The sequence below is a fragment of the Dactylosporangium sp. CS-033363 genome (assembly GCF_050942475.1).
GTDB lineage: Bacteria > Actinomycetota > Actinomycetes > Mycobacteriales > Micromonosporaceae > Dactylosporangium.
Map to the genome: position 1 here is coordinate 8,830,602 of NZ_CP192032.1, position 55,654 is coordinate 8,886,255.

At 71.5% G+C, this 55,654-nt stretch carries 49 protein-coding genes and 1 tRNA gene (1 of these 50 running past the window's edge); 21 read left to right on the forward strand and 29 right to left on the reverse strand.

The annotated features are described in order from the left end of the window. Positions 1–862 precede the first annotated feature (862 nt). Together ACQPZ4_RS40620 and ACQPZ4_RS40625 are read right to left on the reverse strand one after the other, a co-directional pair. Positions 863–3,244, reverse strand: a complete 2,382-nt coding sequence (locus ACQPZ4_RS40620; protein ID WP_433048512.1) for a VIT domain-containing protein — start codon at positions 3,242–3,244, stop codon at positions 863–865. Then, positions 3,241–4,401 carry a MerR family transcriptional regulator gene (locus ACQPZ4_RS40625; RefSeq protein WP_433048515.1) on the reverse strand — a complete coding sequence of 387 codons (1,161 nt, stop codon included), beginning with the start codon at positions 4,399–4,401 and terminating at the stop codon, positions 3,241–3,243. The genes ACQPZ4_RS40620 and ACQPZ4_RS40625 overlap by 4 nt, the downstream gene beginning before the upstream one ends. A gap of 60 nt (positions 4,402–4,461) precedes the next feature. Between ACQPZ4_RS40625 and ACQPZ4_RS40630 the strand changes: the two genes are divergently transcribed. Continuing rightward, on the forward strand, positions 4,462–5,016 hold the full coding sequence (locus ACQPZ4_RS40630; protein WP_433048518.1) for a cysteine hydrolase family protein: 555 nt from the start codon (positions 4,462–4,464) through the stop codon (positions 5,014–5,016). Positions 5,017–5,130: 114 nt separating this feature from the next. On the opposite strand, the gene ACQPZ4_RS40635 is transcribed toward ACQPZ4_RS40630, so the two are convergent. Both ACQPZ4_RS40635 and ACQPZ4_RS40640 read right to left on the reverse strand, forming a co-directional pair. Further along, positions 5,131–6,480, reverse strand: coding sequence for a sensor histidine kinase (locus ACQPZ4_RS40635; RefSeq protein WP_433048521.1), 1,350 nt, complete (start codon positions 6,478–6,480; stop codon positions 5,131–5,133). Next, complete coding sequence (locus tag ACQPZ4_RS40640) at positions 6,477–7,133, reverse strand: response regulator transcription factor (protein WP_433048524.1); 657 nt, start codon at positions 7,131–7,133, stop codon at positions 6,477–6,479. Before ACQPZ4_RS40640 ends, ACQPZ4_RS40635 begins: the two co-directional genes overlap by 4 nt. 176 nt (positions 7,134–7,309) lie before the next feature. Here ACQPZ4_RS40640 and ACQPZ4_RS40645 point away from each other — a divergent pair, with 176 nt between their 5' ends. After that, entirely contained in the window at positions 7,310–8,350 is a 1,041-nt protein-coding gene (locus tag ACQPZ4_RS40645) for a LolA family protein (RefSeq protein WP_433048527.1), read from the forward strand. Positions 8,351–8,425: 75 nt separating this feature from the next. On the opposite strand, the gene ACQPZ4_RS40650 is transcribed toward ACQPZ4_RS40645, so the two are convergent. Beyond that, positions 8,426–9,277 (reverse strand): MHYT domain-containing protein, encoded by an 852-nt coding sequence (locus ACQPZ4_RS40650; protein ID WP_433048530.1) that lies wholly within the window; start codon positions 9,275–9,277, stop codon positions 8,426–8,428. An 86-nt stretch (positions 9,278–9,363) separates the two neighbouring features. Between ACQPZ4_RS40650 and ACQPZ4_RS40655 the strand changes: the two genes are divergently transcribed. After that, positions 9,364–9,567 carry a hypothetical protein gene (locus tag ACQPZ4_RS40655; RefSeq protein ID WP_433048533.1) on the forward strand — a complete coding sequence of 68 codons (204 nt, stop codon included), beginning with the start codon at positions 9,364–9,366 and terminating at the stop codon, positions 9,565–9,567. A gap of 176 nt (positions 9,568–9,743) precedes the next feature. Here ACQPZ4_RS40655 and ACQPZ4_RS40660 read toward each other — a convergent pair whose 3' ends face one another. Then, positions 9,744–9,929 (reverse strand): hypothetical protein, encoded by a 186-nt coding sequence (locus tag ACQPZ4_RS40660; protein WP_433048536.1) that lies wholly within the window; start codon positions 9,927–9,929, stop codon positions 9,744–9,746. A 66-nt stretch (positions 9,930–9,995) separates the two neighbouring features. Between ACQPZ4_RS40660 and ACQPZ4_RS40665 the strand changes: the two genes are divergently transcribed. Then, positions 9,996–11,093: a winged helix DNA-binding domain-containing protein gene (locus ACQPZ4_RS40665; protein ID WP_433048539.1), complete on the forward strand. Its 1,098-nt coding sequence runs from the start codon at positions 9,996–9,998 to the stop codon at positions 11,091–11,093. A 107-nt stretch (positions 11,094–11,200) separates the two neighbouring features. Then, the gene (locus tag ACQPZ4_RS40670) at positions 11,201–13,474 is read left to right on the forward strand and encodes a CocE/NonD family hydrolase (protein ID WP_433048542.1); all 2,274 of its coding nucleotides are present in this window, start codon (positions 11,201–11,203) and stop codon (positions 13,472–13,474) included. 401 nt (positions 13,475–13,875) lie between these two features. Here the strand turns inward: ACQPZ4_RS40670 and ACQPZ4_RS40675 are convergent, their stop codons facing one another. Further along, positions 13,876–14,478, reverse strand: coding sequence for a DUF6745 domain-containing protein (locus ACQPZ4_RS40675; RefSeq protein ID WP_433048545.1), 603 nt, complete (start codon positions 14,476–14,478; stop codon positions 13,876–13,878). Between the two features lie 1,157 nt (positions 14,479–15,635). After that, on the reverse strand, positions 15,636–15,938 hold the full coding sequence (locus ACQPZ4_RS40680) for a hypothetical protein (protein ID WP_433048548.1): 303 nt from the start codon (positions 15,936–15,938) through the stop codon (positions 15,636–15,638). A gap of 363 nt (positions 15,939–16,301) precedes the next feature. Here ACQPZ4_RS40680 and ACQPZ4_RS40685 point away from each other — a divergent pair, with 363 nt between their 5' ends. Beyond that, on the forward strand, positions 16,302–17,318 hold the full coding sequence (locus ACQPZ4_RS40685; RefSeq protein ID WP_433048551.1) for a TerC family protein: 1,017 nt from the start codon (positions 16,302–16,304) through the stop codon (positions 17,316–17,318). 82 nt (positions 17,319–17,400) lie between these two features. Further along, complete coding sequence (locus tag ACQPZ4_RS40690) at positions 17,401–18,396, forward strand: terpene synthase family protein (protein ID WP_433048554.1); 996 nt, start codon at positions 17,401–17,403, stop codon at positions 18,394–18,396. A 7-nt stretch (positions 18,397–18,403) separates the two neighbouring features. Here ACQPZ4_RS40690 and typA read toward each other — a convergent pair whose 3' ends face one another. Beyond that, the gene (gene typA, locus ACQPZ4_RS40695) at positions 18,404–20,266 is read right to left on the reverse strand and encodes a translational GTPase TypA (protein ID WP_433048556.1); all 1,863 of its coding nucleotides are present in this window, start codon (positions 20,264–20,266) and stop codon (positions 18,404–18,406) included. A 98-nt stretch (positions 20,267–20,364) separates the two neighbouring features. Here typA and ACQPZ4_RS40700 point away from each other — a divergent pair, with 98 nt between their 5' ends. Further along, complete coding sequence (locus tag ACQPZ4_RS40700; protein ID WP_433048559.1) at positions 20,365–21,249, forward strand: transglycosylase SLT domain-containing protein; 885 nt, start codon at positions 20,365–20,367, stop codon at positions 21,247–21,249. A gap of 2 nt (positions 21,250–21,251) precedes the next feature. On the opposite strand, the gene ACQPZ4_RS40705 is transcribed toward ACQPZ4_RS40700, so the two are convergent. Then, a complete protein-coding gene (locus ACQPZ4_RS40705) occupies positions 21,252–21,584 on the reverse strand; it encodes a hypothetical protein (RefSeq protein ID WP_433048562.1) in 333 nt (110 codons plus the stop codon). Between the two features lie 38 nt (positions 21,585–21,622). Here ACQPZ4_RS40705 and ACQPZ4_RS40710 point away from each other — a divergent pair, with 38 nt between their 5' ends. Then, complete coding sequence (locus ACQPZ4_RS40710; RefSeq protein ID WP_433048564.1) at positions 21,623–22,177, forward strand: TIGR03086 family metal-binding protein; 555 nt, start codon at positions 21,623–21,625, stop codon at positions 22,175–22,177. On the opposite strand, the gene ACQPZ4_RS40715 is transcribed toward ACQPZ4_RS40710, so the two are convergent. From ACQPZ4_RS40715 to pnuC, 7 genes are all read right to left on the reverse strand, one after another. After that, complete coding sequence (locus ACQPZ4_RS40715; protein ID WP_433048567.1) at positions 22,152–23,024, reverse strand: STM4011 family radical SAM protein; 873 nt, start codon at positions 23,022–23,024, stop codon at positions 22,152–22,154. The two genes, ACQPZ4_RS40710 and ACQPZ4_RS40715, sit on opposite strands and share 26 nt — an antisense overlap. Continuing rightward, positions 23,021–24,577 (reverse strand): STM4012 family radical SAM protein, encoded by a 1,557-nt coding sequence (locus tag ACQPZ4_RS40720; RefSeq protein WP_433048570.1) that lies wholly within the window; start codon positions 24,575–24,577, stop codon positions 23,021–23,023. The genes ACQPZ4_RS40715 and ACQPZ4_RS40720 overlap by 4 nt, the downstream gene beginning before the upstream one ends. Beyond that, complete coding sequence (locus ACQPZ4_RS40725; protein WP_433048573.1) at positions 24,571–25,365, reverse strand: STM4013/SEN3800 family hydrolase; 795 nt, start codon at positions 25,363–25,365, stop codon at positions 24,571–24,573. Before ACQPZ4_RS40725 ends, ACQPZ4_RS40720 begins: the two co-directional genes overlap by 7 nt. A 142-nt stretch (positions 25,366–25,507) precedes the next feature. Further along, a complete protein-coding gene (locus tag ACQPZ4_RS40730) occupies positions 25,508–26,722 on the reverse strand; it encodes an STM4014 family protein (RefSeq protein ID WP_433048576.1) in 1,215 nt (404 codons plus the stop codon). 2 nt (positions 26,723–26,724) lie between these two features. After that, positions 26,725–27,657, reverse strand: a complete 933-nt coding sequence (locus ACQPZ4_RS40735; RefSeq protein WP_433048579.1) for an STM4015 family protein — start codon at positions 27,655–27,657, stop codon at positions 26,725–26,727. Between the two features lie 10 nt (positions 27,658–27,667). Then, on the reverse strand, positions 27,668–28,762 hold the full coding sequence (locus ACQPZ4_RS40740) for an AAA family ATPase (RefSeq protein WP_433048582.1): 1,095 nt from the start codon (positions 28,760–28,762) through the stop codon (positions 27,668–27,670). Then, complete coding sequence (gene pnuC / locus ACQPZ4_RS40745) at positions 28,747–29,376, reverse strand: nicotinamide riboside transporter PnuC (RefSeq protein WP_433048585.1); 630 nt, start codon at positions 29,374–29,376, stop codon at positions 28,747–28,749. The genes ACQPZ4_RS40740 and pnuC overlap by 16 nt, the downstream gene beginning before the upstream one ends. Positions 29,377–29,392: 16 nt before the next feature. Between pnuC and ACQPZ4_RS40750 the strand changes: the two genes are divergently transcribed. Further along, positions 29,393–29,686: an antibiotic biosynthesis monooxygenase family protein gene (locus ACQPZ4_RS40750; RefSeq protein WP_433048588.1), complete on the forward strand. Its 294-nt coding sequence runs from the start codon at positions 29,393–29,395 to the stop codon at positions 29,684–29,686. On the opposite strand, the gene ACQPZ4_RS40755 is transcribed toward ACQPZ4_RS40750, so the two are convergent. Together ACQPZ4_RS40755 and ACQPZ4_RS40760 are read right to left on the reverse strand one after the other, a co-directional pair. Beyond that, the gene (locus tag ACQPZ4_RS40755) at positions 29,683–30,591 is read right to left on the reverse strand and encodes a hypothetical protein (protein ID WP_433048591.1); all 909 of its coding nucleotides are present in this window, start codon (positions 30,589–30,591) and stop codon (positions 29,683–29,685) included. The genes ACQPZ4_RS40750 and ACQPZ4_RS40755 overlap by 4 nt on opposite strands. 91 nt (positions 30,592–30,682) lie before the next feature. Beyond that, the gene (locus ACQPZ4_RS40760; protein WP_433048594.1) at positions 30,683–30,883 is read right to left on the reverse strand and encodes a hypothetical protein; all 201 of its coding nucleotides are present in this window, start codon (positions 30,881–30,883) and stop codon (positions 30,683–30,685) included. 185 nt (positions 30,884–31,068) lie between these two features. Here ACQPZ4_RS40760 and coaE point away from each other — a divergent pair, with 185 nt between their 5' ends. Next, positions 31,069–31,659 carry a dephospho-CoA kinase gene (coaE, locus tag ACQPZ4_RS40765; protein WP_433048597.1) on the forward strand — a complete coding sequence of 197 codons (591 nt, stop codon included), beginning with the start codon at positions 31,069–31,071 and terminating at the stop codon, positions 31,657–31,659. Positions 31,660–32,052: 393 nt separating this feature from the next. After that, positions 32,053–34,209, forward strand: a complete 2,157-nt coding sequence (gene uvrB / locus ACQPZ4_RS40770) for an excinuclease ABC subunit UvrB (RefSeq protein WP_433048600.1) — start codon at positions 32,053–32,055, stop codon at positions 34,207–34,209. Positions 34,210–34,595: 386 nt separating this feature from the next. Here the strand turns inward: uvrB and rpsA are convergent, their stop codons facing one another. Continuing rightward, positions 34,596–36,095, reverse strand: coding sequence for a 30S ribosomal protein S1 (gene rpsA, locus ACQPZ4_RS40775; protein WP_433048603.1), 1,500 nt, complete (start codon positions 36,093–36,095; stop codon positions 34,596–34,598). Between the two features lie 261 nt (positions 36,096–36,356). Between rpsA and ACQPZ4_RS40780 the strand changes: the two genes are divergently transcribed. Beyond that, positions 36,357–37,166: a class I SAM-dependent methyltransferase gene (locus tag ACQPZ4_RS40780; RefSeq protein WP_433048606.1), complete on the forward strand. Its 810-nt coding sequence runs from the start codon at positions 36,357–36,359 to the stop codon at positions 37,164–37,166. A gap of 265 nt (positions 37,167–37,431) precedes the next feature. Here ACQPZ4_RS40780 and polA read toward each other — a convergent pair whose 3' ends face one another. Continuing rightward, positions 37,432–40,125 (reverse strand): DNA polymerase I, encoded by a 2,694-nt coding sequence (gene polA / locus ACQPZ4_RS40785; protein WP_433048609.1) that lies wholly within the window; start codon positions 40,123–40,125, stop codon positions 37,432–37,434. A 300-nt stretch (positions 40,126–40,425) separates the two neighbouring features. On the opposite strand from polA, the gene ACQPZ4_RS40790 reads away from it, so the two are divergent. Then, the gene (locus ACQPZ4_RS40790; RefSeq protein WP_433048612.1) at positions 40,426–41,688 is read left to right on the forward strand and encodes an ABC transporter substrate-binding protein; all 1,263 of its coding nucleotides are present in this window, start codon (positions 40,426–40,428) and stop codon (positions 41,686–41,688) included. A 225-nt stretch (positions 41,689–41,913) separates the two neighbouring features. Here the strand turns inward: ACQPZ4_RS40790 and ACQPZ4_RS40795 are convergent, their stop codons facing one another. The 5 genes from ACQPZ4_RS40795 to ACQPZ4_RS40815 form a co-directional block, all read right to left on the reverse strand. Next, positions 41,914–42,720: an ABC transporter ATP-binding protein gene (locus ACQPZ4_RS40795; RefSeq protein WP_433048615.1), complete on the reverse strand. Its 807-nt coding sequence runs from the start codon at positions 42,718–42,720 to the stop codon at positions 41,914–41,916. Continuing rightward, positions 42,717–43,694: an ABC transporter ATP-binding protein gene (locus tag ACQPZ4_RS40800; RefSeq protein WP_433048618.1), complete on the reverse strand. Its 978-nt coding sequence runs from the start codon at positions 43,692–43,694 to the stop codon at positions 42,717–42,719. Before ACQPZ4_RS40800 ends, ACQPZ4_RS40795 begins: the two co-directional genes overlap by 4 nt. Further along, positions 43,684–44,682 carry a branched-chain amino acid ABC transporter permease gene (locus tag ACQPZ4_RS40805; RefSeq protein ID WP_433048621.1) on the reverse strand — a complete coding sequence of 333 codons (999 nt, stop codon included), beginning with the start codon at positions 44,680–44,682 and terminating at the stop codon, positions 43,684–43,686. The genes ACQPZ4_RS40800 and ACQPZ4_RS40805 overlap by 11 nt, the downstream gene beginning before the upstream one ends. Positions 44,683–44,692: 10 nt before the next feature. After that, entirely contained in the window at positions 44,693–45,967 is a 1,275-nt protein-coding gene (locus ACQPZ4_RS40810) for an ABC transporter permease subunit (RefSeq protein ID WP_433066893.1), read from the reverse strand. Between the two features lie 171 nt (positions 45,968–46,138). Beyond that, entirely contained in the window at positions 46,139–46,726 is a 588-nt protein-coding gene (locus tag ACQPZ4_RS40815) for an ANTAR domain-containing response regulator (protein ID WP_433048624.1), read from the reverse strand. Between the two features lie 109 nt (positions 46,727–46,835). Between ACQPZ4_RS40815 and ACQPZ4_RS40820 the strand changes: the two genes are divergently transcribed. Next, positions 46,836–46,912, forward strand: a tRNA-Leu gene (locus ACQPZ4_RS40820). An 86-nt stretch (positions 46,913–46,998) separates the two neighbouring features. Here the strand turns inward: ACQPZ4_RS40820 and ACQPZ4_RS40825 are convergent. Next, entirely contained in the window at positions 46,999–47,814 is an 816-nt protein-coding gene (locus ACQPZ4_RS40825; RefSeq protein WP_433048627.1) for a spermidine synthase, read from the reverse strand. Positions 47,815–47,881: 67 nt separating this feature from the next. Here ACQPZ4_RS40825 and ACQPZ4_RS40830 point away from each other — a divergent pair, with 67 nt between their 5' ends. The 3 genes from ACQPZ4_RS40830 to ACQPZ4_RS40840 all read left to right on the forward strand — a co-directional run bounded on the left by ACQPZ4_RS40830 (position 47,882) and on the right by ACQPZ4_RS40840 (position 52,147). Then, positions 47,882–49,153, forward strand: coding sequence for a sensor domain-containing phosphodiesterase (locus tag ACQPZ4_RS40830; RefSeq protein ID WP_433048630.1), 1,272 nt, complete (start codon positions 47,882–47,884; stop codon positions 49,151–49,153). 6 nt (positions 49,154–49,159) lie between these two features. Further along, entirely contained in the window at positions 49,160–50,023 is an 864-nt protein-coding gene (locus ACQPZ4_RS40835; protein WP_433048633.1) for a hypothetical protein, read from the forward strand. Positions 50,024–50,101: 78 nt separating this feature from the next. After that, positions 50,102–52,147: a hypothetical protein gene (locus tag ACQPZ4_RS40840; protein ID WP_433048636.1), complete on the forward strand. Its 2,046-nt coding sequence runs from the start codon at positions 50,102–50,104 to the stop codon at positions 52,145–52,147. Positions 52,148–52,149: 2 nt separating this feature from the next. On the opposite strand, the gene ACQPZ4_RS40845 is transcribed toward ACQPZ4_RS40840, so the two are convergent. Beyond that, complete coding sequence (locus ACQPZ4_RS40845; RefSeq protein WP_433048638.1) at positions 52,150–52,590, reverse strand: hypothetical protein; 441 nt, start codon at positions 52,588–52,590, stop codon at positions 52,150–52,152. A gap of 250 nt (positions 52,591–52,840) precedes the next feature. Here ACQPZ4_RS40845 and ACQPZ4_RS40850 point away from each other — a divergent pair, with 250 nt between their 5' ends. The 3 genes from ACQPZ4_RS40850 to ACQPZ4_RS40860 are packed head-to-tail and all read left to right on the forward strand — an operon-like array spanning position 52,841 to position 55,495. After that, positions 52,841–53,506 carry a response regulator transcription factor gene (locus tag ACQPZ4_RS40850; protein WP_433048641.1) on the forward strand — a complete coding sequence of 222 codons (666 nt, stop codon included), beginning with the start codon at positions 52,841–52,843 and terminating at the stop codon, positions 53,504–53,506. After that, positions 53,503–54,879, forward strand: a complete 1,377-nt coding sequence (locus tag ACQPZ4_RS40855) for an ATP-binding protein (protein WP_433048644.1) — start codon at positions 53,503–53,505, stop codon at positions 54,877–54,879. The genes ACQPZ4_RS40850 and ACQPZ4_RS40855 overlap by 4 nt, the downstream gene beginning before the upstream one ends. 55 nt (positions 54,880–54,934) lie before the next feature. Next, the gene (locus tag ACQPZ4_RS40860) at positions 54,935–55,495 is read left to right on the forward strand and encodes a TIGR03086 family metal-binding protein (RefSeq protein WP_433048646.1); all 561 of its coding nucleotides are present in this window, start codon (positions 54,935–54,937) and stop codon (positions 55,493–55,495) included. On the opposite strand, the gene ACQPZ4_RS40865 is transcribed toward ACQPZ4_RS40860, so the two are convergent. After that, on the reverse strand, positions 55,492–55,654 hold the 3' end of the coding sequence (locus tag ACQPZ4_RS40865; protein WP_433048649.1) for a TAXI family TRAP transporter solute-binding subunit. 758 nt of this gene lie beyond the right edge of the window; 163 of the gene's 921 nt are visible here — the last part of the coding sequence; its start codon lies off the right edge, out of view; it ends in the stop codon at positions 55,492–55,494. The genes ACQPZ4_RS40860 and ACQPZ4_RS40865 overlap by 4 nt on opposite strands.

A 55,654-nucleotide genomic window follows, 5' to 3' on the forward strand; every position in this document is an offset into this window, starting at 1 on the left:
CTGCTTTGAAGGTCCGGACGGCCTTGGCTGTCCGGACCTTTCGCTGTCTTGCCTTCCCTCGCCGCACGTTGCCCTGGGGCGCCGCGGCCAACAACGAAACCGGAACTGCCCTCGGGGCGCCGCAAGGCGCCACAGCCCGCAGCCAACAACGAACCCGGAACTGCCCACGGGGCGCCGCAAGGCGCCCACGACCCGCAGCCAACAACGAACCCGGAACTGCCCTCGGGGCGCCGCAAGGCGCCCACGACCCGCAACCCGCTCCGGACCGCAAGCTTTCCTGGCGCCGCAAGGCGCCTCGGCCCGTAACCCACCACGAACCGGAAACTTGCTCTTTCGCCGCAGGCGCCCTCGGACCGGGACCACCGAACGACGACCACGACGGACCCGGCAGCGAACGACGGCCTGGACCACCGAACGGTGACCAAACCACGGACACGGACCACGCTAATCGCGGTGCATAGGGCAGGCCGAAGGCGCCCCAAACCCACGACCAGGTGTGGCCCGGTGCTCCCCAGCCCAAGCGGCCGAACCCCGCCCACACTCGACGTGTCCGCGGATCCCGCACCCCGCCACCGCACGCACCCCGCCGCCGCACGCACCCCGCCGCCGCACGCACCCCGCCGCCGCACGCACCCCGCCGCCGCACGCACCCCGCCGCCGCACGCACCCCGCCGCCGCACGCACCCCGCCGCCGCACGCACCCCGCCGCCGCACGCACCCCGCCGCCGCACGCACCCCGCCGCCGCACGCGCCCCGCCGCCGCACGCACCCCGCCGCCGCGCCGGCGTGCCCTTTCGGGGCTACGCCGGCGCGACCCGGGTCCTCTCCTGAGCGGCGCCCCGCGGTTGAGGCGCGGCGGCGGTCAGCGCTTCCAGAAGGCCTTCCGCTGCTGCGGCTCCGGCTCCCCACCTCCAGCCGCCCGGTCCAGCTCGGCCAGCGCGAACTCCCACAACTCCGCCAGCGGCCGAGCAGCAATGCCCTGCGGAGTCAGCGCGTCGGCCAGGGCACGCAGTTCCGGCAACTGCAGAGCCGCCAGGCGCGAGCCGAGGTCCTCCAGCAGCTCCCGCCGCTCGTACTCCGGCCGGCCCTCCGCCTCCCGCAGCCGCGCCGCCTCCTGGGTGGCCAGGGTGCGGGCGTCAAGCCCGCCGCCGCCCGCGAAGCCGTCGGCCGCGGCCGGCTCGGGCAGGACCAGGCGCCGGGCAAAACCGCGCTGCGGGGCCATCTTGCGCTGGACCGCGGGACCGCCCGGGGCCATCGGCATCGGTGCCGGAGCTGCGAACGGCGGTGCCGCTGCGGCCGGGGCCGCGAACGGGCCGGCTGACCGCGGCGCCGCGTACCCGATCGGCATCGAAGCCAGCGTCGGCTGCAGCGGAGGCGGCGGGACCGCCTTCGGCATCTCCCAGCCCGCCGGGCTCTCCACCGGCTGGGTCACCTTGCGCGGCCCGTCGCCCTCGGTGACGACCCGGCTGTCGACCGCCACGAACGCCGTGAAGCGGCACAGCACCCCGAAGCGCAACGAGATCCCGGTGATCCGCTGCTCCAGCGGCGCCCCGGTGACGTACTGGTCCTCGAGATCCCGCAGCAGCGCCCGCGCCCAGACGGCCGTCAGCGCCGTGGAGTCGTGCCGCTCCGCGGTGACCGTGGCCGTCCAGGGGCTGCCGTCGCGCGTCGTGCCGCGGACGGTCAGGGCGCCGGCCACCGGACCGCGGTACCGCCCGCTCACCACATACGGCACCCCCGTGAAGATGTCCGCCAGCTTGGCCGGGGTCCGGGTGTCGTCGAGCAGGGTCAGCCCCTCGGCCGCGATCGTCACGCCGCTGACCGCCGGGGCGCCGATGCGCCGGTGGATGCTGTCCATGGCCTCGTCGAGCCGGTCCTCGCTCTCGACCAGCTCGCACCGGCCGCCACCCGCGATGGCGAGGCGCCCCAGGAAGCCGGCATTGACGGCCTGGTCGATGCCGACCGCGTGGACGCGCACCCCCTGCAGCGTGCCGGACAGCGTGCGCAGGATCTGGTCCTCGTTGCCGACCTGCCCGTCGGTCACCAGAACCAGAACCCGGTCGCGGGCGTTGTCGGTACCGAGCAGGCGCAGGCCCTCGATCAGCGGCTCCAGCATCTCGGTGCCGCCGCGGGCCTCGACGCGCGCGAGGTGTTCCACGGCGCGGTAGCGATTCCGGTCGGTACCGTCGGCCAGCCCCGACCCCAGCGACTCCGGCGTCTCGACCCGGTCGTCGAAGGCCAGCACCGCGAACCGGTCCTGCGAGCCGAGGGTGTCGACGATCCGCGCCGCCGCCCGCCTGGCCGCCACCATCTTCCAGCCGCCCATGCTGCCCGAGCGGTCCAGCAGCAGCACCACGTCCCGCGGCCGTGGCGGCGCGTCGGGCTCGGGCGGGAGCACCGTCAGGCGGTAGGTGCCCTCGTCCCCCTCGGCGTCCGGTGCCAGGGCGAGGCTCTGCGCACCCGCCCCGTACGCGAGGCGCAGGACGAAATCACGGTTGGCGCGTTCGTCAGGGAGTACCGACACGTGGTTCTCCGCTTTTTGCACCGCGTGCAGGCTGGACCGCACGTCGCCGAGCGGCAGGCCGGCCGCGTCGATGTCGACGTCGATCGACAGGCGCAGCGGGTTGGGGAACCCGGGCAGCAGCACCGGCGGGCTGATCCGGGAGGCGTCCGGGACGGCGTCGGTGTCGAGCGCCCACCCGTCGCCGACACTGTCACCGTCGAGCGGCGCCCCGGGGACGTACCGCGGCGCGACCACCAGCGGGAACCGGTACGTCGCCTCGCCGTCCTCGAACGCCAGCGGCCCGACCAGGGACAGCGTCACGCTGACCCGCTCGCCGGGCAGGATGTTGCCGACCCGCATGGTGAACACGTCTGGCCGCTCCTCCTCGGCGATCGAGGCGCGCTGACCGGCGGCGATGGCGTTGTCGTACGCCTCTCGGGCCGCGCCGCGCTCCTGCAGGTCGGCCTCGACGGTCCGCCCGTCAGCGATCATCGCCATGCGAACCACGGCGGCCCGGTCGGGCAGCGGGAAGATGTACGTCGCCTCCAGCGGCTCGCGGTGGACGTTGACGAACTCCTGCGTGAGATCGGTCCGGGCGACCAGGCCGGTGATCGCGGTCCGCACGTCGAGCCGGTCGAGCGGGAGGTTGCCGCGCTCGGTGCGCAGCGCACCCAGCCCGGCCTCATCCACGGGCGCGGCGGCCGTGCGCGCCTCGTCCTCGGTCATCGTCGCGAGTCTCATGTGGCGTTCCCTCTCCTCGTCATCGTCTCGTCCGGTGTGACAAGTCCCCGGGTCGCGAGCAGGTCCATGAGCTCGCGGGCCGCGTGTCGGATGGCCTCGAGGTCGTCCTCGTTCGGCGTGGTGTTCAGCAGCAGTACCGCTCCCCCACCCAGCGGCACCCCGCTGAGCAGGCCCAACGCGGCCGGTCTCGACTCCGGCCACCCGTGCCCTGTTGCCGCCGGCTCCGACCGCCCATGTCCCGGCGGGGTCGACTCCGGCCGTTCGTTCCCCGGCGCCGTCAGCTCCGGCCATCCGTACCCCGGCGAGGTCATCTCCGGCCACCCATGTCCCGGCGGCCGGGTCGGGTTCGCGTCCACCGGGCGTCCGCCAGGGGCCCCGCGCGCTGGTCCCTTCGGCTGCTTACGACCCGGCGGCGCCGGCTCGGTCTGCCCCGCGCCCGTGTCCGGCATACTCCCGGTCGATCCCGGCCCCGGCAGCGCGTGTCCCGGCGGCGCGGACCCGACGGGCACCTCTCCCTCCGGCGCGGACCCAGCGGGCGCCTCTCCCGGCGGCGCGGACCCGGCGTTCACCTGTCCCGGCGGCGCAGACCCGGCGGGCACCTCTCCCGGCGGCGCAGACCCGACGGGCACCTGTCCCCCGCCTGCGGCCCCTCCGGCCGGTCCCGGCTCTCGTCGTTCCCGCCCGGCCGGTCCCGGCTCTCGTCGTCCGCGCCCGGGCGGTGCGGGCTCGGCGTCGACCGGGCCCGCGCCGGGGACGATCTCGACCGGGGCCGGCGCCGCCTCTTCTGGTACGTACTCCGCCGGCCGCTGCGTCCAGAACCGTCGCGGCATGCCCTTCGGCCGGTCCAGTGCCGCGATGTCCTGGAGCACGTCGTCGGGCGCCTCGGCCAGTTCCGCCTGGATCTCGGCGATCTTGTAGCCCTCCGACTGCAGCCGTTTGATCGCCACCAGCTGGGCCAGGTGCCGCGGCCCGTACCACGCCGTCCGGCCGCGCATGGCGGGCCGGTCGACGAGGCCGATGGTCGTGTACCACCGGACGGCGCGGGCATCGGGAACGTCCCGGACCCGCCCGTTCGGCGCGCCCGCGTAGGCGGTGTCGTCGAGCTGTTCGGCAACGCGGCCGATGAGCTCTTCGAGTGTCCATTCCTCTGCGGTCATGCCATCCATGGTGACACTGTCAGATTGACACTGTCAAGCTCGGGTTCTAAAGTCTCAGGCATGACGACATTCGCAGATCGGCCCAACACCGCACTGCTGGTCATCGACGTTCAGAACGGCAACACCGGCAGCGCCCACAACCGCGACACTGTCATCGCGAACATCAACACCCTGCTCGAACGGGCACGCGCCGAGGGCGTGCCGGTGGTGTGGGTGCAGCACTCACACGAGCAGCACCTCCCCCGCGGCTCGGAGCAATGGCGATTCGTCGCCGAACTGGTCCGGCAGGAGTCGGAGCCGCTCGTGCACAAGGAGTACGCGGACTCGTTCGAGGACACGGAACTCGAACAGCACCTGGCCGGCCTGGGCGTCGGCCGGCTGGTGGTCACCGGGGCCCAGACCGACGAATGCATCAGGGCGACGCTGCACGGTGCGCTGGTGCGCGGCTACGACGCGATCCTCGTCGGGGACGCGCACACGACGGAGGACCTGTCGGAGTGGGGCGCGCCCACCCCAGACCTCGTCATCGCCCACACCAACATGTACTGGGCAGAGGCGCACGCGCCTGGACGGCGGGGCGGCACGGTGGAGACCAAGGAGGTCACCTTCGGCTGAGATCCAGGGCGGCGCTGAGGGTCGAGGGCTCCGGCGGGCTCGGAGGAGTTCCGCGGGTTGATTGACAAGTCCACAGGGGTTCAGCACGCCGCACCTGACGGATGCGGTGTGCGGTCACATGGTGCTGTCGGGCAGGCGCGGAAGGCGGATCTCGGCCCGTACGCCCGGGCGGGCATCCGTCAGGCGGACCGTGCCGCCGTGGCGGCGGGTCAGCTCGCGGACGATCGCCAGACCGAGGCCGCTCCCGCCGGCGTCGCGGGCGCGGCCGTCGTCCAGGCGGGCGAAACGGTCGAAGACCCGCTCGCGAAGGGCGGCCGGGATGCCCTCCCCGTCGTCGGTCACGGTGACCAGGACCTCGTTGGCGCCCTCAGGCACCGCGGCCAGGGTGACGCGGTTGCGGGCGTGGCGAATCGCGTTGTCGACGAGGTTGAGCACGATGCGGTGCAGCGCATCCGGGTCGCCCTCGGTCCAGAGGGACTCGCCCGGATCGACGACAACCGTGTCGAAGCGCTTGGCGAGTGTGGTCAGCAGGGTGCGGAGCTCGACCGGCTCCACGGCCACCCGGCGCGGGTCGGAGGCGTCGGCCCGGGCGAGCAGGAGCAGGTCCTCGACCAGGCGGGCGAGGCGGTCCAGGTCGGCGATGACGTCGTCGGAGACCGCGGCCCAGTCGCCGATCTTCTGGGCGACCTCGATCTGGATCCGGATCGAGGCGAGCGGGCTGCGCAGCTCGTGGGCGGCGTCGGCGATGAAGGAGCGCTGCCGGGCCCGGGACACGGCCAGCCGGTCCAGCATGTGGTTCAGCGTGATGGCCAGGCGCTGGATCTCGTCGCTCGACGGCGGCACCGGCAGGCGCTCGTCGGTCGCCGCGCCCGTGATCCGCTCCGCGCCCAGGCGGAGGCGGTCGACCGGGGCAAGGGCGGCGCCGACCACGCGCCAGGCGATGGCGACGAGAACGACGATGAGCGCCGGGTAGGTGACCCAGAGGGCGTTGCGCAGCAGTTCGAGGCTGCGGTGGTAGTCGCCGAGCGGCACCGCGACCAGAATGATGCGGCCGTCGGGCACCTGGCGCGCGGTGACCCGCAGCGAGTCGGGCTGGACGGCCCGGTTGCCGGGAACCTCGACCCGCTCGCCGCGCAGGGCGCGATCGACCTCGTCGCCACGCAGGAGCGATACGAACAGGTCGGCGTTGCGATCACCGGCGATGACGCTGTGGTTCTGCGGGTCGATGATCTGCACGACCTGGTTGGCGGGGGCCGGCAGCGCCTCGGGCAGCTTGCCGCCCTCGTCGAGGAGCGAGGCGATCTCGCCGGCGGTGGCGTCCGCGGAGCGGTCGAGGGAGCCGCGGAAGCTGTAGGTCATCGCGAACGCCATCGCCGCGCCCGCGATGGCCAGGCCGACGACGAGGCCGGTGGTCCCGAGCAGGACCAGGCGGCCGCGCAGCGAGAGGGATGCCCACCACCTCATGTGCGCAGCCGGTAGCCGGCGCCGCGGACAGTCTCGAGCAGGTCGCGGCCGAGCTTGCGGCGCAGGTACCCGACGTAGACCTCGACGGCGTTGGGCGCGGTGTCCACGCTGGCATCCCAGACGTGGTCGAGCAGCTCGGTCTTGGAGACCACCTGGCCGGGGCGGCGCATGAGGTACTCCAGCAGGGCGTATTCGCGGGCGGTGAGCACGATCTCCTCACCGGCGCTGGTCACGCGGCGGCGGGCCGGGTCGAGGGTCAGCTCGCCGACGGTCAGGACACTCGGGCGCTCGGGGGCGCCGCGGCGCAGCAGGGCGCGCAGGCGGGCGACGAGCACGACGTAGGAGAACGGCTTCGTCAGATAGTCGTCGGCGCCGCAGTCGAGGCCGTCGGCCTGGTCGTACTCGCCGTCCTTGGCCGAGAGCATGAGCACCGGGACCCAGTTCTTCTCGGCGCGCAAGGTCTGCACCACGCGGTATCCGGACAATCCGGGCAGCATGATGTCCAGGATCACGGCGTCATAGCCCCCGTGACGTGCCATTTCGAGCCCGTTGGGGCCGTCGCCGGCCACGTCCACCGCGAAGCCCTCGGCCTGCAGGCCACGCTGCAAAGCGTTGGCCATGCGCATCTCATCCTCTACCACCAGCAGCCGCACGCGTACCAGCGTGGCATGCTCGGCTGTGGCGCGGCACAGACGGTCTCAGCGATGTCACAGCCGGACCACCGCACCATGGTTGGCAGGAGGTGCTACCAATGTCCACTTTCACGTCACGACCCGTCCTTCGGTGGGCGGTGCCCGCGGCAGCTGCGGTCGCTGTGGTCGGTGCTGGCGTGGCAGCGAAGACCCTCGCCGTCGCCGCCGAGCCCGACCTGCCGCCGCGCACCGCCGCGCAGCTGCTCGTCGATCTGCAGACGGCGACGCTCGACGGGCTGTCAGGCACGGTCGTCGAGCGTGCCGACCTCGGCCTGCCGGCGATCCCGCTGCTCACCGGCGACCAGAGCGCCAAGCTCACGTCGCTGGTTTCCGGCAAGCACACCCTGCGCGTGTGGTACTCGGGCCCCGACAAGGCCCGCGTCTCACTGCTGGGCACGCAGGGGCAGAGCGACATCATCCACAACGGCAACGACACTTGGATCTGGGACTCCCAGGCCAAGCAGGCGCAGCACTTCACCGGCCAGCCGGGGAGTGACGAGAAGGGCGCCCACCCGACGCCGACCGACCTGCCGAAGACGCCGCAGGAAGCGGCCGACCTGGCGCTCAAGACGATCGACCCGACGACGCAGGTCTCCACGGGCACGTCGGCCAAGATCGCCGGACGCAACGCGTACGAGCTGGTGCTCCGTCCGCGTGACACCGGTTCCCTGGTCGGCGAGGTCCGCCTGGCGATCGACGCGCAGGAGAAGCTGCCGCTGCGGGTGCAGGTCCTGCCCCGTGGCTCCGCCGAGCCGGCCTTCGAGGTGGCGTTCACCTCGGTGAACTTCGCCCGCCCGGACGACGCCGAGTTCAAGTTCAACCCGCCGGCCGGCACCAAGGTCGAAGAGGGGAACAAGGACGCCAAGGCGGCCGAGGAACAGGCGCAGAAGCAGGAGAACGCCGCGGACAAGCCGAAGACCGCGGTCGTCGGTACCGGCTGGACGTCCGTCCTGGTGGTCCGCTCCTCGGACGCGAACGCGGCCAAGGGAGCCGGCTCCGACGAGCAGAAGAAGGCTCAGGACGCGATCTCACAGCTGCCCACCGGCAACGGGGGCCGCACGTTCAACAGCAAGCTGGTGAGCGTCCTGTTCACCGACGACGGCCGGGTGCTCATCGGCTCGGTCACGCCGGAGCGGCTCGTGCAGGTGGCCGCCGATCCGGCCGCCGCGCTCAAGTAACAGGCACCGCAGGGAACGAGCACAGCAACCCCGCCAGCCGGGGCGAGGGACCGTGGCCATCGGGCCGCGGTCCCTCTAGCGGTGGGAGGACACCGCGGGCGAACCCTGACGCCGCCGGCGGCGGTGTTCGGCGGCCCGGGCGATGGTCGCGACGGAGTACATGTCGCGGGCCCGGCGCAGCAGCGCCTCCTCGCGGGCGGTGTCCTGGCGGACGGTGAAGCCCACGGTGCTGTAGGCGAGCCCGGCCAGGATCACGCACGCCGCGATGCAGACCGGGATGAGCATCGTGAACAGCGTGACGCCCTCGACCTCGGCACCGCCCGGGGCGACCTGGACCCGCAGCGCGGCCATGACCATGTAGTGGGTGCTGCACACCGCGAGCGCCATGATCACGGAGGCGCACAGCATGGCGCCGGTACCGCGGACCACGCTCACGCACCACAGGGTCACGCACGCGCCGACGATGGCAGCGGCCGCGGCGATGAGCAGGGTCCCGGCGTCGTACGCGATGATCCCGCCGAGGCGCATCGACAGCGGCCCGGTCGCGTACACCGCGGTGAGCCCGATCCCGGTCAGCACCCCGGCGGGCAGGATCTTCCAGGCGCTCGGCCGCCCCCAGCCCACGATGTAGAGGCCGAGGCAGTAGACCACGACGGCGATCCCGAGCCCGAGCAGCGTGGTCAGGGTGTCGTACCGCACGTCGGTGCCCGGCACGTCGAGGCCCAGCATCGCCATGAAATGGGGCACCCAGGTGCCCGTACCACCGATGGCGACCGCGGAAAGGGTCAGCCATCGGGCCCGGCTCCCGCCGGTGGAGGCCCGGGAGCGGCTGGTCACGAACGTGCCGAGCAGGCAGCCCAACATGGACATCGCGAGGGCGAGCGCCGGCGTGATCCAGCCATATGCAAATTGCTCAACCGAGGTCACCGGGCGATTCAGCCAGCCCGGCCGCACCGCCGGGCGGACATTCTGTGCGGGGTTTGCCCGTTCGTGGCACGGGTAGCCGAGGTCATATGACGGAACCAGACCACTCGCTCGTCGGCTCCGGCGCCGCCGGACGGGCCACCCAGGGCGAGACCGAAGAGGCGCTGGAAGCCGAGCGCGAATCCGAATGGACCCCGCCGGACGCCACCCCGCCATCGGCCGCGACGACCCCGCCGGACATCACCGACAACCCGGAGATGCCGGACCCGGACGGCTCGCACCACAAGATCTGACGCCCAGCGAGCGCCGGCAGGCGTGACGATCGGCGGGCGCCCGAAGACCCGCAAGGTTCAGCGAGCGGCAGGAAGAACCGGCCCTCGCTGAACGCGGGGAGATCTGACGCACGCCAAGATCCGGCGCGCCGCCGGCAGATCCGGCGCGTGGCAGAGCGCCGGGTAAGAACTGTTGCTCAGGACGCGCCGGGCTGCAGGGCGCGCTGCTGCTCGCGGCTCGGCCCGATGTCCAGCCACGTGCGCGGCGCCTCGGTCTCCTCGAGCTCGACCCGGTCCTCGGGCCGGACCGGGGCCGGCAGCTCGCCGAACCGCGCGTGGCGCAGGAACGCGAGCTCTGTGTCTGTGAAGTGCTCCTCCGCCATGCATCGATCGTGCACCCATTCGCGGGCGGCGGGCAAGACTTTCCGCAGCAGGCGACAATGGCGCTCATGGGCAGCGCACCTTCCGTGGATCGGGCGCAGATCATGGCGTACCGGACGATGATGAACGGCCTCGTCGAGCGCCACGAGGGCGGTCCGGCCGGGCTGGGCGTGCTCGATCTCGGGGTGCCCAACGTCCCGGCGGGCTCGGCGCGGCAGGCGCTCGCCGCGCGCTGCACCGATCCGCTCGCCGGCGACCTGGCCCTCGCCTGGAGCACCCGCGGCGCCCCGCACCTGCACCGCCCGGCCGACCTGCCCGCGCTGGCCGAGGCGCTCTGGCCGCTGTCCGACGCCGACGCGGCCGCCCGGTTCGCGACCGGCCAGCTGCCCAAGGCCGCCTTCGAGCTGGGCCTGGAGGCGTTCCGCGCGACGGCCGCCGCCTTCCGCAAGGTCGTCCGGGCGCCGATGGCCAAGGGCGACGTCAGCCGGGCCGTCAGCGACCTCGTCCCGCGCGAGCTCACGTACGACTGCAAGCCCTGCGGCGCCCGGCACATCTCCGGCGGGCTGTTCCAGGCGGCGGGCCTCGGCGGCGGCGTGCGGCTCGAGGAGGACGCCCCGAAGACGGTGCTCGCCCCGATCGAGCCGCGGCCGCCACAGCCCGGGAAGGCGTCCGGGACGACCGAGTTCATCCGGGTGTACCTGCGGCTGCTCGGACCGGCCACGCCCGGCGACGTGGCCAAGTACCTCGGCACGACCGTCGGCGCGTTGAAGCCGACCTGGCCGGCGGACCTCGCGACGGTGTCGGCCGACGGGCGGACCGCCTGGCTGCCGCCGGAGGACCTCGACGCGCTGCTCGGCGCGCCCAAGGTCCGCGGCGTGCGGCTCCTGCCACCGTCCGACCCGTTCCTGCAGGCGCGCGACCGCACCGTGCTGGTGCCGGACAAGGCGCAGGCCAAGGAGGTCTGGCGGATACTCGGCAATCCCGGTGTACTGCTGGCCGACGCCGACATCGCCGGAACGTGGCGCGCGAGGGCGGTAGGCAAGCGGCTGGAGGTGACGGTGACGCCCTGGATCCCGTTGCCCGCCGCGGCGCGCAAGGCCCTGCAGCCGGAGGCCGACGCGCTGGCCGCGGTGCGGGGGCTGGACTCGGCGGAGGTCACCGCCTAGCCCTGGGTGATAAGTCGTATGTGCCGGATTTCGCCCAGTCCGGGCAACGCGACGCGCACGCGGTGGCGCGGCGTGGCTCACTGGGACGGGCGCTACGCTCGGGACGCATGAGGCTGGATCCGGTAGGTCGACTGCTCAAGCTGCCACCCGCGGTGACCGCCCGGGTCAAGGTGACGCGGGCGATCCCGATCCGGATGCGCGACGGCGCCAACCTGCGGGCCGATCACTACGCGCCCGCGATCGACGCCGAGGTACCGACGGTGCTGGTGCGCACGCCTTACGGCCGTGGGGCGCCGGTCAACCTGCTCTGCCGGGCGGTGGCGCAGCGCGGGTTCCACGTGCTCATCCAGTCGTGCCGCGGGACCGCCGACTCCAGCGGCACCTTCGAGCCGCTCCTGCAGGAGCGCGAGGACGGCCTCGACACGCTGGACTGGTTGCGCCTGCAGCCTTGGTACGACGGGCGCCTGCTCACGTACGGCCCGAGCTACGTCGGCTTCGTGCAGTGGGCGCTCGCGGCCGAGGCCGGCGACGAGCTCAAGGCGATGGCGACGATCGTGACCGCCTCGGACTTCGGCCCGCCCACCTACGCCGGCGGCGCGTTCTCGCTGGACACGGTGCTGACGTGGTCCGCGCTGCTCGAGGCCCAGCGCGGCCCGCGGCTGGAGAACGCCGTCGAACTGCTGCGCGGCCAGCCCCGGCTCCAGCGCGGCCTGGCCCGGGTGCCGATGGCGGAGGCCGATCGGGTGACCGTCGGCGCCGAGATCGAGTTCTTCCAGCGCTGGCTGGCCGAGGCCGACCCGACGTCGCCGTACTGGACCGAGCGCGGGCACACCCACCGCCTGCCGAACGTGACCGCTCCGGTGCTCATGATCGGCGGCTGGTACGACATCTTCCTGCCCTGGCAGCTCGTCGACTACGCGGCCCTGCGCGCGGCGGGCCAGCACCCGCACCTGACCATCGGCCCCTGGCACCACGGCAGCGCGGGCCTCTTCCAGCAGTCGGCCGCCGAGGCCGTGGCCTGGTTCCGCGCCCACACCGGCGGCCCGGAGCAGGTGCGCGACCGCCCGGTACGCGTCCACGTCGGCGGCGCCGAGGGCTGGCTCGAACTGGCCGACTGGCCGTCACCGTCGAGCACCCCGCAGCGCTGGTATCTGTCCAAGTCCTCGACGCTGACCCTCGACGACCCGCGTACCCCGCTCGCGGACGAGGCCGGCTGGCCCACTCCGACCGCGGCGGCCCACGGCGCGCCGGCGCATCCGCGGTCGACGGGCCACTCCCCCGCCACCGACGAGACCGACGACGAACTGGGCTGGCCCTCGCCGACCCCGGCGGGCGCCGCCGCGTTCGAGACGCCGCACGACGAGCACGGCTGGGCGACCCGCTCGGTCACCATCGGCGACCCCAACCCGGAGAACGGCTGGCCGACCCCGCCCGGCGCCGCGCCCGACGCACCGCGGACCGACGCCACGGGCGCGACGAGCGGAACCGAGGGCGGCGTTGCCGGCGCAACTGGGGCAGGCGCGACCGGGGCAGGCGCAACCGGCGCGGGCGCAACCGGCGCGGGCGGAACCGGGGCAGGCGCAACCGGGGCAGGCGCGGGCGGCGGCACGGGCGCTGCGGGCGCTTTGGGCGGTGGGGCGCACGGAACGGGCGCGAACGGGACCGGCGCGAACGGGACCGGCGCGAACGGGGCTGAGGCGGCGGACGAGGCGATCGGCTGGCCGGTGTCGACCGAGTCCGAACGCGCGAACGGCCGGGTCGACTGGCCCTCGCAGACCATGGCCGTCGCAGCCGACGAGGTGGGCTGGCCGGCGGAAGGCCGCGACCTGACCGGCGGCGACGTCCTCGACTCCTTCATCTACGACCCGAAGAACCCGACCCCGGCCCTCGGCGGCCCCAGACTGGTGGGCAAGATCGCCGGCCGGCGCGACAACCGGCCGCTCGAGTCGCGGCCGGACGTGCTCACGTTCACCTCGCCACCGCTGGCCGAGCCGCTCACCGTGGTCGGCCCGGTCTCGGCCGAGATCACGGTCCGCGCGACGACGGCGGGCCGCGACGACGACACCCCGGCCCCGTACTTCGACGTGTTCGTCCGCCTCTGCGAGGTCGACGAGCAGGGCCGCTCCTGGAACATCTGCGACGGCCTGGCCCGCGCTCGCCCGGACCGCGACCCGAACGAGCCGGTACACGTGGAGCTGTGGCCGACCGCGTACCGGTTCGCCGCCAACCGCCGCATCCGCATCCAGGTGAGCGGCGGCGCCCACCCGCGCTTCAGCCGCAACCCGGGCACCGGCGCCCCGTTCGGCCACGAGCTGGAGCTGCGCAAGGTCCGCCAGGAGATCCTCTCCCCGTCGTACGTCACGCTGCCCCTGGCCCGCTGACCTGCCCCACCGCCCGAGCCGCACGACACCTCCGAGCCGCACCGCAGCGGTGAAATCGGCGCGGCGGGCGGGAACCTGCTCGCGGCAAGGTGGAGGTCCCGCCGCCACGGGCGACACCGGCCCACCCCTCCGTGCCGGTCCCGCTGCGCAGGCGGAACCGGCACCGGGACGGCGGAGATCCTGCCGCAGCGGGCAGAACCGGCCCACGCGGCGGCGGCGAAACCGGCACACGGGACGGCGGAGATCCAGCTGCAGCGGGCAGAACCGGCCCACGCGGCGGTGGCGGTTCCCGCCGCGGCCGGCGGGACCGGCACGCGGGACGGCGGGACCGGCACGCGGGACGGCGGAGGTCCTGCCGCTGCGGGGCAGAACCGGCCCACGCGGCGCGGCGGGCGATCGGGTCAGGTCTGAATCAGGGGGCGGTACTCGTCCTCGGTCAGGCCGAAGGTCCAGGCCACCCCCTCGCGGGCGCTGCGGGTCGTCGGCGGGACGCGCAGCCAGTACACGCGGCTCGTGCCGTCCGGCTCCGGGGTGCTGTTGATGACCTCGACCATGACCAGGGGCTCGTCGTCGTTGAAGGTCAGCCGCCACAGGACCCCGGCCTCGTCCTGGCTCACGCGGCGGGCGCCGGCCTCCTTCAGGTAGCGCTCGTACCCGAAGTGCTCCAGCATCACCCGGCGGAGCTCGGCGTTGCGTTCGGCGGCGATCTGCTGGTGGGTCAGGTTGCTCAGGCGGGTCACGAGGTCCGATGGGATGGGCATGCCGCGCCAGGCGTGCAGGGCGTACCCGTCGGTGTAGTGCAGGGCCGGCGCGTCGGCGGCGTGCAGGCGGCCGATGTTGTCGCGGTGCACGGCGTCGGGGCGGTCGGTGAGGATCGCGATGTTCGCGTACGGCCACCACCAGCCGGCCGAGCGGGCCACCCCGGCCAGGCCCGCCAGCCGCTGAACGGCATGCAGCGCGGCCTCGCCCTGCGGTCCGGGCGACGCGGCCCAGACGGCACCCACGGGGCCGGCGCTGAAGATCGGGTCCACAGCCTCAGGAGCCGGCTCGGCCGGAGCCGCGGCACGTGTGGCCCCCATCCAGGCGGCAGCCGCGACCGGGCCGGCGCTGAACATCGGCTCGGCAAGACGACCGGACGCCGAAGCAACCGAAGACCCGGCGGCCGAAGCGCCACCCGAGGCCGAAGCGCCACCAAAACCAGCGGAACCCGACGCCGCGGTCCCAGCAGACGCAGCGAACCGCGAACCCGAGAGGCCGGCGGACCCAGCCGAGCCCAAAGCCGGAGAGCCGGCGGACCCAGCCGAGCCAGAAGCCGAATTGCCGCCGGACCTAGCCGAGCCAGAAGCCGAGGAGCCGGCGGACGGAGCGGAGCCCGAAGCCGAGAAACTGCCGGACGCGTGAGACCCCGAAGCCGCGGAGACGTCAGCGGGCACAGGACCGGCGACCGTAGGAGCGGCGGCAGCGTCGAAGGCGGCTAACCACCCCGCGTCGTGCTGCCCGCCGATCGCGTCCAGGAGCACCGGACGGGCGTGGACCGGGAGCTCGCCGCGCAGATGCGTACGCAGCGGCGTGGCCAGCCGATCGTTGATCAGCCGCCACACGTCCGCCCCGCAGGCCGACCACAGGGCCGCCCAGCCGTCCGGGCCCAAGAGGTCGTGCGCCTCGGACCGGGCGGCGGCCCACGGGTTGGTACGGATCGCCGCCCGCACCGAAGCCCCCGCCGAGCCGTGGACCGGCGGGCAGCGCTGCGCGCGCAGTTCGGCCTCGATCGCCCCGTCCGCCGGGTCCGGGGCGGTGCCGGGCAGGCCACGGCGGCCGGTCAGCAGCGCCGCCGCCCGGGCGCCCGCCAGCGGGGAGGCGAACCAGACGATGTGGCGCGGCTCCGGCAGCCCCGCGGACCGATACGCGAGGCGCACGGCGTCGGCGGCGGCCTGCCGATCGGCCGGAGCCGTGGACAGGCCCGCGGCCAGCCACTTGGCGGAGACGGCGCCCAGCGTGGCGGCGGGAGTGAGCGTGGCGGCCATCAAGCCCTCCAAAACGTCGGGGGCCGGCAAGACCCTCCAACGGACACAACCGAGTACGACAAATGCAAATCAGGCGCCCAAAAGCCCAAGCCGCCAACGACCAAGACAAAAGCGGAGCAGACGACCAGGCAGCGCGATCAGTCAGCGACGTACCGATAAGCGCCCGGCACATACTCCCGCTGCCGGACAATCCGGTAAGAACCAGCCGGAATCGTGATAGTCCCGTGCTCCTCATGCACGACCCGAGCCCGCGTGACGATCTTCACAAAGAGCCGGTCGATGTCGTCCCGATCGGCCAGCAGCACAGTGTCCGGCCCGACGATCACGTGGGCGTGCCCGGTCGCCTCCCCGCGCGCCAGCACCATCCGCCCAGCACGGTCACGCGGCGCCGGAACGGCCGTGGCCGGCACCTCAGCGGACGGCACAGGCACCAGCAGCACGTCACCTTGTCGATACACAGTCGCACTCCCCTCGACGGCGTACGCGTGAGTGAGCGGCGAAGGAATCTCGCCCCCACCTCCAACGCCCCGCACGATAGACCGGGGGTACGACATTTTTTCCGCCCCCGCGCGTCCGGACGTGGCGGGCTGATGGACAATGGTTGACGAGCAACAGGAGGGGAGTATTCCCCCGCAGCGGTGGTCGTCAGCACGGTGCCTCACGGAAACGTGGGGGTCTACACCCGGCGCCGCTGGTCATCCGGCGTTTGCGGATGGCGGAAGAGACCTCCGGTGTCAACTACACAGCCCGCGTGGCCCTCGGGGTCGACGCGGCCTGTGGTGTGTCTACCGGAGGAATTACACGTGGACGTTGCCGGCTGGATCTGGACAGCGACTCTCGTCGGGCTGAGCGCCATCCTGTTGTTCGATCTCGCGATCGTCGCGCGGAGGCCGCACGAGCCGTCGATCAAAGAGTCGACGATCTGGGTCACGGTGTACGTCGGGCTCGCCCTCCTCTTCGGCCTGTTCGTGCTGGCCATGTGGGGTGGCAACTACGCCGGCGAGTTCTATGCGGGATGGCTGACCGAGTACAGCCTGTCCGTCGACAACCTGTTCGTCTTCGTGATCATCCTGTCCCGGTTCAAGGTGCCGCGGCAGTACCAGCAGAAGGTGCTGCTGATCGGCATCGTGCTGGCGCTGATCATGCGCGGCGGGTTCATCGCGGTCGGGTCGGCCGCGATCAGCAGGTTCTCCTGGGTCTTCTACATCTTCGCGGCGTTCCTGGTCTACACCGCGGTCAAGCTCGCGATGCAGGGCGAGACCGAGGCGGAGGACTTCAAGGAGAACGCGCTGATCCGCTGGTCGCGCCGGGTGCTGCCGATGACCCCGCAGTACCAGGAGTCGCGGCTCACCGCGCGTGACGAGCGCGGCCGCCTGCACATGACGCCGATGATCGTGGTGCTGATCGCGATCGGCACGACGGATCTCATCTTCGCGCTCGACTCGATCCCCGCGATCTTCGGGTTGACCGCCGAGCCCTACCTGGTCTTCACGGCCAACGTGTTCGCGTTGATGGGACTGCGGCAGCTGTACTTCCTGATCGGCGGACTCCTGGACCGCCTGGTCTACCTGTCGATCGGGCTCAGCGTGGTGCTCGGCTTCATCGGCGTGAAGCTGTTCCTGGAGGCGCTCGCCGACAACAACCTGCCGTTCATCAACGGCGGCAAGCACGTGGGCTGGGCTCCGCACATCGGCATCCAGATGTCACTGGCGGTCATCATCGGCACCCTCGCCATCACCACGGTCGCGTCCCTGGTCAAGTCAAGGCGCGACGAGCGTGCAGCAGCCGCACAAGCGGACAAAGCTCACAAAATTCCCTAAAGCCTCGCCGGGGGTCGCGCTGAGCGTCAAACAGCGCGACTATGGGGTACCACGGCCGGGCGGGTGATGCATCTTGCACGAAATGACGCACCGGGGCCAGCTTGCAGCGGCCCCAGCGGTGCTGTGCCCGTTCACGCCGCGGATCTCCCCGCACGCGGACGCGGTGCAGCGTTGGTCACTGCACTGGGCGACCCGGCACGGCCTGCTCGATCGGCCCGGGGCCCGCGCGGCGTTCGCGCGGGCCCGGTTCGCCAACCTCATGTGCCGCGCGCACCCGGACGCCGCCGAGCCGGAGCTGCGGCTGGCCACGGCCTGGCTGATCAGCATCTTCGTCCTCGACGACCTGCTGGAGCGGGCCCTGGTGCGCGATCCGGAGCCGGCCCGCGCGGCCGTCACGGAGGTCGTGCGGCTGCTGCGCGACCAGCAGCCGGCCCCGATCCTCGGCACGGCGCTCGGCCGGCCCCTGGCGGGCGCGCTGAGCGAGGTGTGGAAGCGCACCGAGCCGCGGGTCAGCCCGGTCTGGCGCGAGCGGTTCGTCGGGCACGTCGCGGACTACCTGGCCGGCACGCTGTGGGAGGCCGGCAACCGGGTCGCCGACCGGCCGCCGCTGCTGGAGGAGTACCGCCGGATGCGCCACCACAGCGCGGCCACCGACATGTTCTTCGACCTGATCGAGCCCATGCACGGCGTCGAGCTGCCCGCGAGCCTGCTCGAGGACCCGGACTTCGGCACCGCACGCCGTACCGCCGGGACCGTGATCGGGATCTTCAACGACCTGATCTCGTGGCCGAAGGAGGCCGCGGTCGGCGACCACCACAACATCGTCTTCTCGTTCCAGCGCGAGCAGCAGCTCCCGCTGGAGGAGGCGGTGCTGGCGGCGGTGGCCGAGCACGACGCGCGGATGGTCGAGTTCCAGGTCGCCCGGGACCGCCTCGAGGCCCGCTGGTGGGGCGACCCGACCGCGGTCGTCGGCATCACCGACCTGGTGCACTGGATCCGCGGCAACGTCGACTGGTCGCTGGAGTCGGGCCGGTACACCCCGGAGGAGATACCGGCCCCACGCCGTCCAGCCGACTAGTGGCCGATCAGGAGTGCGCGCGCTTGCGGGCGACGCGCTCGCGGTCCTTCTGGTCGAGCATGACCTTGCGGATGCGGATCGCCTGCGGCGTGATCTCCACGCACTCGTCCTCGCGGCAGAACTCGAGGGCCTGCTCCAGCGACAGCTTGCGCGGCGGGATCAGCTTCTCGGTCTCGTCCGCGGCCGAGGAGCGCATGTTCGTGAGCTTCTTCTCCTTGGTGATGTTCACGTCCATGTCGTCGGCGCGCGAGTTTTCACCGACGATCATGCCCTCGTACACCTCGGTGGTCGGCTCCACGAACATCGAGCCGCGCTCCTGCAGGTTCATCATCGCGAACGGGGTCGCCACGCCGGAGCGGTCGGCGACGAGCGAGCCGGTGGCGCGGGTGCGCAGCTCGCCGTACCAGGGCTCATAGGACTCGAAGACGTGGTGCAGGATGCCCGTGCCGCGGGTGTCGGTCAGGAACTCGGTCCGGAAGCCGATCAGCCCGCGGGCCGGCACCAGCCACTCCATGCGAATCCAGCCGGTGCCGTGGTTCACCATCTGCTCCATGCGGCCCTTGCGGGTCGCCAGCAGCTGCGTGATCGCGCCCAGGTACTCCTCGGGTGCGTCGATCGTCAGCCGCTCGGTCGGCTCGTGCACCTTGCCGTCGATCTCGCGGGTGACCACCTGCGGCTTGCCGACGGTCAGCTCGTAGCCCTCGCGCCGCATCTGCTCCACGAGGATCGCCAGCGCCAGCTCGCCACGGCCCTGCACCTCCCACGCGTCGGGCCGCTCGGTCGGCAGCACCCGCAGCGACACGTTGCCGACGAGCTCGCGCTCCAGCCGGTCGCGGACCAGCCGCGCGGTCACCTTGGCCCCCTTGACCTTGCCGGCCAAAGGAGACGTGTTGGTACCGATGGTCATCGAAATCGCCGGCTCGTCGACCGTGATGCGGGGCAGCGCGATCGGGTTCTCGGCGTCGGCGAGCGTGTCACCGATCATGATCTCGTTGATGCCGGCCACCGCGATGATGTCACCGGGGCCCGCCTCCTCGGCCGGCTTGCGCTCCAGCGCCTCGGTCATCAGCAGCTCGGAGATCCGCACCTGGGTCTGCGTGCCGTCCTCGCGGCACCAGGCCACCGTCTGCCCCTTGCGGATGCGCCCCTCGCGGACCCGGCACAGGGCCAGGCGGCCGAGGAACGGCGACGCGTCGAGGTTGGTGACGTGGGCCTGCAGCGGCGCGTTCTCGTCGAACGAGGGCGCCGGGATGGTGTCGAGCAGGGTGCGGAACAGCGGCTGGAGGTTCTCGCTGTCCTCGGGGATGGTGCCGTCCTTGGGCTGCGTGGTGGAAGCGATGCCGTCGCGCGCACACGCGTACACGATGGGGAAGTCGATCTGTTCCTCATCGGCGTCGAGGTCCAGGAAGAGCTCGTAGGTCTCGTCGACGACCTCCTTGATCCGCGCGTCGGGGCGGTCCACCTTGTTGATCACCAGGATGATCGGCAGCCGGGCCTTGAGCGCCTTGCGGAGCACGAACCGGGTCTGCGGGAGCGGGCCCTCGCTCGCGTCGACCAGCAGCACGACCCCGTCGACCATGGTCAGGCCGCGCTCGACCTCGCCGCCGAAGTCGGCGTGGCCCGGGGTGTCGATGATGTTGATCGTGACGGGGTCGCCGTCCTGCGGGACGTACCGCACCGCGGTGTTCTTGGCGAGAATGGTGATGCCCTTCTCGCGCTCCAGGTCCATCGAGTCCATGACCCGGTCGGTGAGTTCGGCGCGGGCGTGGAAGGCGCCGGACTGCCGCAACATCGCGTCGACGAGGGTGGTCTTGCCGTGGTCGACGTGGGCGACGATTGCCACGTTGCGGAGATCTGAGCGGGTCTGCATGCCTCCTATTGTTCCAGGCCCCAGGTGAAACATTCCGGGGGTCCCGCGCGTCCATTGATTACCGCTAGCCTGTCGGACACGGGGAGGTACAGGCGGCAATGAGCCACTATGAGGACGACGACACTTCCGAGTTCGAGCCCTACGAGGTACCAAAACGGCGCAAAACGGGCGGGATAGTCCTGCTCAGCGTGGCCGTGGCGGTGGTCCTGATCGGGTGCGGGGTGCTGGCCGCCACGCTGGTCAAGGGCGGTGGGCCGGACGCGAGACCGGCCGCCGCGGAGCGCGGGGACGGATCGACACCCATCTCGTCGTACTCCGCGCCGGCGCCCACCACCGAAGCGCCCGTCGCGGTCGCGGAGACCACTTCCGCCCCGCCGACCACGAAGGCACCGTCGCCGACGAAGAAGCCGGCCACCAAGAAGCCGTCGCCGAAGGTCACCGAGACGGTCACGCCGCCGGCCCCGCCGCACAACACGTGCGAGCCGGTCCGCGGCACGAACCAGCTGCCCAAGGCCACCGTCAAGGGCTACCTCGACAAGGCCGCGACCACGCACTTCTGGGGCACGAAGACCGATCCGGACTACGAGCAGATCGTGGTACCGCAGCGGCTCCTGTATGCCGTCGCCGAGCAGGAGAGCGGCTGGCAGACCGACATCAAGGCGTGTGACGGGGGACTCGGCGTGATGCAGGTCATGCCCGACACGCAGACCTTCGTCAACAACCGGTTCGGCACGAGCTGGGACCGCAGCAAACCCGACCAGAACGTGATGCTCGGGGCGAACTACCTCGCCTGGCTCATCGCGTACTACGGGCCCAAGCTCGGCACGTACGACATGACCGACACCAAGCTGCTCAACGCGGTGATCTCGGCCTACAACTGGGGCACGGGCGGCGTGGACTACGCGGGCGGGGTGTACCCCAACCCGCAGTACGTCCAGAACGTCCGCGCCCTGATGGTGGCCAGCCGCGCCGGCAACTACTGAGGTCAGTCTTCCTGAAACGTGGAGGGGCCGACGTCGGTGTACTGCTCGGCGTCGGCGTCCCACTCGAACTGCCGGCCCTCGGAGCCCACGGCCACGAGCTTGCCGAACGCCGGGTAGCGCTCGACCAGCCACTCCAGCTCGGGCATGAGCAGTTCGTTCGCATCGGCCAGCTGCTCGTCCGACTCGTCTCCGACGAGCAGGTTCCAGCCGCTGGCCCGGCGCCCACCAGGACCGGGCGGCAGCGTGGCGTCCTCCGGGTCGTGGTACACGTATCCGGGGGTCAGCGACTCGTCCTCCACCAGCCGCCGCGACGCGAACGCGATCAAGTCACCCATGCCGTCCAGTATGGCGGGTGCCCTCCGGGAGGTCCGCGATGACCACTGCCGCATCCGAGCACCGCACGACCGCCGCACACTTCACGGCCCTCGTGCACGGCACCACCGACTGGGACGCACCGGCGCCCGTCGAGGACTGGACGGCCCGCGACGTGGTACGCCACCTCGTCGAATGGCTCCGCGCCTTCCTCGAGTCCGGCGCCGGCGTCACCCTCGCCCCGGTCCCGTCCGTCGACGACGACCCGGTGGCGGCGTGGGACACGCACGCCGCCGCGGTCCAGGCGCTCCTCGACGACCCCAACTCCGCCGACGTGCCGTTCACCAACCGGCACACCGGCTCGATGCCCCTGCCCGACGCGATCGCGACCTTCTACACCTCCGACGTGTTCCTGCACAGCTGGGACCTGGCCCGCGCGACCGGCCAGGACGAGCGGCTGGACCCGGCCCGCTGCGCGGCGATGCTCGAGGGCATGCTGCCGCTGGACGACCTGCTGCGCTCCAGCGGCCAGTACGGCCCGCGCGTCGAGGTCCCCGCCGACGCCGACCCGCAGACGAAGCTGATCGCCTTCATCGGCCGCGACCCACGACGCTGAGCGGGATCCGCGCCCGGCCCGCCGGGATCCGCTCCAGGACGCCGCCTTCGAAGACGTCGTAGAGCGGGAGCGTGCGCAGGTGCACGTACCCGATGTGGCAGTCGCATCGGTCGTTGGGGCAGGGCCGCTCGCCGCGCTGCCGTGCCCACGACCCGTCGTAGAGGTTGCCGAGCGGCTCGGGCACGAAGTGGCAGCGGCGCACGGTCCCGTCGCCGAGCACCGAGATCACGTCGTCGCCGGTCCGGCACGCCTGCCCCAGCGACGCATGCGACCGCACGCTGTAGCCGAACAGCGGATCGATCCCGGTCCACGCCGCCTCCTCCGCGGGCGTGTAGACGTGCCCGTCGGCGGCGTTCACCCAGAGGTACACCCCGGGATCGAGTCGCTGACGAAGGTCCGCCGCCGCCGCGAAGTGCTCGGGCAGCCCCACGATCCCGACCGAGTGCCGGATCCCGTGGCGGGCGAGCGTCGCGCACGCGGCCAGAAAGCGCTCCGGGGTCGTCTGCCCCGGATGGTACGTGCACCACAGCGCCAATCGCGCCGGATCAGCCTCGCCGACCCAGCCCAGCCGGCCCGACAGGTTCGTCTGGATGGCCGCCCGCTCGACGTGGGGCAGGCGCGACAGTTCGACGAGCGCCGTGCGGTACCAGCTGCGGGTCAGCCCCTCACCCCAGGGCGTGAACAGCACCTCGACGGGTTCGTCCGCCGTCCGCACCCAGCCCACGAACCGCTCCAGCGCGGCCCGGTCCTCCCGCAGCAGCGCCGGCGGATCGCGGCGCTTCGCGAACGGGCAGTACGGGCAGTCGTAGTTGCAACTCGCGAGCGGCCCGCGATAAAGAATCCTCATCGCGTCACGTGCCCCGCCATCGCCGCCCGCACATCGGCCGAGACCAGCCACGGCCCGATCGCGTCGGAGTGGGCGAGCCCGTCCGCGGTGAGCCGATGCCCCTCGGCGTACCCGGCCGCGCGAAGCCGTTCCAGCGCCGGGAAGTCGTCGTCGGCCGCGGTGCCGAACCGCGCCCGGTACGCCGCCGCGTCCAGGCCCTCGGCCCGCAGCAGCGACTTGAGCAGCCACCGCCGCCGCTGCTCCTGCGCGTCGAGCGCGAACCCGACCTCGGCGACGTCGAAGTCGGACTCCGGCCGCGCCAGGTAGTCGTCGAGGATGCCGCGCACCTGGCGGACGCTGACCGCGTAGTCGAACGAGTAGTGCAGCGCCGTCGTGTACGACCGAGCCCCACAGCCCAAGCCGACCATGCCGTCGTCCTGGCAGCAGTAGTCGTCGACCTTCCCCCGCCGCGCCTCGCCATCGCGGGCCTCGGCGCCACCGCCGTCACCACTGCGGCCATCACGATCGCGGCCCTCACGATCGCGGCCCTCACCACTACGGCCCTCACCGCCGCGGCCCTCACCGCCACGGGCCTCACCGTCGCGGCCCTCGACGCCGCGGGCTTCGGCGCCGCGGGCTTCGGCGCCGCGGGCTTCGGCGCCGCGGGCTTCGGCGCGGCGGCCCTCAAGGCGCTGGACTGCGGCGCGCGAGGCCTCAGCGGGACGGGTCTCGGCGCGGCGGAACTGGCGCATGGAGAGCTGCTCGTAGCCCGCGTCGGTGAGCCGTTGGACCGCGTGGCGGTACAGGTCCAGGCGCTGGGCGTCCCAGGCCGGATCGGGCTCGTCGCCACCCCGGCGGCCGAGACCGGTCAGCGGGCGGACGTAGAGCGGGTAGAGGTACAACTCCTCGGGGTTCCACCGAAGCGCGGTGTTCAGCGACTCGTCCCAGGTCGCGCGGGTCTGGCCGGGGATGCCGTAGATGAGGTCGATGTTGAGGTCGGCGGGGCCGGCGGCGCGGATCGTGTCGAGGGCGCGCTCGACCTCGGCCCGGCGCTGCGGGCGGCCGGCGGCGTGGGCCTCGCTGTCGAGGAAGCTCTGCACCCCGATGCTGACCCGGGTGGCGCCGCGCTCGGCGAGGACGGCGAGCCGGTCCGGGGTGGCCGTGGCCGGGGACGTCTCGACCGACAGCGGGACCCGGCCGAGGCCTGTCGTCCGTTCGAGGAGGTCGAACAGCTGGGTCAGCTCGCCCGCCGTCAGGTACGTGGGTGTGCCGCCCCCGATCGCCGCCCGCGCGTACCCGGCGCCCGGAATCGCGTCGGCGACCCGCCGCGCCTGCCGGGCGAGCTGCGCCAGATAGGCGCTGACCTGCTCGTGCGGCGGGTTCGCGCGGGTGAACAGGTTGCAGAAGCCGCAGCGCATCTCGCAGAAGGGCACGTGGACGTACAGGAACAGGCTTGTCGTGTCCTCGCCCCGCCACACGTCGGCGAGCCGGGGTCGCGGGTCGAGCGGGCGGTAGGCGGTCTTGTGCGGGTACGCGTACAGGTAGCCCTGGTACGGCGAGCCGAGGTTCACCATGCTCCGGCCTCCAGCGTGAACTCGGCGTACGGCACGGTCCACACGACCTCGTGGGCGAGCCGGTGCCCGGTGTGCCCCTCCTCGCCGTAGGCGGTGCCGTGGTCGCTGCACAGGATCACGTGGCACGGCCGCCCGCGGGACGTGACCAGGCGCAGCAGCTCGGGCAGGTGCCGGTCCACGTACTCGAGGGCCGCCCCGTGCGACGCCATCGAGTCCTCGGCCGCGCCGGGCAGATAGTGCCGGTTGGGCTGGTGCATCGCGGCGACGTTGACGAACGTGAACAGCGCCCCGACCGGCGGCAGCACCATCGCAAGGGTCGCGATCTGCGCCTCGAAGCAGCCCGGGCTGGTGACGCCGAACTCGGGCATCCAGTGCGCCTCGTCGAACAGGTCGGGCAGCACGCACCCCTGCGGCGAGGTCATCGCGAAGAACCCGACGCCGCCGAGGCACACGGTGTGGTACCCCTCGTCCCGCAGCCCGGTGACGACGTCCGGCGCGTCGAACACCCAGGTGTCGGCGCCGACGCTGGTGCTGCCGGCGAACCGCGCCGCGAACGGCCGCTCGTGCGGCCCGGGCGTCACCGGCGTGGGCAGGAAGCCGCCGAAGAACGCATGATGCGCCGCGTACGTGAACGAGGCCGGCGTGTGCCGCCGCTCCCACGCCCCGCCCGGCAGCACCTTGGCCAGGTTCGGCGTACGGCCCGCCGCGAGCAGGTCCGCGGCCACGTCGTACCGCAACGTGTCGAGCGTGACGAACAACAGGTCATGCGTGCCGAGCAGCGACTTCATGCCGCCACCTCCCAGAGGCGCACGTCGTCGGCCGCATCGCGCCGCAACCTGCCGACGGCGCCGGACCGCGGTGTCCTCATGCCGCCATCACCTGGCAGCGCGGGAAGCCCGCCGCATCTCGGTGTGACCAACAGCTGCGACCTCATGCCGCCACCGTCCAGTGCTGCAGGGCCGCGATCTCGGCGGCGTAGGTGTCGCGGCCGTCGACGAGCAGGTTGGGCAGCAGGTCGCCGAAGGCGTTGACCTCGGCGACGGCGTGCTCGCCGTAGCCCGCGGCGAACATCAGGTCGACGCCCACGTGCAGGCTGCCCGGGAAGCAGGCGGCCGCCCGCTCGCAGGTGGCCATCGCGGCCGCCCAGCGCTCCTCCCCCGCCGCGGCGCGGATGCCGGCCAGGTCGCCGCGGGCGTTGCCCAGGTGCAGGTTGGTCAGCGGCGTGCGGCTGGTGCGGGCGACGACGTGGCCGGCCCGGCCCGCGATGACGACGACCCGCAGGTCGAACACCTTCCCGGCGTAGGCGGCCTTGGGGAACCAGCGCTCGACGTGCAGCCCGTCGGCCCCGAGCCGGTCGACGATCGCGGCGACCGTGCGCTCGTCGGTGTAGTGGTGCACCCGCAGCTCGTTGTAGAGCTTTCCGCCGTCGAGAGCAGCCGACGTGTACGCGCTGACCCGCCCCTTGTTGAACGCCAGCGCGACGACGCCGGAGGCCGAGCTGCCATGCGCGGGCTTCACGAAGACCCGCGGCCGACCGGCGGCGCGGACCTCCTCGTAGCTGCGGGCCGAGAACCCGTCCGGGACCGGCACCCCGCGCGCGCCGAGCAGGGCGTGGCAGCGGCGCTTGTCGAACAGCACCGCGAGCTCGTCGACGGGCGTGGTGAGCGGCCCGGTGGCGGCCCGCTCGACCCGGCGGGCGGCGGCCATGAACCCCGCGTACCACGCGGCCAGGCCGACGATCTCCCCGTGCTCGGCCACCCGATCGGCGCCGCGGAACGGCCGCTCGGCCCCGACGCCCTCGCTCAGCGACCCGGGCACCAGCCGGTCCACCTCGGCGTCCCCACCCATCGAACCAGGCGCCGCCTCGAACCGGCCGGCGCCGCGGAACAGCCGGTCGACCCCGGCGTCCCCACCCATCGAACCGGGCGCCGCCTCGAACCGGCCGGCGCCGCGGAACAAGCGGTCGACCTCGGCGTCCTCGCCCGGCGACTCGAGGCGCACCAGTGAACCGGGCGCCAGGTCGAAGCGGCCGGCGCACACGTCCCGCCAGCCGACGACCGCGGGCTCAGGCAGGCCCGCGGCGACGGCGGCGGCGCGGAACAGCTCCACCCGCCGGTGCCCCGGTATGCCGACGACGGTGATCATGGCTACTCCGCCACCGAGATGTAGCGGAAGCCGTCCTCGTCGATGGTCTGCTCGTCGGAGACGTCGACGCGGACGCCGGGCAGTTCCTCGGCGAAGCGGGCGGCCATGTCGGGCGACATGAAGTGGTGCGAGAGGTCCAGCGAGCGCAGGTGAGTCAGCGGCTGGCCGAGCAACAGCGCCTCGGCCCCGGCGTCGGACAGGGCGCCCAGCGACAGGTCCAGGTGCTCCAGCCGGGCGACGACCGGCGCGGCGGCCACGGCACCGGCGACGTCGTCGGCGATCTCGGCGTTGCGCAGGGCCAGCCGCTTCAGGGCCGGCAGTTCCGTGCCGTTCATGATCGGCGTGAGGTCGTCGACGACCGCGTCCCCGCCGTACTCCTGCGTGCCCAGCCACAGCTCCAGGTCGGCGAGGGCGGGGAACGACGAGTCGTTGAAGCCGCGGAGGAACGCGGCCGGCAGCCCGCCGGCCTCCACGTGCAGCTCGCGGAGGCGGCGGTGGCGCACGGGGGCGAGGCTCAGCCCGCCGCCGCCGCGGATGTGCAGGACCTCCAGCGCGGGAAAGGCTCCCAGCAGCGGCGCGTACTCCCCCTGGTTGATCCAGGAGATCTCGCACTCCTCGAACGTCATCTCACCGATGAACAGCGCGCGCAGCTCGGTGAGCTGGTCGCGGCGCGCGGTGAGCAGGTGCAGCGGCGGCGGCTCGGACATCGGCTCGCCCCACACCCCGACCACCAGCGCGGTGACGTTGTGCGCGCCGACGGTGGCCAGCAGCCGGTCGAGCGTCTCGGCGAGCTTCTGCTCGTCGTCGTCGTAGTCGCCGATGCGCCAGGCCGCCTTGTCGCCGCGTGCGGGACCGTCCCGGCGGTCCCGGCGGGAGTGCTCGAACCGCCGGACCGGCAGTCCCGCGAAGGTGGTGATGTTGCTGCCGATCGTCATGGTCCGGAACTTAGCAGGACCCCCCGACAATTCTGCTCGCGTCGGCCGGGAGCAGCGGCGATGCAAGATCCCAGCCCGCCGCGAGCAGGTCGTCGAGGGCTTGCACGGCGCGGGTCAGGCGCGTCCGGTACGGCCCGGTCAGCTCGATCCACGGCACCCCGCGCGCGGCCAGCTCGTCGCGGAACCGGCCCGTCATCCAGGCCCGCAGGTGCTCGCCGTCGCGCATGCCGTCGTCCTCGAACGGCACGTCCTCGTGGCTCGTCAGGAGGTACAGCGCGGGCCGTCGCGCAGCGTCGCGCACCGCTGGCGACGTGTTGCCCAGGTACCGCTCCTCCCAGATCGAGGTCGCAAAACTGTCGGTGTCGCAGAGCAGAATGGGGCCGCCGGATCGGGCCGCGGAATCCTCGGCGGCGTTCTGCTCGCGGGTGACGGTGACGAAGTCCTCGCGGGTCCACACGAGGTCCTCCATGGTCCGGCCCGGCGGCAGAGCACCCATCTTCAGGGAGGTCAGCATGCGGCCGTATTCCTCGACCCAGGTGGTACTGGCGAAGACTCCCCCGCGCAGGCGAAGATGCGCGGCCAGGGCCCGGGCCAGGGTGGTGGTGCCCGACGACTCCGCGCCGACGACCACGACCCGCTTCACGAACCAGGCGCGCACCGGCGGCGCGAGCTTGTCCCAGTTGGCGACCGGATCGCCGCGCACGGCGGTGCCGGAGACGGGCACGGTGCCGCGGGCCGGGTCGACCGGGACGTGCACGGCGTCGAAGCGGCGAGCCAGCTCCTCGCCGTACGCCTCGGAGGAGAAGACCCGGTCGACCCGCCGCCCGCCGACGGCCCGGCGGAACGTGGCGGTGTGGGCCTCCCAGGCCGCCTCGGAGCCGTAGTCGACCGGGGTGTCGTCATAGACGCCGACGAACCGCACGTGCGGCGCGCCGGCGTGCACCTCGCGCAGCCACGCGAGCCGGTCCTCGAGCGGGATCGACTCCACTGTGGACGGTGCGACGACCACGGTCACCTCGTCGCACGCCCGCGCGGCCGTGTCGATGAGGTGATGGTGACCAGCATGCGGCGGATAGAACTTGCCGATGACTAGTCCGTGGACCACGCCGGGCTCCCCTCCGGCGCGGTGCGCAGCTCGGCCCGCCACGCCCGCAGCCCGAACGCGCACAGCGTGAGGAAGACGAGGTAGAGCAGCGCGGTCAGCCAGAGGTCCTTGTACCCGTACAGCGGGATGTAGATGACGTCGACGGAGATCCAGAACCACCAGCTCTCCACGAGCCGGCGCGTCTGGCCGTAGGTCGCGAGCAGCGAGACGGCGGTCGTGAAGGCATCGGGCCAGGGCACGGTGGACTCGGTGAACCGGTCGAGGTACCACCACAGCGCCACGGTCAGCAGCACGCCCGCGATCGCGAGCCACCACCACTCGGCCCGGGTCGTGGTGCGGACGCGCTGCAGCCGGCGGCCGGTGCTCCAGCACCACCAGCCGTAGCCGCCCACGATCACGAAGACGACCTGCAGCCAGGCGTCACCGAAGAGCCCGACGTGCCAGAAGGCGACGATGAAGAGGAGGTTGTTGGCGATCCCGACCGGCCAGTTCGCGATGTGCTGGCGCACCACGAGATAGACACAGAGCAGTCCGCTGGCGAATCCCAGCAGCTCAGCCCAGGTGGTCGGGGCGCCGAAGGCGTGGAATGCCGCAGAGGTGAGCCAGTCGAGCACGGTCTACCCTAGCTGGATGGTTCTGGAAGTCGCACTGATCGACGTTCTTGAAGGCCGCGAGGACGAGTTCGCCGCCGCGTACCGCAAGGCCCACGAGGTGCTGGCCACCACGCCGGGCTGCCGCTCGGTGCGGATGACCCGCGGCATCGAGAGCGCGTCGCGGTTCGTGCTGCTCGTGGAGTGGGACTCGGTCGACGCCCACCTGGACAACTTCCGGGCGACGGACCGGTTCGGGACGTGGCGGGGGCTCATCGGGCCGTACTTCGACGGAGCCCCCACGGTGGAGCACTTCACCGACGTCGAGGTCTAGTCGCCGTCCTTCTTGTAGACCACGAAGTCCAGATTCGACGTGTACAGCGCACCGGTGACGAGCTCGCCCGCCCTGGTCATGAACCAGGCGTAGCGGTTCTCGCTGGTGCGCACGCACACCCGCGCCCCCGGCACCAGGCTGCCGATCACGACCTGACTGACCCAGCGGCTCTCCGGCACCGCGGTGCAGGCGGCCAGCGACGGGGTGTCGGCGGTGAGCAGGACCGCGAACTTCGCCCCGTTGGCGGCCGTGATGCCGATCGCACCGGCGGTGGCGTCGGCCCCGGCGGCCTGCTTGCTACCGCTGTCAAAGTCGTACGCGTCGTCGGGCTGGCCGGCCAGCACCACGAACTGGGCGGTGCCGGCGCGCAGGATGCCGGTGCTCGGCGGCGCGGCGGGGACCGTCGCGGTGCCGCTCGGGCTCGCGCCCGCGCTTGGGTCGCTGCTGGTGGAACCGGCGGCGGGGGCGCCGGCACTGGAGGTACCAACGCTGGCACTGGCACTTTCGACAATGACCGGGAGCGCCGGTGCCTGGGTCGTCGGGTCCGGGGCTGCCGTGGTGGCCGAGTCCGTGAGGCTCTTGTTGTCCGATTTGTCGCGAGTCGCCAGCACCGCGCCGACGGCGGCGACCACCAGCACGATGAGCCCGATCACGAGCAGGCCGATGCGGCCTTTCCGCGAAGGCTTCGGCTCGGGTTCCGGCGCCGGGGGCTCCACCTCGACAGGGGGCTCCTCGACCGGCGGCTTCTCCGCGGCCGGCGTCGCCTGGCGCGGCACGATCGAGTACGCCGACGTGGGCCAGCCCGATCCGCCGTCCAGCGGCGAGTCCGACATCCAGCCTCGGCGGCTCTTCGGCTTCGGCGGTGGCGACCCGTTGACCTGGTCCTGGCCGTTTTCCGGCTCCATGCAGCGCGTCCTTCTGGTCCTGGCAGATGTGCAGTTGCCCGGCAGAGTATCGCTGACCGCCACGGGCGCGCGCCACGGCGGAACGGACCTGTTACCGAGCCAGCATCTGCGCGACCGCGTTGGCGCCGCTGGCCGTATACCAGCCGCTCACGGCCAGCATTCCCAGCACCGCCGCGGCGACCAGGAACGCCCAGCCGTCGGTGGTGCCCCGCCAGCGCGGGTTGATGTTGCGATGGCGCGGGTGGCCCGCGGGCCGGCGACCGGCCGGAGCCCTGCCGCTACCCTGCGGCATGAACCCTGCCCAATCGCGGCGCGCCAGGCCCGGCCGGCCCATGCTGTGTCGCCCCACTGTCCCGAACTCCCCCCGTGATCTTCTCTTGAGTCGGAAGATATCTTGACAAACCGCGCATTCCGTGCAGACCACGCCGCTCAGACCCCGGCGGGGCCGCGGGATTCACCTTCAGGTGTGATGTCGTGATGAGGATGGTTGGGCTCACGGGCGGCATCGGGTCCGGCAAGAGCGCGGTCGCGCAGCGGCTGGAGGCGCTCGGCGCGGTGATCGTCGACGCCGACAAGATCGCCCGGGAGGTCGTCGAGCCGGGAACGGAGGGGCTTGCGCGGGTCGCCGAGGCGTTCGGGCCCGGGGTGCTCGACCCGTCCGGGGCGCTCGACCGGCCGGCGCTGGCCCGGATCGTCTTCGCCGACGACGAGGCGCGACGCCGCCTTGAGGAGATCACCCACCCGCTGGTCAGGGGGCGCACGGCGGAGCTCGTGGCGGCGGCGCCGCCTGATTCGATCGTCGTCAACGATGTGCCCCTCCTGGTCGAAAAGGGCATGTCGCATTTGTACTCCCTGGTGCTCATCGTCTTCGCCGCTCTCCCGACCCGCCTGGACCGCCTGATGCGCATCAGGGGGATGTCGCGCGACGAGGCGATGGCCCGGATCGGCGCGCAAGCGACGGACGAGGAGCGGCGGGCGGTTGCGGACATTGCGATCGAGAACGACGGTACGCCCGAGGAGCTGGATCGCGAGGTGGCGGCGGCCTGGGAGCGCGTTTGCGCTGCTTGACGGCTTGTGACTTGCTCGACTCAAGTCTTGGAGCGCTTGCGACGACCGCGGACCGAGAGCGCTCCCGACGGGCGGAGGCCAGGGCGGTCGCGGCGGGCGGAGGCCCAGCGCGGTCGCGACGGTCGGAGGCTTAGGGCGCTCGCGGCGGCCGGTCGCGCGTATCGCGCGAGCCGCCCCTGGTGCGCTCGCCGGCCGTGACGGGCCGGGGCTGCAACCCGGGCGCCGGGAGGACCCGCGTGATGGGCGGGCCGGCTCTCCGGTCGGCCGCCGCGAGCGGCCTACGGCATCCACCGTAGACCGGTGATTCTCCCCACACAATCGCCAGGTTGAATACGCCTGGCCACCGAGGGCGAGCACCCGGAAAGTGTCATACCCCCCGCGTACGGTTGGGCCATGGCGCTCGACATCCCACGCTTGGACCGCCCGTTCGAGGTGGTCAGCGAATACAAGCCCTCCGGCGATCAGCCCGCGGCGATCGACGCCCTCGCCAAGCGGGTGCGGGGCGGGGACCGGCACACGGTCCTGCTGGGTGCGACCGGAACCGGCAAGAGCGCGACCACGGCCTGGCTGGTGGAGCGGCTCCAGCGCCCGACGCTGGTGCTCGCGCACAACAAGACCCTGGCCGCGCAGCTGGCCAAGGAGTTCCGCGATCTGATGCCGAACAACGCGGTCGAATACTTCGTCAGCTACTACGACTACTACCAGCCCGAGGCGTACATCCCGCAGACCGACACCTACATCGAGAAGGACTCGTCGGTCAACGAGGAGGTCGAGCGGCTGCGGCACTCGGCGACGATGAGCCTGCTGACCCGGCGCGACGTGATCGTGGTGGCGACGGTGTCGGCGATCTACGGCCTGGGCACGCCGGAGGAGTACCTCGACCGCGCGGCGAAGGTCAGCGTCGGCGAGGAGGTCGACCGGGACAAGCTGCTGCGGCGGTTGGTCGACATCCAGTACACCCGCAATGATCTTGCCTTCAACCGGGGCACGTTCCGGGTGCGGGGCGACACGCTGGAGATCATCCCGGCCTACGAGGAGCTCGCGATCCGCATCGAGTTCTTCGGCGACGAGATCGAGCGCCTCTCCTATCTGCACCCGCTGACCGGCGACGAGATCCGCCAGACCGACCAGCTGATGATCTTCCCGGCGACGCACTACGCGGCCGGGCCGGAGCGCATGGAGCGCGCGATCGCCGCCATCGAGATCGAGCTGGAGGAGCGGCTGGCCGAGCTCGACCGGGAGGGCAAGCTGCTGGAGGCCCAGCGGCTGCGGATGCGCACGACCTACGACGTCGAGATGATGCGCCAGGTCGGCTTCTGCAACGGCATCGAGAACTACTCCCGCCACATCGACGGGCGCGAGGCCGGCAGCCCGCCGCACTGCCTGCTCGACTACTTCCCCGACGACTTCCTGACCGTCATCGACGAGTCGCATGCGACGGTGCCGCAGATCGGCGGCATGTACGAGGGGGACGCCTCCCGCAAGCGGACGCTCGTCGAGCACGGGTTCCGGCTGCCGAGCGCGCAGGACAACCGGCCGCTGCGCTTCGACGAGTTCGAGGAGCGGGTGGGCCAGACGGTGTACCTGTCGGCGACGCCGGGTCCGTGGGAGATGGGCAAGGTCCAGGGCGAGTTCGTCGAGCAGGTGATCCGCCCGACCGGCCTGATCGACCCCGAGGTGGTGCTCAAGCCGACCAAGGGCCAGATCGACGACCTGATGCACGAGATCAACCTGCGCACCGAGCGCGACGAGCGGGTGCTGGTCACGACGCTGACCAAGAAGATGGCCGAGGACCTCACCGACTACCTGCTCGAGCACGGGATCCGGGTGCGCTACCTGCACTCCGAGGTCGACACCCTGCGCCGGGTGGAGCTGCTGCGGGAACTGCGCCGCGGCGAGTTCGACGTGCTGGTCGGCATCAACCTGCTGCGCGAGGGCCTCGACCTGCCGGAGGTGAGCCTGGTCGCGATCCTGGACGCGGACAAGGAGGGCTTCCTGCGGTCGGGGACGAGCCTCATCCAGACCATCGGGCGCGCGGCTCGCAACGTGTCGGGTCAGGTCCACATGTACGCGGACAAGATGACGCCGTCGATGGCCCAGGCGATCGACGAGACGAATCGGCGGCGGGAGAAGCAGCAGGCGTACAACAAGGCGAACGGGATCGATCCGCAGCCGCTTCGCAAGAAGCTCGGCGACATTCTGGACGACATCTACCGCGAGGCTGAGGACACCGCCGGGGCGGTCTCGGGGCATGGGCCTGGGGGCGCGGTGGTCATCGGCGGCGGGCGGCAGATGAGCCGGGGGAAGTCGCCGGAGAACACTCGGGCTCGGCAGAAGGGCGGGGGGACGAAGGGGGCTGCGGGGGCGCCTTCGGTGCCGGCTCGGGCTGGGATGGCTCGGGCGGAGCTGGCCTCGCTGATTCAGGATCTCAATGATCAGATGCTGGGGGCGGCTCGGGAGCTGCAGTTCGAGTTGGCGGCCAGGTTGCGGGATGAGGTTTCGGAGCTGAAGAAGGAGCTGCGGGCTATGGATGTTGCTGGGGTGAAGTAGGGCTTTTTAGCCAGGGGGGCCGGGGGGGCGGGGGCAGTGTGTCTCGAAGTGTGCCCCCCAGCCCGGTCTGGGAAGGGGCTGAGGTAAAGCGCTCCGGCCGACGGCCCGGCGGCGTGGTTGTGAGCCCTCGGGCTTAGGCAGTGCATGGGCTGAGGTAATGCGCTCCCGACCGACGGGCCGGCGGCGGCATGGTTGCGAGCCCTCGGGCTTCGGCAGTGCATGGGCTGAGGTAAAGCGCTCCCGACCGACGGGCCGGCGGCGGCATGGTTGCGAGCCCTCGGGCTGAGGCGGTGCATGAGCCTGAAGTAGTTGCGCACGGGAAAGCCCCGGGTCCTTTGTGGACCCGGGGCTTTCCGTTTGGTGCTTGTGCGCCTGAGCGCGCTGGGTCAGCTCTTGCCGCCGGCCAGCTTCTCGCGCAGGGCGGCCAGGGCCTCGTCCGTGGCCAGGGTGCCCGCCGGCTCCTCCGGGGCGCGAGCCGCGGTCGGGGTCGACGAGGAGACGGCGCCGCCGCCCTGGGGGGCTGCTGCGGCCGGCTCGGCGGTCGCGTCGGCCTGGCGGGCCGTCTGGACCTGCTTGGTGTGGGCCTCCCAGCGCTGGCGGGCCTCAGCGTACTGCTGCTCCCACGCCTCGCGCTGCTTCTCGAAGCCGGGCATCCACTCGGCGGTCTCCGGGTCGAAGCCCTCCGGGTAGATGTAGTTGCCCTGCTCGTCGTAGGTCGCCGACATGCCGTAGAGGGTCGGGTCGAAGTGCTCCTCGCCCTCGACGAAGCCCTCGTTGGCCTGCTTGAGCGACAGCGAGATCCGGCGGCGCTCGAGGTCGATGTCGATGACCTTGACCATGACGTCCGAGCCGACCTGGACGACCTGCTCCGGGATCTCCACGTGGCGCTCGGCCAGCTCGGAGATGTGGACCAGGCCCTCGATGCCGTCGTCGACGCGGACGAAGGCGCCGAACGGGACGAGCTTGGTGACCTTACCGGGGACGATCTGCTGGATCGCGTGGGTCCGGGCGAACTGACGCCACGGGTCCTCCTGGGTCGCCTTCAGCGACAGGGAGACGCGCTCACGGTCCAGATCGACGTCGAGGACCTCGACCTCCACCTCCTGGCCGACCTCGACCACCTCGGACGGGTGATCGATGTGCTTCCAGGAGAGCTCGGAGACGTGGACCAGGCCGTCGACACCACCGAGGTCGACGAACGCACCGAAGTTGACGATCGAGGACACAACGCCCTTGCGGACCTGGCCCTTCTGCAGCTTGTGCAGGAACTCGGTCCGGACCTCGGACTGGGTCTGCTCGAGGTAGGCCCGGCGGGACAGCACCACGTTGTTGCGGTTCTTGTCCAGCTCGATGATCTTCGCCTCGAGCTCGCGGCCCACGTAGGGCTGCAGGTCCCGGACACGACGCATCTCGACCAGGGAGGCGGGCAGGAAGCCGCGCAGGCCGATGTCGAGGATGAGACCACCCTTGACGACCTCGATGACGGAGCCGCGGACGACGCCGTCGTCCTCCTTGATCTTCTCGATCGTGCCCCAGGCCCGCTCGTACTGAGCGCGCTTCTTGGACAGGATCAGACGGCCTTCCTTGTCCTCCTTCTGGAGAACCAGGGCCTCGATGTGGTCACCGACCGACACGACCTCAGCAGGGTCGACATCGTGCTTGATCGACAGCTCGCGCGAGGGGATGACACCCTCGGTCTTGTAGCCGATGTCGAGCAGGACCTCGTCCCGGTCGACCTTGACGACGGTGCCTTCGACGATGTCGCCGTCATTGAAGTACTTGATGGTCTCATCGATCGCGGCGAGGAACGCCTCCTCGGATCCGAGGTCGTCGATGGTGACCTTGTTGCTGCTGGCGCTCGAGGTGGCCTCGATGCTGCTCGTCATGTGGGCTGTTGCTCCGGTCGGTGGATTTGCCTGCTGAACCTGCGCGCTCCCGCGGACCCGTCGTCGGGCACAACCCGCCAATCGCAGTTCAGGATCAGTGCAATGGAAGCTCAGGATGTGTTCGGCGACCGTGAGCCTGCTCCATGCCGAGGCGCCACAAACCCACGAGTGCACCGATCAGCCTACCCTGCGCAATACCACATGGTCCAACCCTCCCCCAGACCCGATCTGCCGACTTTCGCGGGCCTACCGTTGCTCCCCATGGAATCGTCACCTGACGCAGGCGTCACACGACGCGCCGTGAGCCCCGCCGAGAGCCGCCGGGCCAGCCGGCGCTGGTGGGACGGCGATGCCGACGCCTACCAGGCCGAACACGGTTCCTTCCTCGGCGACGCCGATTTCGTCTGGTGCCCCGAGGGCCTGCGCGAGGCCGACGCCCACCTCCTGGGCGAGGTCAGCGGCCGAAGGGTCCTCGAAATCGGCTGCGGCGCCGCCTCCTGCTCCCGCTGGCTGAAGACCCAGGGCGCCGAGGTCGTGGCCTCGGACCTGTCCGCCGGCATGCTCCGCCACGCCCAGCTCGGAGTCGCCCGATCGGGTGTACCGGTCCCGCTCCTGCAGGCCGACGCCACCGCCCTCCCGTTCGCCGAGGGCGTATTCGACATCGTCTGCACAGCCTTCGGCGCCGTCCCGTTCGTAGCGGACTCGGCGAGGGTCATGCGCGAGGTCTACCGAGTCCTCAAACCGGGCGGCCGCTGGGCCTTCTCCATCACCCACCCCATGCGCTGGGTCTTCCTGGACGACCCGGGCGAGGGCGGCCTGGTGGCCGTCCACTCCTACTTCGACCGCCGCGCCTACGTGGAGCAGGACGAACGCCACGTCCCGACGTACGTGGAGCAGCACCGCACCCTGGGCGACCGCATCCGCGAACTGGTGGCCGCCGGCTTCATCCTGAACGACCTGATAGAGCCGGAATGGCCGGAAAACCACGACAAGGAATGGGGCCAGTGGAGCCCACTCCGCGGAAAGATCTTCCCGGGAACAGCGATCTTCATAGCCACGAAACCCCGCTAAATGATGATATGTCCGATAAGTCGGGCGCGCCAGCGCCCGACTTATCGCGACAAAGGCAGAACCGGCGCACAGCGGCAAACGGTCCGAAGCGCAAACCGCCCAGCCCATGCGCTGCCTCAGCCGAGGGGCGGGCAAGCAACCACACGCCGGGCCGTAGGGCGGGAGTGCACAACCTCAGCCCATTCCCAGACCGAGCAAAGGGGCGCACTTCGAGACACACTGCCCCGGCCCCCCGCACCCCCCGGCCCCGCTCACCAAAGAAACCTCAGTGATCCGCAGCGTTCCAATCCGACCCGACGCCCACCGACACACCCAGCGGCACATCCAGCGGATAAGCCCCGCCCATGGCCTCCCGGACCAGAGACTCCAGCGCCTCCCGCTCCCCGATGGCCACCTCGAACACCAGCTCATCGTGAACCTGCAACAGCATCCGTGACCGGAGACCCGAGTCGCGAAGCGCCACGTCCACCCGCAGCATCGCGACCTTGATGATGTCCGCCGCCGACCCCTGGATCGGGGCGTTCAGCGCCATCCGCTCGGCCATCTCCCGCCGCTGCCGGTTGTCGCTGTTCAGGTCCGGCAGGTAGCGGCGCCGGCCCAGGACCGTCTCCGTGTAGCCGTCGCGGCGCGCCTGGCCGACGATCGAGCGCAGGTAGTCGCGCACGCCGCCGAACGTGGCGAAGTACTCCTCCATGAGGACCGTGGCCTCCGCCGGCGTGATGCCGAGCTGGGTGCCGAGGCCGTAGGAGGACAGGCCGTAGGCCAGGCCGTAGTTCATCGCCTTGATCTTGCGGCGCTGGTCGGGGATGACCTCGTCGACCGGGACCGAGAAGACCGAGGACGCCGTGGAGGCGTGGAAGTCGAAGCCGGAGTTGAAGGCCTCGATGAGCGCCTCGTCCTTCGACAGGTGCGCCATGATGCGCATCTCGATCTGGCTGTAGTCGGCGGTCAGCAGGGTTTCGAAGCCCTCGCCGACGATGAAGGCGCGGCGAATGCGCCGGCCCTCCTCGGTGCGGATCGGGATGTTCTGCAGGTTGGGGTCGGTGCTGGAGAGCCGGCCGGTCGCCGCCACGGTCTGGAAATACGTGGTGTGGATGCGGCCGTCGTCGCTGATGGACTTCAGCAGGCCGTCGACCGTGGTCTTGAGCTTGGCGACGTCGCGGTGGCGCAGGAGGTGCTCCAGGAGCGGGTGCTCGGTCTGCGCGTAGAGGCCCTGGAGGGCGTCGGCGTCGGTGGTGTAGCCGGTCTTGATCTTCTTGGTCTTCGGCAGGGAGAGCTCGTTGAAGAGGATCTCCTGCAGCTGCTTGGGCGAGCCGAGGTTGAACTCGCGGCCGATCACGCCGTACGCGGACTGGGCGGCGCCCTTCACGCCCGCGGCGAACTGGGCCTCGAGCTCGCTCAGGTACTCCGTGTCGGCGGCGATGCCGGCCCGCTCCATCTCGGCGAGCACGTAGACGAGGGGCAGCTCGACGTCGGCCAGCAGGCGGGCCGACGAGTCGCCGTCGCGGCGCAGCTCCTCGCCGATGGCCTCGGCCAGGTCGAGGGTGGCCCGCGCGCGGAGCATGAGGTTTTCCTCGGCCTCGCCGGTGTTGGCGCCGAGGCCCTCCAGGGTCAGCTGGCCGGACTCGGGGGCGTCGACCCGTAGCTCGCGCTTGAGGTAGCGCAGGGCCAGGTCGTTGAGGTCGTAGGAGCGCTGGTCGGGCCGGGCGAGGTAGGCCTCCAGGGCGGTGTCGCTGACCACGCCGGCCAGCTCGGCCCAGCCCCGGGCCTGGAACGCCAGGCGGGCCGGCTTCACGTCGTGCAGGACCTTGGGCCGGTCGGCGGCGGCCAGCCAGGCGGCGACCGCGGCGTCGTCGGCCGCGTCGAGCTCGCCCGGGTCGAACCAGGCGGCGGGGCCGTCGGCGACGGCGATCGCGAGGCCGGTCAGGGTGCCGGTGCCGCGGCCGAACTTGCCGGAGACGGCCACGCCGGTGCGGGTGCCGGCCGGGGCGTGCTGCTCCAGCCAGGCGGCGACGCCGCCGTGCAGCACCTCGCCGTTGAGGTCGAAGCCGGACTCGGCCTCGGGCTCGACCGCGTCGAGGTACTGATACAGCCGCTCCCGCAGCACCCGGAACTCGAGCGAGTCGAAGATCTGGTGCACGGCCTCGCGGTCCCAGCCCCGCCACTTGACGTCCTCGGGGCCGATCGGCAGCTCGAGGTCGTCCCGCAGCCGGTTGAGGTCGTAGTTGCGCATGATCTCGGCGAGGTGGGCGCGCACGTTCTCGCCGGCCTTGCCCTTGATCTCGTCGACCCGCGCGATGATCCCGTCGAGGCCGCCGAACTGCACGATCCACTTGGCGGCGGTCTTGTCGCCGACCCCCGGCACGCCGGACAGGTTGTCGCTGTCCTCGCCGACGAGGGCGGCCTTGTCCCGGTACTGCGACGGCGGGATCCCGTACTTCTCCTCGACCTTGGCCGGGGTCATGCGGTCCATCTCGGTCACGCCGCGCTTGAGGTAGAGCACGGTGACGTTGTCGCTGACCAGCTGGAACGAGTCCCGGTCGCCGGTGATGATGGCGGTCGGCATGCCGATCTCGCTGGCTTGGCGGGCCAGCGTGGCGATCACGTCGTCGGCCTCGAAGCCGGGCTTCTCCACGAACGGGATCCGCAGCGCGTTGAGGATCTCCTTGATGAGCGGCACCTGGCCGGCGAACTCGGGCCGGGTGGCCGAGCGGTTCGCCTTGTACTCCGCATACTGCTCGAGGCGGAACGTCTGGCGGGAGACGTCGAAGGCCACGGCGATGTGCGTGGGCTGCTCGTCGCGCAGCATGTTGATCAGCATCGACGTGAAGCCGAAGACGGCGTTGGTCACCTGGCCCGTCGCCGTGGAGAAGTTGTCCGTGGGGAGCGCGAAGAACGCCCGGTAGGCGAGCGAGTGCCCGTCGAGGAGCAACAGCTTGGAGTCAGTCGAACCCGTCACGCCAGCGAGCCTAGTCCGGGGGTACGACAAAAACTCCGGCAGCCCTTTGGGGCGTTTTGTCCGTTTCACCCGACCGGTGAGGCTTGTCCGGCAGTCGTCCGTTCGCCGTCCGCGAAAACCCGCGACAAAGCGATTCACGTTGCGGTTGCGAACAGGAAGATTACGACTGCGCAACTTCCTTGGGCGTGTTGGCCCGAAGGCCTAGTGCCACGCGGGCACTGTCATTAGGTTGTGCCTTCATCAGCGTCTTGGCAACTAGGCGCAACCACGCCTACCGCGCTGTTAAAAAGGAGACAGGTGATGATCCGCCCCAATCTCGGATGGCGCTCCGTTGCCGTGCTGAGTGCCGCGTGCCTGGCGCTCGGTGCCTGCGGCGATGACAAGTCCGACACTCCCTCGACGGGCGCCACCAGCGGCGGCGCCGCGGCGGCCGGCGACGGCGTTCTCAAGATCGGCACGATCCTGCCGCAGACCGGCTCGCTGGCCTTCCTCGGCCCCCCGGAGTTCGCCGGCGTCGACGTGGCCATCAAGGAGATCAACGACAACGGCGGCGTGCTCGGCAAGCCCGTGACGATCCAGCACATGGACTCGGGCGACACCTCCACGGACATCGCCACCCAGTCCGTCAACAAGCTGCTCACCGACAAGACCGACGTCATCATCGGCGCGGCCTCGTCGTCCGTCTCGCTCTCCGTCATCGACAAGATCACGGGCGCGGGCGTCGTGGAGATCTCGCCGGCGAACACGTCGACGGCGTTCACCACGTACAACGACCACGGCCTGTACTTCCGTACCGCTCCCCCGGACACCCTGCAGGGCCGCGTGCTCGGCGACCTGATCGTCCAGGACGGCAACGCGAACGTCGGCATGCTCGTCCTCAACGACTCCTACGGCACCGGCCTCGCCGAGAACGCCAAGAAGGAGATCGAGAGCGGCGGCGGCAAGGTCGTGGCCTCGGTGACCTACGACCCGAAGGCCGCGGACTTCAGCGGTGAGGTCGGCCAGATCAAGGCGGCCAACCCCGACGCGATCGCCATCATCGGCTTCGACGAGACCAAGAAGATCGTCCCGAAGCTGGTCGAGGCGGGCCTGAAGAACAAGAAGTGGTACTTCGTGGACGGCAACATCGCCGACTACTCGAAGGACTTCCCGGCCGGCACCCTGACCGGCTACAAGGGCACCCAGCCCGGCGCCGAGACCAAGGCCGACTTCAAGCAGCGGCTGCTCGCGGCGAACAAGGACCTGAAGGACTTCAACTACGCCGTCGAGTCCTACGACGCCACCATCCTCTCGGCCCTGGCCGCCGAGGAGGCCGGCAGCGACAACCCGGCCGAGATCGCCAAGCACCTGACCACCGTCTCCAAGGGCGGCGAGAAGTGCACCGGCTACAAGCAGTGCCTGGACCTGATCAAGGCCAAGAAGGACATCGACTACGACGGCCTCTCCGGCCCGATCTCCTTCAACGACGCCGGTGACCCGGCCGAGGCCACCATCGGTGTCTACACCTACGGCCCGGACAACAAGCTCCTCCCGGACGTGAAGTACCAGGCCGGCAAGATCTGAGCCTGACGGCCTAGAGGAGGCCCCCGCCGCACACCGCGGCGGGGGCCTTTTCGCGCGCCTGGACCGGGGGCCGTTCCGACCTCGGAACGAGAAAGTTCCGCCTACGGAACAATAAGCCGCTAATAAACCTGGGAATACCGCAAGCCAGGAGTTGTAAAACGCTTGTAAAAGGACGAAGAAATCCCCCGCCGCCCAGGAGGGCGACGGGGGATTGCAATAAGCGGCTCAGGCGCGGGCAAGCGTCCCGAGGTACAACTCGATGACCCGCGGGTCGTTGATGAGTCCCTCGCCCGAGGCCGTGTAGGCGTTGCGCCCCTGGTCCAGCACGTACCCGCGGTCGCAGATCTGCAGGCACCGCCGCGCGTTCTGCTCAACCATCACGACCGTCACGCCGGTCGAGTTGATCTGCTTGGTCCGGAAGAACACCTCGTCCTGCAGCGCCGGCGAGAGGCCCGCCGACGGCTCGTCCAGCAGCAGGACCGTCGGCTCCATCATGAGCGCCCGGGCCATCGCCACCATCTGCCGCTCGCCGCCCGACATGAGACCGGCCCGCTGCTTGCGCCGCTCGGCCAGGGTCGGGAAGAGCTGGGTGACGAAGTCGAAGCGCTCCTTGAACCGCTTGGGCCGCAGGAACGTGCCCATCTGCAGGTTCTCCTCGATGGTCAGCGCCGCGAAGACGTTGTTCGTCTGCGGCACGAACCCGATGCCCCGCTCGACCAGGCCGTGCGCCTTCATGTTGGTGATCTTCTCGCCCCGCAGCGTGACCTCGCCGGAGCGGATGTTGACCAGACCGAACATGGCCTTGAGCAGCGTCGACTTGCCGGCGCCGTTCGGGCCGATGATGCCCACCAGCTCGCCGTCGTGCACGTAGAGGTCGGCGCCGTTGAGGATGTTCACGCCCGGCAGGTAGCCGGCCGTGACGTCGTCCGCGCGCAGTACCGCACCGTCGGCTTTTTCGAGGTGCTCGGTCCGGTCGATGATCTCGTTGTTGACCGGAGAAGCTTCGTCGGGAAGCTCAGGGGTGACGGTCATGGCCGATCCTTTCCATCCTCGCGCTCGAGCTCGTCGACGGCCGGGATGAGCGCCACGTCGTCGCCCGAGGCGAGCTCGCCGGCGTCGACCTCCTCGCCGCCGACGGTCTTGACCGCCCCGTCGTGGTGCGCGCCCAGGTAGGCGTCGATCACGCGCGGGTCGGCCATGACCTTGTCCGGGGTGCCCTCGGCGATCACGCCGCCCTGCCCCATGACGATGATCCAGTCGCTGATGTCGTGGACCATGTCCATGTCGTGCTCGACGAACAGCACGGTCATGCCGTCCTCGCGCAGCTGCTTGACGTGACCGAGCAGCGACTGCGTCAGGGCCGGGTTCACGCCGGCCATCGGCTCGTCGAGCATGACCATGTCGGGCTGGACCATGAGCGCCCGCGCCATCTCCAGCAGCTTGCGCTGGCCGCCGGAGAGGCTGCCGGCGAAGTCGTCCCTCTTGGCGATGAGCTTGAAGCGGGTCAGCAGATCCTCCGCGCGCGCGGTGATCTCGGCCTCCTGCTGCTTGTACAGGCTCGGGATCAGGGCGCTCCAGAAGCTCTCGCCCTTCTGCCCGGTGGCGCCCAGCCGCATGTTGTCGATGACCTTGAGCTTCGACAGGGCCTTGGTGAGCTGGAAGGTGCGGACCATGCCCTGCCGGGCGACCTTGTGTGCGGGTACCCCGGAAAGGCTCTTGCCGTTGAACGTCCACGAACCCTCGTCCGGCACGTCGAAGCCGGTGAGGAGGTTGAAGAACGTGGTCTTGCCGGCCCCGTTGGGCCCGATGAGGGCCGTGATCGAGCCGCGCTGGATCTCCACGTGCTTGACGTCGACCGCGGTGAGGCCGCCGAAGCGGCGCACCACGTTGTCGGCGATCAGGATCGGGTCGGGCTTGGGTACGCCCGGCTCGCAGTCGACGCCGGCCAGGGCCGCCGTCGCGCGCTCCTTGGCCGTGCCGGTGGCCTGGATGGGCTCAGCGGACATCGAGCATGACCTCCCTCTTGTCGCCGAAGATGCCCTGCGGGCGGTAGATCAGCATCAGGATCAGGCCGATGCCGACCAGGATGTACCGCACCGAGCCGGCCTGGTTGGTGCTGATCAGCCAGGACGGGATGTCCTTGTTGTTGATCGCCTCGGACAGCGTCGAGTCGACGAAGACCAGCAGCACCCAGAAGATCGCGGCGCCGATGACCGGGCCGAAGACCCGGGCCGCACCGCCGAGGATGACGATGGTGTACGCGAAGAACGTGAACTCCGTGCCCCACGTGTCGGGCTGCACCGCGGCGCGGTCGAGGGAGAACACGAAGCCGCCGAGGCAGCCGATGACGCCGCCCAGGACGAGCGACTGCATCTTGTACGAGAAGACGTTCTTGCCGAGGCTGCGCACGGCGTCCTCGTCCTCGCGGATGGCCTTGAGCACGCGGCCCCAGGGGCTCTTCATGAGCAGCCACACGACGAGGCAGGACAGCGCCACCAGGGTCCAGCCGACGAGCAGGACCCACAGCTCACGGTCGGTGAACGTGATCAGGTCGGCGATGTTGAGACCCTTGCTGCCCTGGAACGGGCTCAGGTCGTAGAAGTCCTGCGAGAAGCCCTGCAGGCCGTCCGAGGCGCCGGTCCACTTGCGCAGGTCGGTCGCGCGGTAGATGAGCCGGATGATCTCGGCCGCGGCGATCGTGACGATGGCCAGATAGTCCGCGCGCAGGCGCAGCGTCGGGATACCGAGCAGCAGCGCCAGGATGATCGAGGCGGCCAGGCCGATCGCCACGCCGAGGAAGAACGGCAGGCCGAACGTGGAGACCGTGATCGCGATGCCGTACGCGCCCACGCCCAGGAACGCCGACTGCCCGAAGTTGAGCAGGCCAGTGTAGCCGAAGTGGACGTTGAGGCCGATCGCCGCGAGCGCGTAAGCAATAGTGGTGGACCCGATGATCGCTTCCAGCGAGACGCTGAAGATGGAGTGCCAGTTCATCGTGTCCCCCTCAGCCGATCCGCGTCCGGCGGCCCAGGATGCCCTGAGGCCGGAAGAGCAGGATCACGATCAGTACGCCCAGCGCGCCCACGGTCTTGAGCTCCGACGGGATGAACAGCGTCGACAGCTGCACGAACAGGCCGATCACGAGGCTGCCGACGAGGGCGCCCCAGGCGGTGCCGAAGCCGCCCAGCGTGACCGCCGCGAAGACCAGCAGCAGGATCTGGAAGCCCATCTGGTAGCCGACGTTCTGGTAGGCGCCCAGGATCACGCCGGCGAGCGCGGCCAGGCCGCCGCCCATCGTCCAGACCAGCCGGATGATGCGGTCCACGTTGATGCCGGAGGCCGCGGCCAGGGCCGGGTTGTCGGCGACCGCGCGGGTCGCCTTGCCCAGCCGGGTGCCCAGCAGCGCCCAGGAGACGCCGACGATGGCCAGGATGGCGATCACGTCGCAGACGAGGTTCTTCGGCGCGATGGTGAACGGGCCGTAGTGCTCGCCGGGCTGCGCGTTGTACTCGGAGAAGGCGCGGGTCTCGCCGCCGAAGAAGTACAGGAAGATGTACCGCACCGCGAGCGACAGGCCGATCGAGATGATCATCGTGGTCACCATGTTGGTGCGCCGCCTGCGCAGCCAGCCCCAGAACGCGCGGTCCTGCGTGTAGCCGACGAGGCCGCCGATGATGACGGCGATCAGGCCGGACAGGATCAGCGGGAGGCCGATGGTCACGTTGAACAGGAACGTGATCAGCGCGCCGAAGGTCACCAGCTCGCCGTGGGCGAAGTTGGTCAGCCCGGTGGTGCCGAAGATCAGCGAGACGCCGAGCGCGGCCAGGGCGATGATGAGCGCGAAGTGGATTCCGGTGTACAGCAGGTCGGCGTACCGGTCGAAGCTCGACGGCGCCGCCGGGGCATTGGGTTGGTTCTGCCCGCCCGCGGCGCCCGCTCCACCGAGCGGGAACAGCACGTTGCGGGCCTGCCCGTCGGCCACCTGGGGCGTCAGGCTGGGGCGGTTGTTGGTCACGGTGACGCCCGACGGCAGGGAGCTCTGATCGAGGTCGACCCGGTAGGTGCCGGGGCCCGGGACCGGGATACTCCACTTGCCCTGAGCGTCTGAGGTCGCTTCGCCTACGGGCGCGCCGTCCTGGGTGAACGCCTTGATCTTGATCCCGGCGACGGGGGCGTCGCCGTTCTTCAGCGTTCCCTGCAGTGCCTCGCCCTCGGCCCAGGCGCTTGTGGCGCCCACGCCGAAGGAGAGCATCACGCAGGCCAGGAAGGCCGTGAGCATGATCACGGCTCTACGCAATGGTGCTCCTCGAATCAACGGTTACCGGCTGTGATCCCGAGCCTCGGGACTGGCGGATCATAGCCCGGCCCGAAAGCCATTTGCGGGCCGTTACCAAGCCGTTATTCGATGTCGAGCAAGCTGCCGCGATACACGCCGTGCGCAGGTAAAAGGTCAGGACTCAGCCGTTACGGCGCTGTTTCCGCCGGCCGTCTCGGCAATGATCCGATCGGCCACTTCCCGCATCGTCATACGATGGTCCATCGCGGTGCGCTGAATCCATTTGAAGGCCTGCGGCTCGTTCATGCCGTACGTCGCCATGAGCTGTCCCTTGGCCCGCTCGACGACCTTGCGGGTCTCGAGCCGGTCGGTCAGCGTGGCCACCTCGGACTCGAGCACCGACAGCTCCGCGTACCGCGACACGGCGATCTCCACCGCCGGCACGAGGTCGCTCTTCTGGAACGGCTTCACGAGGTACGCCATGGCGCCCGCCGCCCGCGCCCGCTCGACGAGGTCGCGCTGGCTGAACGCGGTCAGGATGACGACCGGCGCGATCCGGCCCCCGGCGATCTTCTCCGCCGCGGCCAGCCCGTCCATGATCGGCATCTTGATGTCCAGGATGACCAGGTCGGGCTTGAGCTCCTCGGCCAGCCGGACAGCCGTCTCGCCGTCGCCGGCCTCGCCGACGACGTCGTAGCCCTCCTCGACGAGCATCTCCCGCAGGTCGAGACGGATGAGCGCCTCATCTTCCGCGATGAGCACCCGACGGCTCTGTGCCTCGGCCACAAGCCTCTCCCGAATCCGATCCGAACGCGTCCGACGGCGGTTACCGTCGCGATCAGAGTAGTGGGTACCCTAGTGCGGCGTACTCGTCCCGGTATCCCAATCGGCAGAGGAACGGAGCTCAAACCTCCGACAGTGTGGGTTCGAATCCCACCCGGGGCACCAAATCGGCACACTTCTCCCAGGAGAACGTGACGCCGGACACGTCTGGGCCGGTGTAACCACCACGGCCACGCACAGCCCGATACGCCTCAATCCAGGCGCACCGGATCGGCCCCCTCGGTCAGCAGATCGAGCCCCGCACCCGTCACGACCTGGGCCGGTTGCCGGTCCCGGCCGGCCACCGCGGCCAGCTTCGCGATCGGCAGTGTGTCCGGCTCCACCGCCGCCGCGAAGACCACGTTGCCGAACCGCCGCCCGCGCAGCAGCTCCGGCCGCACGATCAGGGCCACGTCGCCGAAGGCCGTGCGCAGCGTCGCCCCCTGGGCCCGGGAGAAGGCCAGCGGGGCCAGGTCGGCCACGTTGAGGGCGTACACCCCGCCGGGCGCCAGCAGCCGCGCCACCGAGGCCACGAACACCACGTCCGAGACGCTCTCCGGCATCTGGGCCGCGTCGTAGACGTCGCCGATGATGAGGTCCCACGCGCCCGGCTCCAGGTCCGTCACGGTCGCGCGGGCGTCGCCGAAGCGCAGGTCGATGCCGGCGTCCGGGGGCAGCGGCAGGATCCGCTGGACGAACGCGGCGAGCTTGCGGTCCCGCTCGATCACCAGCTGGGTCGAGCCCGGCCGGGTCGCCGCCACGTACCGCGGCATCGTGAACGCGCCGCCGCCCAGGTGCAGCACGCGGATCGGCGCGCCTTCCGGGAACGCCTCGTCGACGATCGAGCCGAGCCTGCGGGTGTACTCGAAGTACAGGTGCGTCGGGTCCTGCACGTCCACGTAGGACTGCTGGACCTCCTCGACCAGCAGGGTCCACCCGCCCTTGCGGCGGGGGTCGCGCACCAGGCGGGCCGCGCCGTAGTCCCCGTTCTCGGCGATCCCGTCGATGATCTCCCGCCAGCTTCCCATTGGGGCACAACGCTACCCGAACCGGCGAAACCCTCAGCTGACGGCACCTCGGGCCGAATCGCAGGACATGGAGGGCGCCACCACCATCATCCGCTCGGTCGACGACGTCGTCGACGCCCGCGCGGTCACCACCGTCTTCCAGCCCATCGTCCGGCTCGACTCCTGGAACCACCGGCGGCACGAGACCGTCGGCTACGAGGCGCTGACCCGCGGCCCGGCCGGCACGCCGTGGGAGGAGCCGGTGCCGCTGTTCGAGGCGGCCGCCGGGCGCGGACGGCTGGCCGAGCTCGACTGGGTCTGCCGGGCCACCGCGTACCGGGCGGCGCTGGACGCCGGGCTGCCGTTCGGGCTGACGCTGTTCGTCAACGCCGAGCCCGCCGCGCTCGGGGTGCCGTGCCCGCCGGACCTGGCCCCGACCATCCTCGACGCCCAGCTGCGGCTGCGGGTCGTGGTCGAGATGACCGAGCGGGCCATCGGCGCCGACCCCTCGGCCCTGCTGACCGCGGCCGAGAGCTGCCGCGCGGCCGGGTGGGGCGTGGCCCTCGACGACGTCGGCGCCGAGCCGGCGTCGCTGTCGGTGATGCCGTTCGTCCACCCCGACGTCATCAAGCTCGACCGGCACCTGACCCAGCACCCCGCCGGCGGGTACGCGGCCCGCGTCGTCAACGCCGTCGTCGCCTACGCCGAGCGGGCCGGCGCGGCGCTGCTCGCCGAGGGCATCGAGACCCGCGAGCACCTCGACGCGGCGCTCGGCATGGGGGCCACGCTCGGGCAGGGCTGGCTGTTCGACCGGCCCGGGCCGCTGCCGCCCGACGTGCGCAGCCGGCACGGCTCGTCGACCGTGCCGTTCGTGGTCGGGCCCGCCCCTTCCGGCGGGCGCACGCCGTACGAGATCGTGGCCGCGCGCCGGCCCACCGCCGAGGCGACCAAGCGGATGCTGCTCCCGCTCAGCCACTATCTCGAGGCCAAGGCGCAGGACCCCACCGAGCCGCCGATGCTGCTGGCCTCGTTCCAGGACGCGCGCCACTTCACGCCCGCGACCGCCCGCCGGTACACCGCCCTCGCCCGCGACGCGGCTCTGGTCACGGTGCTGGCGACGGACCTGCCGGGCGCCCCGGTCGAAGGGGTGCGCGGGATCGCGCTGGCGAGCGACGACCCGCTGCGCGGCGAGTGGAACGTCATCGTGGTGGGGCCGCACTTCGCGGGCGCCCTGGTGGCCCGGGACCTGGCCGACACCGGGCCCGAGGAGCAGCGGCGGTTCACGTACGCGCTGACGTACGACCGGGACCTGGTCCTGGACGCGGCCCGTGCGCTGCTGCAGTGGATTGTGCCAACATAGGCGTTCATGAGGCGCATCGCGGCGGGGCTCGTCCTGGTGGCCGCGCTGGGCGCCTGCAGCTCCCCCAAACCGGCGCAAACACCCGGCTTCAAGCTCCGCGTGGAGCTGACCCAGGGCCGCGTGGACGAGGTCCGGCACACGGTGCAGATCTCCATGCACAACGACGGGCCGGCGAAGCTCGTCGTGCAACAGGTCGAGCTGAAGGCCCCCTCCTTCAAGGGGACAGAACCAGTCAAAGCCGACGCCTGGCTTCCACCGGGCGGGCTGCAGGTTGACGTGCCGGTCTCGTACGGCACCGGGATCTGCCAAGGCGACGACCTCAAGCCGCACGCCGCAGGCTCCAAAGTCAGCCTGCGGATCCTGACCGAGGACAACAAAACCCACAATGTGGACGTTCCCCTGGCCGATCCCAACCCGATGCTCGACAAGCTGCTCGGCATCGACTGCCAGCAGGCGTACCTCGACCGCCAGGCGACCCTCACCTTCGGCCCGTGGACGCACCTGCCCAGCGGCTGGGTCGACGGCACGGTGATCGTGAAGCGCACCGGCTTCAAGGGCACCATCGAGCTGCGCGAGTTCGTCGGCTCGATCCTGCTGGAGGTCCTGCCCACGCCGCTGCGGGAGCAGACCCCGAAGCCATACGGCGTGCTCCCGCCCGGCACCGACGAGCTGAAGATCCCGATCGTGGTCGACGGCGAGCGCTGCACCCCGCACGCCCTCGCCGAGATCAAGAAGCCGTACGTGTTCCCGGCGTGGGTCAGCCTGGACGGCGGCGAGCCCCTCTACACCGAGCTGAAGATCACCGACGCCGAGATCGCCGCGTTCAAGCCGGTCATCGATGCCTGCGCGGCCGGCCACACGCAAATGTAGGCCTCGGGTACGACAGAAGTTTTAAGGCAGCTTTAGCCCGGTTGCGACGATGTGACGCCTGGTGCCATGCTCCCAGCCATGTCCGAGGCCGGTCGGCGGGCCCGCGCCGCTCTCCCCGCGGTCGCCGTGCTGGTCCTCGCGACCGGGGCGACCCTGGGCCTGTCCACGCTGCTCGGCTTCGCGCCGCTGCCCCCGGCCTGGCGGCTCGCCCTGACCCTGGTCGTCGCGCTGCTGCTCGCGCTGGCCGCGGCCGACGAGGTGCGCGCCGCCCTGACCGGCTGGGAGGGCGCCGCGGCCGCCGAATGGGGCGCCCACCGCCGCCCACGGCGCAGCCTGGTCACCGGTGACATCACACAACCGCACAAAACCGAAAAACGACGCCCTTCCTGGGTACGGCTGAGCGCCTCCGTCGCCGTCGCGCTGGTCCTCGCCGCGCTGCTCTGGGTGCCGCGGGTGCCCGTGCACGACGTGGCGCTGAAGGCGACCTCGTTCCTGTTCGGGTACGCCGCCTTCGCCCTGCCCGTCCTGCCCCTCCTGCTCGCCTGGCCGCTCCCCCGCCTGCCCCGCGAGCCGTGGCCCTGGCGCATCCTGCTCGTCCCGGTCGCCGACCGGCGGCTGTGGCGGGGCGCCGAGCTGGCCAATCTCGGCACCGCCACGCTGCAGTTCGTGCGCGAGCGGGCTCTGACCCGGGCCACCGGCATCGTCGTGGCCGTCCTCGGGCTGCTGCACCTGGTGCGCGGCAACCCGGACATCATGGACGGCGGCGCCTCGCGGGCCGGCGGGCTGCTGGGCTTCCTCGTGGCCGAGCCCCTGGCCGCGGTACTGTCCCCCGCCGGCGCCATCGCGCTCCTCGGCGGGGTCCTCGGGGTGGCCGCGGCCGTCACGGCGGCATCGGTCGGGCGGGCCTGGGGCATCGTCACGGGGTACGCCACCCTCGCCGTCGCCGTCGTGCTGCCCCTCGGCGCGGTGGGGGCCGGGCACTGGTACGGCTTCGAGTACTACCTGCGCACCGAGAACGGCCACGTCGTCGTGGTGGCCGGGCTGTCCCCGACGCACCGGCAGGCGGTCCACGACACCAAGCTGTCGGTCGAGGGCCTCTCCCCGTCGCTGCGCCAGCTGTTCGCCGACGGGCTGCCGGTGGCCGACTACGCCGACGGCGACCGGATCGCGCAGGCCCTCGCCGCGCCCGCCACCGCCGCGGCCGACAGCTACGCCGGGGGCGAGTTCGACCTCAAGGCCGGCGAGTGCTTCGACTGGATCGGCGGCTCCTCCCAGCTGCGGTACGTCGCGCAGTGCAACGCCGCGCACGTCGGCGAGGTCACGTTCGTGGGGCACCTGCCCTTCACGGTCGATCCGGGCGCCAAGGCGGTGGACACCGCGACGCGGGCGATGTGCGAGCAGTCGTACGGCGACTATCTGGGCGTACCATTCGGGCAGTCGTTCCTGCCCTTGGAGAAGCCGCTCCTCCCGCCCGGGCTGGACGAGGCGTGGCGGGCCAAGCCGGTGATCGCGTGCTGGCTCGGCTCGGTCGGGCCGTGGCCGCTCAAGGGCACCAGGACGGTCGCCGCGCTGCAGCAGAAGGCGGCGTGGGGCCCGGCCGGCGGGTGCAAGATCGAGGTGCCGGACGCGCTGCGGATCACCGCCGAGCAGCCCAACGTGCGCTGCATCGCCCCCGGGCCGGAGCAGCGGCTCAGCGTGCCGGGCGCCGGGTTCAACATCGACCTGGAGTTCGCGGCGATCGGCAAGTCGGCCGGCGGGGCGCGCATCGGGGCCGGCTGCTACGACGGGGCGAACCTGGCCAACGGCTACAGCTTCGAGGTCACCGCGGACGGGATCATCGAGATCTACAAGCACGCCGGGGACCAGCACCCGAAGGTGGCCGCGTCGGCCAAGCCGAAGAACGCCGGGCCGCCCACGACCGCCTCGACGCCGCTGCAGGTGACCTGCAAGCCGACGGGCGACGGCGGGGTGGAGCTGACCGCCTACTCGACGGGCAACCGCAAGGCGACGTTCGTGGACAAGCAGAACCCCTTCACGTCGTTGAGCCCGCGGCTGGTGCTGGCCAATGCCGGTACCGGCGGGGTGGTCATGACAGCGATGATCTTCAGCGCGACGCGGCTGTAGATCTAGGCGGCGCTTGTCGCGGGCATGACCAGCAGGAGCTGGCCGCCCGGGCGGGTCGACATCCGCACCGGCAGCGCCATCATGCGCCCGGCGCGGATCAGCACGGCCGCCGTGTCGAGGTCGGCGACGCGCAGGCCCGGCGAGCCGCTGCGGGCCGGCCCGGAGACCATGAGCACCCCGCGCCACGCGGCCTCGGCCAGCTGCCGGGAGTGCCGGACCTGGCGGGTCGAGCGCGGCTCGGCCGGGACGCCGCAGAGGTCGGCGTAGCCCTGGGCCCAGGCGCGGTCGAGGAAGGCGGGGGTCTCCGGCTCGGCGAAGACCCGGAAGATCTCGTACCGGTGGCGGTTACCGGCGGTGAAGCGGTGCACACTCGCCGTACGGCCGGCCGCGTTCAACAGCTCGGCGAGGCGCTCGGCGGCGGCGCCCCGGTTGAACTCGGCCACCAGCCCGTCGCGAGAAGATCGTGCCCGGGTGCCCCCCAGCGCCCGGGCACGGCCTCCTCCTCCACACACCCCCGTACATCGCACCAGCACGGCCGCCTCGAACGCGGCGACGGTCGAGGCTCGGTAACGCTCGCCGCTCGACACGATGTCCACGCTGACACCGTGGCAAACGGCGGGCCACGCGCGGGAGAGGCAGGGCGGGTTCCTTGACGAACTCTTGAAGGTGAGCCTCCCGTACCATGGGCGCACGATGCGGGTGATGCTGGTGGAAGACGACGCACGGGTGGCGGCCGCCCTGGCCACGGCTCTGCGCCGGCGCGGCCACGAGGTGGTGCACTGCCCGACCGCCGGGTCCGCCCTCGACACGTTCGCGGGCGAGCCGTTCGACCTGATCCTGCTCGACCTCAATCTCCCCGACGGCGACGGCATCGACGTCTGCCGCACCCTGCGGCGCAAGGACGAGGGCGTGGCGATCATCGCCGTCACCGCCCGCGCCGAGGAGCGCGACCGGGTCATCGGCCTGCAGACCGGGGCCGACGACTACGTCGTGAAGCCGTACTCGATGGCCGAGCTCAACGCGCGCATCGAGGCCGTCCTGCGCCGGGCCGCCCGGGCCGCGCCGCCGCCCAGCGAGGTGCTCACCGCCGGCCCGGTCACCGTCGACGTGGCCGCCCGCCGGGTCGTCGCGGCCGGCCGGGACGTGGCCCTGACCCGCAAGGAGTTCGAGATCCTGGCCGTGCTGGCCCGCACGCCCGGCGTCGTGGTGTCCTACGACCGGCTGATCCTCGCCGTCTGGCAGACCAGCTTCGTGGGCCGGCACACCCTGGACGTCCACGTCGGCTCGCTGCGGGCCAAACTGGACGTGCCCGGGCTCGTGCAGACCGTCCGCGGCGTCGGGTACCGCCTCGCGCCATGAGGGTCCGGCTCGGCGCGGTCTACCTCGTCCTGCTGCTGCTGGTGCTGGCGGCCCTGGAGGTACCGCTGGCGATCTCCCTCGCCGGCCGCGACACCCAGCGCCTGGTCGCCGACCGGCTGGCCGACGCCACGCGCTTCGCCACCCTGGCCGAACCCGCCCTGCGCGACACCGACACCGCCGAGCTGGCGGCCGAGCTGACCCGCTACGACGACGTGTACGGGGTGGCCGCGGTCGTCGTCGACCAGGACGCCCACCAGGTCGTCGGCTCCCGCCCGGACCTGCGCCTGGCCGACGAGGCCGTGCTGCGCCAGGCCCGCCGCGCGCTGGAGGGCCGGGAGGCCAGCGAGGACGGCACCATCTGGCCGTGGCGGACCGAACCGCTCGTGGTCGCCGTCCCGGTCGGCCGCGGCGGCGAGGTGATCGGGGCGGTCGTGACCATCTCCCCGACCCGCAGCAACGCCAACGGCGTCGGCAGCGCCTGGGGCATCCTGGCCGGCGGCGGGCTCATCGTGCTCTTCGCCGGCATCGTCGCCGCCTGGTCCCTGGCGCGCTGGACGCTGCGCCCGGTCGCCGAGCTGGACGCGGCCGCGCACGAGCTGGCGGCGGGGGATCTCACGGTGCGGGTACCGGCCGCGGACGGCCCCCCGGAGCTGCGCCGCCTCGGCAGCGCCTTCAACGAGATGGCGGCCACCGTCGCCGACTCCCTGGAGCGGCAGCGCGCGTTCGTCTCGCACGCGAGCCACCAGCTGCGCAACCCGCTCACCGCGCTCCGGCTGCGCGTCGAGGACCTCGGCCTCGAGCTCACCGACCCGCAGGCGATCGAGGGCCACCGGCTCGCCGTGGAGGAGACCGAGCGCTTCGGCGAGGTCCTCGACAGCCTCCTCGCGCTGGCCCGCGCCGAGCGCGGCAAGTTCGACCTCACCGACTTCGACGCGGGCGAGACCGCCTGGGCCCGGGTGCTGGCCTGGCAGCCGGTGGCGGCGAAGAAGGACATCACGCTGCGGTACGTCCGCCCGGCCCGCCCCCTGCGCGCCCGCGCCGTGCGCAACGCGATCGACCAGGCGCTGGACGCCCTGATCGACAACGCGGTCAAGTTCTCGGGGCCAGGAACCACGGTGACGGTACGCCCCGGCGCCGACGACGACGGCGTGGCCCTCCACGTGATCGACAACGGCCCGGGCCTCACCGACCAGCAGCGCGAGCTGGCCATGGAACGCTTCTGGCGCGCCCCGGACGCCCAGAACGTCGACGGCAGCGGCCTGGGCCTGCCGATCGTCGCGGTCCTGGTCGACGCCTCGGGCGGCCGCTTCGACCTCCTCCCCAACGAGCCGTCGGGCCTGCACGCCCGCGTCTGGTTCCCGGCCTCGCTGTAGCGCAAGGTCCGTTTCCCGCCAGCGTCCATCCCGGGTGTACCGCCATGCTGGACCCATGGACCTGCCCGAGCGCTACGAGCGGGCGAGCGCCGGCTTCGCCGCCGTCCTGTGCGCCGTGCGGCCGGAGCAGTGGACCGCGCCGACCCCGTGCAGCGAATGGGACGTCCGCGCGCTGGTCAACCACATGGCCCGCGGGAACCTGAGCTACGTGGCGCTGCTGCGCGGCGGCACCGCGGCCGGCTTCGTGCGCCTGCGCGACGAGGACGCGCTCGGGAATGACCCGGTCGTCGCGTACCAAGAATCCGTCCGCGAGTGTGCGCAGGCCTTCCGCGCACCTGGCGCGCTCTGCCGGGTGCTCGACTACCCGCTCGGCCCGGCGCCCGCGGCCCAGTTGCTCGCTGTCCGGACCACCGACTCCCTCGTCCACACCTGGGACCTGGCCCGTGCGGCCGGCGGAGACGAGACCCTCGATCCCGACCTGGTGACGTGGGCCGCCGCGAGCCTGGAACGGACCTACGCCAACATGTCCGGCCTCGAAAACTTCTTCGCGCCACCGAAGACACCCGTCGGGGACGGGCAGGAGCGGCTGCTGCGGCGCTTCGGAAGGGAACCCTAGGCCTTCTGCGCGCGGTAGTACCGGATCGCGCCGGGGTGCAGCGGCAGCGGCGGGGTCGAGATGGCCGAGCGGATGTTGAGCCGCGCCGCCGCCTGGTGGGCCTTGGCCAGTTCGTCGCGCCCCTCGAACAGCAGCCGGGTCACGCCGTACGCCAGGGGC

Bases quoted from the DNA above. Each gene is read 5' to 3' on its own strand.
- ACQPZ4_RS40620 (WP_433048512.1), bottom strand. From the start codon at position 3,244: ATGAGACTCGCGACGATGACCGAGGACGAGGCGCGCACGGCCGCCGCG.
- ACQPZ4_RS40625 (WP_433048515.1), bottom strand. From the start codon at position 4,401: ATGACCGCAGAGGAATGGACACTCGAAGAGCTCATCGGCCGCGTTGCC.
- ACQPZ4_RS40630 (WP_433048518.1), top strand. From the start codon at position 4,462: ATGACGACATTCGCAGATCGGCCCAACACCGCACTGCTGGTCATCGAC.
- ACQPZ4_RS40635 (WP_433048521.1), bottom strand. From the start codon at position 6,480: ATGAGGTGGTGGGCATCCCTCTCGCTGCGCGGCCGCCTGGTCCTGCTC.
- ACQPZ4_RS40655 (WP_433048533.1), top strand. From the start codon at position 9,364: ATGACGGAACCAGACCACTCGCTCGTCGGCTCCGGCGCCGCCGGACGG.
- ACQPZ4_RS40660 (WP_433048536.1), bottom strand. From the start codon at position 9,929: ATGGCGGAGGAGCACTTCACAGACACAGAGCTCGCGTTCCTGCGCCAC.
- ACQPZ4_RS40665 (WP_433048539.1), top strand. From the start codon at position 9,996: ATGGGCAGCGCACCTTCCGTGGATCGGGCGCAGATCATGGCGTACCGG.
- ACQPZ4_RS40670 (WP_433048542.1), top strand. From the start codon at position 11,201: ATGAGGCTGGATCCGGTAGGTCGACTGCTCAAGCTGCCACCCGCGGTG.
- ACQPZ4_RS40690 (WP_433048554.1), top strand. From the start codon at position 17,401: ATGACGCACCGGGGCCAGCTTGCAGCGGCCCCAGCGGTGCTGTGCCCG.
- typA (WP_433048556.1), bottom strand. From the start codon at position 20,266: ATGCAGACCCGCTCAGATCTCCGCAACGTGGCAATCGTCGCCCACGTC.
- ACQPZ4_RS40700 (WP_433048559.1), top strand. From the start codon at position 20,365: ATGAGCCACTATGAGGACGACGACACTTCCGAGTTCGAGCCCTACGAG.
- ACQPZ4_RS40705 (WP_433048562.1), bottom strand. From the start codon at position 21,584: ATGGGTGACTTGATCGCGTTCGCGTCGCGGCGGCTGGTGGAGGACGAG.
- ACQPZ4_RS40710 (WP_433048564.1), top strand. From the start codon at position 21,623: ATGACCACTGCCGCATCCGAGCACCGCACGACCGCCGCACACTTCACG.
- ACQPZ4_RS40715 (WP_433048567.1), bottom strand. From the start codon at position 23,024: ATGAGGATTCTTTATCGCGGGCCGCTCGCGAGTTGCAACTACGACTGC.
- ACQPZ4_RS40720 (WP_433048570.1), bottom strand. From the start codon at position 24,577: ATGGTGAACCTCGGCTCGCCGTACCAGGGCTACCTGTACGCGTACCCG.
- ACQPZ4_RS40725 (WP_433048573.1), bottom strand. From the start codon at position 25,365: ATGAAGTCGCTGCTCGGCACGCATGACCTGTTGTTCGTCACGCTCGAC.
- ACQPZ4_RS40730 (WP_433048576.1), bottom strand. From the start codon at position 26,722: ATGATCACCGTCGTCGGCATACCGGGGCACCGGCGGGTGGAGCTGTTC.
- ACQPZ4_RS40735 (WP_433048579.1), bottom strand. From the start codon at position 27,657: ATGACGATCGGCAGCAACATCACCACCTTCGCGGGACTGCCGGTCCGG.
- ACQPZ4_RS40750 (WP_433048588.1), top strand. From the start codon at position 29,393: ATGGTTCTGGAAGTCGCACTGATCGACGTTCTTGAAGGCCGCGAGGAC.
- ACQPZ4_RS40755 (WP_433048591.1), bottom strand. From the start codon at position 30,591: ATGGAGCCGGAAAACGGCCAGGACCAGGTCAACGGGTCGCCACCGCCG.
- ACQPZ4_RS40760 (WP_433048594.1), bottom strand. From the start codon at position 30,883: ATGCCGCAGGGTAGCGGCAGGGCTCCGGCCGGTCGCCGGCCCGCGGGC.
- coaE (WP_433048597.1), top strand. From the start codon at position 31,069: ATGAGGATGGTTGGGCTCACGGGCGGCATCGGGTCCGGCAAGAGCGCG.
- uvrB (WP_433048600.1), top strand. From the start codon at position 32,053: ATGGCGCTCGACATCCCACGCTTGGACCGCCCGTTCGAGGTGGTCAGC.
- rpsA (WP_433048603.1), bottom strand. From the start codon at position 36,095: ATGACGAGCAGCATCGAGGCCACCTCGAGCGCCAGCAGCAACAAGGTC.
- ACQPZ4_RS40780 (WP_433048606.1), top strand. From the start codon at position 36,357: ATGGAATCGTCACCTGACGCAGGCGTCACACGACGCGCCGTGAGCCCC.
- ACQPZ4_RS40790 (WP_433048612.1), top strand. From the start codon at position 40,426: ATGATCCGCCCCAATCTCGGATGGCGCTCCGTTGCCGTGCTGAGTGCC.
- ACQPZ4_RS40795 (WP_433048615.1), bottom strand. From the start codon at position 42,720: ATGACCGTCACCCCTGAGCTTCCCGACGAAGCTTCTCCGGTCAACAAC.
- ACQPZ4_RS40800 (WP_433048618.1), bottom strand. From the start codon at position 43,694: ATGTCCGCTGAGCCCATCCAGGCCACCGGCACGGCCAAGGAGCGCGCG.
- ACQPZ4_RS40805 (WP_433048621.1), bottom strand. From the start codon at position 44,682: ATGAACTGGCACTCCATCTTCAGCGTCTCGCTGGAAGCGATCATCGGG.
- ACQPZ4_RS40810 (WP_433066893.1), bottom strand. From the start codon at position 45,967: ATGCTCACGGCCTTCCTGGCCTGCGTGATGCTCTCCTTCGGCGTGGGC.
- ACQPZ4_RS40825 (WP_433048627.1), bottom strand. From the start codon at position 47,814: ATGGGAAGCTGGCGGGAGATCATCGACGGGATCGCCGAGAACGGGGAC.
- ACQPZ4_RS40830 (WP_433048630.1), top strand. From the start codon at position 47,882: ATGGAGGGCGCCACCACCATCATCCGCTCGGTCGACGACGTCGTCGAC.
- ACQPZ4_RS40835 (WP_433048633.1), top strand. From the start codon at position 49,160: ATGAGGCGCATCGCGGCGGGGCTCGTCCTGGTGGCCGCGCTGGGCGCC.
- ACQPZ4_RS40840 (WP_433048636.1), top strand. From the start codon at position 50,102: ATGTCCGAGGCCGGTCGGCGGGCCCGCGCCGCTCTCCCCGCGGTCGCC.
- ACQPZ4_RS40850 (WP_433048641.1), top strand. From the start codon at position 52,841: ATGCGGGTGATGCTGGTGGAAGACGACGCACGGGTGGCGGCCGCCCTG.
- ACQPZ4_RS40855 (WP_433048644.1), top strand. From the start codon at position 53,503: ATGAGGGTCCGGCTCGGCGCGGTCTACCTCGTCCTGCTGCTGCTGGTG.
- ACQPZ4_RS40860 (WP_433048646.1), top strand. From the start codon at position 54,935: ATGGACCTGCCCGAGCGCTACGAGCGGGCGAGCGCCGGCTTCGCCGCC.